Origin of the sequence: Pseudomonas sp. BP01, assembly GCF_022760795.1 — a bacterium.
GTDB lineage: Bacteria > Pseudomonadota > Gammaproteobacteria > Pseudomonadales > Pseudomonadaceae > Aquipseudomonas > Aquipseudomonas putida_Q.
On sequence record NZ_JAFBKA010000042.1, the window covers coordinates 1 to 52818 of the forward strand.

At 63.3% G+C, this 52818-nt stretch carries 48 protein-coding genes and 1 pseudogene; 29 read left to right on the forward strand and 20 right to left on the reverse strand.

Going from position 1 to position 52818, the window contains the following annotated elements:
* Positions 1 to 117: 117 nt before the first annotated feature.
* The 5 genes from JOY50_RS25990 to JOY50_RS26010 all read left to right on the forward strand — a co-directional run bounded on the left by JOY50_RS25990 (position 118) and on the right by JOY50_RS26010 (position 4050).
* Positions 118 to 822 (forward strand): TetR/AcrR family transcriptional regulator, encoded by a 705-nt coding sequence (locus tag JOY50_RS25990; protein WP_019473756.1) that lies wholly within the window; start codon positions 118 to 120, stop codon positions 820 to 822.
* 29 nt (positions 823 to 851) lie between these two features.
* Positions 852 to 1400 (forward strand): hypothetical protein, encoded by a 549-nt coding sequence (locus tag JOY50_RS25995; protein ID WP_132843736.1) that lies wholly within the window; start codon positions 852 to 854, stop codon positions 1398 to 1400.
* 154 nt (positions 1401 to 1554) lie between these two features.
* On the forward strand, positions 1555 to 2832 hold the full coding sequence (locus JOY50_RS26000) for a flavohemoglobin expression-modulating QEGLA motif protein (protein WP_132843733.1): 1278 nt from the start codon (positions 1555 to 1557) through the stop codon (positions 2830 to 2832).
* On the forward strand, positions 2804 to 3727 hold the full coding sequence (locus JOY50_RS26005) for an alpha/beta hydrolase (RefSeq protein WP_132843730.1): 924 nt from the start codon (positions 2804 to 2806) through the stop codon (positions 3725 to 3727). The genes JOY50_RS26000 and JOY50_RS26005 overlap by 29 nt, the downstream gene beginning before the upstream one ends.
* Entirely contained in the window at positions 3724 to 4050 is a 327-nt protein-coding gene (locus tag JOY50_RS26010; protein ID WP_019472391.1) for a hypothetical protein, read from the forward strand. The genes JOY50_RS26005 and JOY50_RS26010 overlap by 4 nt, the downstream gene beginning before the upstream one ends.
* Before the next feature lie 177 nt (positions 4051 to 4227).
* Here JOY50_RS26010 and JOY50_RS26015 read toward each other — a convergent pair whose 3' ends face one another.
* The 3 genes from JOY50_RS26015 to JOY50_RS26025 form a co-directional block, all read right to left on the reverse strand.
* A complete protein-coding gene (locus JOY50_RS26015; protein WP_063426541.1) occupies positions 4228 to 5019 on the reverse strand; it encodes an OmpA family protein in 792 nt (263 codons plus the stop codon).
* Positions 5020 to 5069: 50 nt separating this feature from the next.
* A complete protein-coding gene (locus JOY50_RS26020; protein ID WP_014592166.1) occupies positions 5070 to 5483 on the reverse strand; it encodes a DUF4398 domain-containing protein in 414 nt (137 codons plus the stop codon).
* A 276-nt stretch (positions 5484 to 5759) separates the two neighbouring features.
* Positions 5760 to 6104 carry a pilin assembly protein gene (locus JOY50_RS26025; RefSeq protein ID WP_132843728.1) on the reverse strand — a complete coding sequence of 115 codons (345 nt, stop codon included), beginning with the start codon at positions 6102 to 6104 and terminating at the stop codon, positions 5760 to 5762.
* A gap of 163 nt (positions 6105 to 6267) precedes the next feature.
* On the opposite strand from JOY50_RS26025, the gene ppc reads away from it, so the two are divergent.
* From ppc to JOY50_RS26060, 7 genes are all read left to right on the forward strand, one after another.
* Positions 6268 to 8895: a phosphoenolpyruvate carboxylase gene (gene ppc, locus JOY50_RS26030; RefSeq protein ID WP_132843725.1), complete on the forward strand. Its 2628-nt coding sequence runs from the start codon at positions 6268 to 6270 to the stop codon at positions 8893 to 8895.
* Positions 8896 to 9152: 257 nt separating this feature from the next.
* Positions 9153 to 9803, forward strand: coding sequence for an adenylate kinase (gene adk, locus JOY50_RS26035; protein WP_132843722.1), 651 nt, complete (start codon positions 9153 to 9155; stop codon positions 9801 to 9803).
* Positions 9804 to 10123: 320 nt separating this feature from the next.
* Complete coding sequence (tsaB, locus tag JOY50_RS26040; RefSeq protein WP_132843719.1) at positions 10124 to 10798, forward strand: tRNA (adenosine(37)-N6)-threonylcarbamoyltransferase complex dimerization subunit type 1 TsaB; 675 nt, start codon at positions 10124 to 10126, stop codon at positions 10796 to 10798.
* Between the two features lie 131 nt (positions 10799 to 10929).
* Positions 10930 to 11220, forward strand: a complete 291-nt coding sequence (locus tag JOY50_RS26045; protein WP_132843717.1) for a hypothetical protein — start codon at positions 10930 to 10932, stop codon at positions 11218 to 11220.
* A gap of 3 nt (positions 11221 to 11223) precedes the next feature.
* Positions 11224 to 12093, forward strand: a complete 870-nt coding sequence (locus JOY50_RS26050) for a DUF72 domain-containing protein (RefSeq protein WP_132843714.1) — start codon at positions 11224 to 11226, stop codon at positions 12091 to 12093.
* A gap of 28 nt (positions 12094 to 12121) precedes the next feature.
* Positions 12122 to 12952 (forward strand): oxaloacetate decarboxylase, encoded by an 831-nt coding sequence (locus JOY50_RS26055; protein ID WP_016485183.1) that lies wholly within the window; start codon positions 12122 to 12124, stop codon positions 12950 to 12952.
* Positions 12952 to 13641 carry an extensin family protein gene (locus JOY50_RS26060; RefSeq protein ID WP_132843712.1) on the forward strand — a complete coding sequence of 230 codons (690 nt, stop codon included), beginning with the start codon at positions 12952 to 12954 and terminating at the stop codon, positions 13639 to 13641. The genes JOY50_RS26055 and JOY50_RS26060 overlap by 1 nt, the downstream gene beginning before the upstream one ends.
* A 2-nt stretch (positions 13642 to 13643) precedes the next feature.
* Here the strand turns inward: JOY50_RS26060 and JOY50_RS26065 are convergent, their stop codons facing one another.
* Positions 13644 to 14264: an energy transducer TonB gene (locus JOY50_RS26065; protein ID WP_132843709.1), complete on the reverse strand. Its 621-nt coding sequence runs from the start codon at positions 14262 to 14264 to the stop codon at positions 13644 to 13646.
* Positions 14265 to 14367: 103 nt separating this feature from the next.
* Here JOY50_RS26065 and JOY50_RS26070 point away from each other — a divergent pair, with 103 nt between their 5' ends.
* Positions 14368 to 15144 (forward strand): class I SAM-dependent methyltransferase, encoded by a 777-nt coding sequence (locus tag JOY50_RS26070; protein WP_132843707.1) that lies wholly within the window; start codon positions 14368 to 14370, stop codon positions 15142 to 15144.
* 5 nt (positions 15145 to 15149) lie between these two features.
* On the opposite strand, the gene JOY50_RS26075 is transcribed toward JOY50_RS26070, so the two are convergent.
* Both JOY50_RS26075 and JOY50_RS26080 read right to left on the reverse strand, forming a co-directional pair.
* Complete coding sequence (locus JOY50_RS26075; RefSeq protein WP_132843705.1) at positions 15150 to 16088, reverse strand: RHS repeat-associated core domain-containing protein; 939 nt, start codon at positions 16086 to 16088, stop codon at positions 15150 to 15152.
* Positions 16089 to 16240: 152 nt separating this feature from the next.
* The gene (locus JOY50_RS26080) at positions 16241 to 16882 is read right to left on the reverse strand and encodes a TetR/AcrR family transcriptional regulator (protein ID WP_132843703.1); all 642 of its coding nucleotides are present in this window, start codon (positions 16880 to 16882) and stop codon (positions 16241 to 16243) included.
* 239 nt (positions 16883 to 17121) lie between these two features.
* On the opposite strand from JOY50_RS26080, the gene JOY50_RS26085 reads away from it, so the two are divergent.
* The 4 genes and pseudogenes from JOY50_RS26085 to JOY50_RS26100 all read left to right on the forward strand — a co-directional run bounded on the left by JOY50_RS26085 (position 17122) and on the right by JOY50_RS26100 (position 23786).
* Positions 17122 to 18525, forward strand: coding sequence for an LLM class flavin-dependent oxidoreductase (locus tag JOY50_RS26085; RefSeq protein WP_138737575.1), 1404 nt, complete (start codon positions 17122 to 17124; stop codon positions 18523 to 18525).
* A gap of 389 nt (positions 18526 to 18914) precedes the next feature.
* Positions 18915 to 19226 (forward strand): annotated as a pseudogene (locus JOY50_RS26090) (hypothetical protein); the annotation flags it as partial.
* A gap of 387 nt (positions 19227 to 19613) precedes the next feature.
* Positions 19614 to 20714 carry an efflux RND transporter periplasmic adaptor subunit gene (locus JOY50_RS26095; protein ID WP_043202647.1) on the forward strand — a complete coding sequence of 367 codons (1101 nt, stop codon included), beginning with the start codon at positions 19614 to 19616 and terminating at the stop codon, positions 20712 to 20714.
* 6 nt (positions 20715 to 20720) lie between these two features.
* Entirely contained in the window at positions 20721 to 23786 is a 3066-nt protein-coding gene (locus tag JOY50_RS26100; RefSeq protein ID WP_132843699.1) for an efflux RND transporter permease subunit, read from the forward strand.
* 134 nt (positions 23787 to 23920) lie between these two features.
* On the opposite strand, the gene JOY50_RS26105 is transcribed toward JOY50_RS26100, so the two are convergent.
* The 3 genes from JOY50_RS26105 to plsB form a co-directional block, all read right to left on the reverse strand.
* Positions 23921 to 24610 (reverse strand): DUF4197 domain-containing protein, encoded by a 690-nt coding sequence (locus JOY50_RS26105; protein WP_019471068.1) that lies wholly within the window; start codon positions 24608 to 24610, stop codon positions 23921 to 23923.
* A gap of 33 nt (positions 24611 to 24643) precedes the next feature.
* A complete protein-coding gene (locus tag JOY50_RS26110; RefSeq protein WP_019471069.1) occupies positions 24644 to 25042 on the reverse strand; it encodes a YbaY family lipoprotein in 399 nt (132 codons plus the stop codon).
* A gap of 77 nt (positions 25043 to 25119) precedes the next feature.
* Positions 25120 to 27606 carry a glycerol-3-phosphate 1-O-acyltransferase PlsB gene (gene plsB, locus JOY50_RS26115; protein ID WP_132843696.1) on the reverse strand — a complete coding sequence of 829 codons (2487 nt, stop codon included), beginning with the start codon at positions 27604 to 27606 and terminating at the stop codon, positions 25120 to 25122.
* A gap of 232 nt (positions 27607 to 27838) precedes the next feature.
* Between plsB and JOY50_RS26120 the strand changes: the two genes are divergently transcribed.
* A complete protein-coding gene (locus JOY50_RS26120) occupies positions 27839 to 28048 on the forward strand; it encodes a cold-shock protein (RefSeq protein ID WP_016501179.1) in 210 nt (69 codons plus the stop codon).
* Between the two features lie 122 nt (positions 28049 to 28170).
* On the opposite strand, the gene JOY50_RS26125 is transcribed toward JOY50_RS26120, so the two are convergent.
* The 4 genes from JOY50_RS26125 to JOY50_RS26140 all read right to left on the reverse strand — a co-directional run bounded on the left by JOY50_RS26125 (position 28171) and on the right by JOY50_RS26140 (position 33303).
* Entirely contained in the window at positions 28171 to 28548 is a 378-nt protein-coding gene (locus JOY50_RS26125) for a hypothetical protein (protein ID WP_019471071.1), read from the reverse strand.
* 17 nt (positions 28549 to 28565) lie between these two features.
* On the reverse strand, positions 28566 to 29378 hold the full coding sequence (locus tag JOY50_RS26130) for a putative RNA methyltransferase (RefSeq protein WP_132843694.1): 813 nt from the start codon (positions 29376 to 29378) through the stop codon (positions 28566 to 28568).
* Complete coding sequence (dapE, locus tag JOY50_RS26135; RefSeq protein ID WP_019471073.1) at positions 29378 to 30529, reverse strand: succinyl-diaminopimelate desuccinylase; 1152 nt, start codon at positions 30527 to 30529, stop codon at positions 29378 to 29380. The genes JOY50_RS26130 and dapE overlap by 1 nt, the downstream gene beginning before the upstream one ends.
* Before the next feature lie 182 nt (positions 30530 to 30711).
* Positions 30712 to 33303 (reverse strand): glycosyltransferase, encoded by a 2592-nt coding sequence (locus JOY50_RS26140; protein ID WP_132843691.1) that lies wholly within the window; start codon positions 33301 to 33303, stop codon positions 30712 to 30714.
* Positions 33304 to 33422: 119 nt separating this feature from the next.
* On the opposite strand from JOY50_RS26140, the gene tcdA reads away from it, so the two are divergent.
* The gene (tcdA, locus tag JOY50_RS26145) at positions 33423 to 34232 is read left to right on the forward strand and encodes a tRNA cyclic N6-threonylcarbamoyladenosine(37) synthase TcdA (RefSeq protein ID WP_162465285.1); all 810 of its coding nucleotides are present in this window, start codon (positions 33423 to 33425) and stop codon (positions 34230 to 34232) included.
* A 161-nt stretch (positions 34233 to 34393) separates the two neighbouring features.
* On the opposite strand, the gene JOY50_RS26150 is transcribed toward tcdA, so the two are convergent.
* The 4 genes from JOY50_RS26150 to JOY50_RS26165 all read right to left on the reverse strand — a co-directional run bounded on the left by JOY50_RS26150 (position 34394) and on the right by JOY50_RS26165 (position 37540).
* On the reverse strand, positions 34394 to 34804 hold the full coding sequence (locus tag JOY50_RS26150; protein WP_132843688.1) for a SufE family protein: 411 nt from the start codon (positions 34802 to 34804) through the stop codon (positions 34394 to 34396).
* On the reverse strand, positions 34801 to 36006 hold the full coding sequence (locus tag JOY50_RS26155) for a cysteine desulfurase (protein ID WP_243056061.1): 1206 nt from the start codon (positions 36004 to 36006) through the stop codon (positions 34801 to 34803). Before JOY50_RS26155 ends, JOY50_RS26150 begins: the two co-directional genes overlap by 4 nt.
* Before the next feature lie 120 nt (positions 36007 to 36126).
* Positions 36127 to 37161 carry a 2,3,4,5-tetrahydropyridine-2,6-dicarboxylate N-succinyltransferase gene (dapD, locus tag JOY50_RS26160; RefSeq protein WP_019472228.1) on the reverse strand — a complete coding sequence of 345 codons (1035 nt, stop codon included), beginning with the start codon at positions 37159 to 37161 and terminating at the stop codon, positions 36127 to 36129.
* Positions 37162 to 37192: 31 nt separating this feature from the next.
* Positions 37193 to 37540 carry an ArsC family reductase gene (locus tag JOY50_RS26165; protein WP_243056062.1) on the reverse strand — a complete coding sequence of 116 codons (348 nt, stop codon included), beginning with the start codon at positions 37538 to 37540 and terminating at the stop codon, positions 37193 to 37195.
* Positions 37541 to 38116: 576 nt separating this feature from the next.
* On the opposite strand from JOY50_RS26165, the gene JOY50_RS26170 reads away from it, so the two are divergent.
* On the forward strand, positions 38117 to 39763 hold the full coding sequence (locus tag JOY50_RS26170) for a Na+/H+ antiporter (RefSeq protein WP_019472227.1): 1647 nt from the start codon (positions 38117 to 38119) through the stop codon (positions 39761 to 39763).
* 141 nt (positions 39764 to 39904) lie between these two features.
* On the opposite strand, the gene dapC is transcribed toward JOY50_RS26170, so the two are convergent.
* The 3 genes from dapC to map are packed head-to-tail and all read right to left on the reverse strand — an operon-like array spanning position 39905 to position 44658.
* Positions 39905 to 41101: a succinyldiaminopimelate transaminase gene (gene dapC, locus JOY50_RS26175; protein WP_019472226.1), complete on the reverse strand. Its 1197-nt coding sequence runs from the start codon at positions 41099 to 41101 to the stop codon at positions 39905 to 39907.
* Positions 41102 to 41131: 30 nt separating this feature from the next.
* On the reverse strand, positions 41132 to 43834 hold the full coding sequence (locus tag JOY50_RS26180) for a [protein-PII] uridylyltransferase (protein ID WP_019472225.1): 2703 nt from the start codon (positions 43832 to 43834) through the stop codon (positions 41132 to 41134).
* Between the two features lie 41 nt (positions 43835 to 43875).
* A complete protein-coding gene (gene map / locus JOY50_RS26185; protein WP_132843679.1) occupies positions 43876 to 44658 on the reverse strand; it encodes a type I methionyl aminopeptidase in 783 nt (260 codons plus the stop codon).
* Positions 44659 to 45003: 345 nt separating this feature from the next.
* Here map and rpsB point away from each other — a divergent pair, with 345 nt between their 5' ends.
* From rpsB to JOY50_RS26230, 9 genes are all read left to right on the forward strand, one after another.
* Positions 45004 to 45741 (forward strand): 30S ribosomal protein S2, encoded by a 738-nt coding sequence (gene rpsB, locus JOY50_RS26190; RefSeq protein ID WP_016501167.1) that lies wholly within the window; start codon positions 45004 to 45006, stop codon positions 45739 to 45741.
* 185 nt (positions 45742 to 45926) lie between these two features.
* The gene (gene tsf, locus JOY50_RS26195) at positions 45927 to 46790 is read left to right on the forward strand and encodes a translation elongation factor Ts (RefSeq protein ID WP_016485208.1); all 864 of its coding nucleotides are present in this window, start codon (positions 45927 to 45929) and stop codon (positions 46788 to 46790) included.
* Positions 46791 to 46969: 179 nt separating this feature from the next.
* The gene (pyrH, locus tag JOY50_RS26200; protein WP_009686950.1) at positions 46970 to 47713 is read left to right on the forward strand and encodes a UMP kinase; all 744 of its coding nucleotides are present in this window, start codon (positions 46970 to 46972) and stop codon (positions 47711 to 47713) included.
* On the forward strand, positions 47710 to 48267 hold the full coding sequence (frr, locus tag JOY50_RS26205) for a ribosome recycling factor (protein WP_019472223.1): 558 nt from the start codon (positions 47710 to 47712) through the stop codon (positions 48265 to 48267). The genes pyrH and frr overlap by 4 nt, the downstream gene beginning before the upstream one ends.
* Before the next feature lie 16 nt (positions 48268 to 48283).
* Positions 48284 to 49039, forward strand: a complete 756-nt coding sequence (uppS, locus tag JOY50_RS26210; RefSeq protein ID WP_019472222.1) for a polyprenyl diphosphate synthase — start codon at positions 48284 to 48286, stop codon at positions 49037 to 49039.
* The gene (locus JOY50_RS26215) at positions 49039 to 49854 is read left to right on the forward strand and encodes a phosphatidate cytidylyltransferase (RefSeq protein WP_019472221.1); all 816 of its coding nucleotides are present in this window, start codon (positions 49039 to 49041) and stop codon (positions 49852 to 49854) included. Before uppS ends, JOY50_RS26215 begins: the two co-directional genes overlap by 1 nt.
* Positions 49851 to 51041, forward strand: coding sequence for a 1-deoxy-D-xylulose-5-phosphate reductoisomerase (gene ispC / locus JOY50_RS26220; RefSeq protein WP_243056063.1), 1191 nt, complete (start codon positions 49851 to 49853; stop codon positions 51039 to 51041). Before JOY50_RS26215 ends, ispC begins: the two co-directional genes overlap by 4 nt.
* A gap of 70 nt (positions 51042 to 51111) precedes the next feature.
* Positions 51112 to 52464 (forward strand): RIP metalloprotease RseP, encoded by a 1353-nt coding sequence (rseP, locus tag JOY50_RS26225; RefSeq protein WP_016501162.1) that lies wholly within the window; start codon positions 51112 to 51114, stop codon positions 52462 to 52464.
* A gap of 73 nt (positions 52465 to 52537) precedes the next feature.
* Positions 52538 to 52818, forward strand: a 281-nt coding sequence (locus JOY50_RS26230) for a POTRA domain-containing protein (protein WP_404943986.1), incomplete at its 3' end; no start/stop codon positions are given.

Below are 52818 nucleotides of genomic sequence, written 5' to 3' on the forward strand. Positions count from 1 at the left end.
AGCCAGCTCCCACAGGTCCTGACTATTGTGCGGGCCTGTGGGAGCTGGCTTGCCGGCGATGAGGCCAGTGCAGGCCGCAGATGACTTGAACCGTGAGGTATCCCCGTGACACCCGCCATGCCTGATCAAGGCGCCGCCGGCATCGCTACCGCCGTCGCCGAAAGCGTGCAATACCAAGGCCGCAAGACTGCCCGCCAAGGCAGCGAACAGCGCCGCCAGCTGATCCTCGACGCCGCCATGCGCATCGTTGTACGCGATGGTGTACGCGGTGTGCGCCACCGTGCGGTAGCCGCCGAGGCCGCTGTGCCGTTGTCGGCCACCACCTATTACTTCAAGGACATCGAGGACCTGCTCACCGACACCTTCGCCCAGTATGTCGAGCGCAGTGCCGCCTACATGGCCAAACTGTGGGCCAACACCGAAGTGGTGTTGCGCCAGTTGCTGGCCCAGGGCGACGGCAGCCCGCAGGCACGGGCGCGGCTGGCTGACGAAGTGGCGCGCATGACTGCTGACTATGTTCAGCGGCAACTGCTGAACCGCCGCGACTTCCTCATGGCCGAACAGGCCTTCCGCCAGGAGGCGCTGCTGTGCCCGCGCCTGGCTGAACTGGTGCGTGCCCACGAGCAGATCCTGCTGCACGGCACCCGGCAATTGCTGCAGGTGGTGGGGTCGCGGCAACCGGAACAGGACGCCCAGATGTTGACGGCGATTATCGTGCAGATGGAATATCAGGGCCTGCTCAAGGATGCGAACGCGCAAGCCGATGGGCAGATGCTCGCTATGCTTACCCGATACCTGCAGCTGGTGCTGGCATCGGCTTGAGCCGAGACCGATTTTTCAAGGAGAACCTGATGAAAGCCTGGCGTGTGGTGTTGTTGACTCTGTCATTCCTGCTGCTGGGCGGTTGTCTGGTGACCTTCCATGAGCCCTTGCCCAGCAACCAGGCGGCCCCCAAGGCCCTGCTCGGCAAGTGGAGCAGCAAGGACGCCTGGGGCGAGCCGTTGAAGCTGACCATCAGCCGCAGCGGCGGCGATGCCTACAAGGCGGTGGCCACGGCCAAGGGCAAGGCGCCTGAGGAATACGTGTTCACCGTTTCGCGCCACGGCAACCGCTGGTACCTGTCGGCTGGCGTGCCCAAGCGCCTGGGGGGCAACTTCCTGATCGGTGGTTTCGACATCGTCGATGGCAAGGAGCTGGTGGTCTACAACCTGGATGTCGAGCAGGTGCAGCAGGCGGTGGACAAGAAGGAACTGACCGGGCGCAGCACCGAAGTGCCGGAGGACAACGGCGACGGCGTGCTGATCGATAGCCCGTCGGCGCGGGTGCTGGCCTACCTGGACGACCCGGCCAATTCCGACCTGTTCGTCGAAGTGGCGCGGTTCCAGCGTACTGGCAAGTAGTTACCTGTTCCGGCCTCTTCGCGGCTAAAGCCGCTCCCACAGGCACTGCATCAGGCTTGAGACCTGTGCGGTCCCTGTGGGAGCGGCTTTAGCCGCGAAGAGGCCAGCACAGGCAACACAAGGCTTGGCTCATTGTTGCAATAAGGAGTCCCCGGTGGACGAATACCAGCAAACCATCCGTGCCCTGTCCGACCGCATCGTTGCGGCGCAGACCCCGATCCGGGTGCTGGACGCGGTGAAATGGGACGAAAACATTCGTCAGGGCTTCCTCAAGGCCAAGGGCAAGGAGCCGCCGGCCGTCGACCGTGCCTATTACCAGTCGCGCCCGCTGGCGTTCGACTCCGGCGCGGTCAAGGCCGAGTTCCAGGGCATCGAGCGCGACATCATCCGCCAGTTGGGCCAGTTCAACCCGGTCGGGCAGATCATGAAACGCATGTGCCGCGAATACCGCATGGTGGTGCGGATGCTCGAAGCGCGCGGTACCGAGGACTTCGGCCTGATCTCCCAGGAACTGTATGGCGCTGCCTCCGATGCCTTCCATGCCGGTGACCCGACCCTGGCCGACCTTGGCCTGATGCTGTCGGACTACCTGAACAACATCGATGGCCGTGGCGACCTGAAGGACGAGCCGAAGAACCTTACCGCCAAGGAGGCCGTGGAGATCCTCCAGCGCCGGCTGAACACGGTGTTCGGCGAGGCCGAGGGAACCATTCGCGTATTCGAGTCCGACGGCATCGTCGCCGATGCCGCTGCCGGTGCCGACTATATCAAGGTGCGCGCCGATGCCATGTTCAACGCCCGCGATGTCCGCGCCCTGGAGGTGCACGAAGGGCTGGTGCACGTCGGCACCACGCTCAATGGCCTGAACCAGCCGATCTGCACCTTCCTGGCCAAGGGCCCGCCCTCGTCCACGGTCACCCAGGAAGGCCTGGCCATCCTCATGGAGGTGATTGCCTTCGCCTCCTACCCCAGCCGCCTGCGCAAGCTCACCAACCGCACCCGCGCCATCCACATGGTCGAGGAGGGCGCCGACTTCCTCCAGGTGTTCGATTTTTTCCGTGGGCAAGGCTTCGAGGTTGCGCAGAGCTACAGCAACGCCAGCCGGGTATTCCGCGGCTCGGTGCCCAATGGCCTGCCATTCACCAAGGACTTGTCCTACCTCAAAGGCTTCATCATGGTTTACAACTACATTCAGTTGGCCGTGAAGAAGGGCAAGCTCGAACAGATCCCGCTGCTGTTCTGTGGCAAGACCACCCTCGAGGACATGCGCACCCTGCGCCAGCTGGTCGAGGAGGGCCTGGTCGAGCCGCCCAAGTACCTGCCCGAGCAGTTTCGCGACCTTAACGCGCTGTCGGCCTGGATGTGTTTCTCCAACTTCCTCAACCACCTGAGCCTGGACCGTATTGAAGCCGACTACGCGAACATTCTCTGAGCGCTGCCGCCTGCTGGCGCTTGGCTTGCTGCTGTTGGGCCTGAGTGGCTGCAGCAGCTTGCTGTTCTACCCGGAGCCTGGTCAGGCGTTCACCCCCGAGCGGGCCAAGCTCGCCTACCGCGATGTCACCCTTGTCACGTCGGACGGCTTGCGCCTGCACGGCTGGTGGTTGCCGGCCAAGGCCGGCGTCGAGGTCAAGGGTACGGTACTGCACTTGCACGGTAACGGTGGCAACCTGCCGGGGCACCTGGGTGGCAGCTACTGGCTGCCGGAGCAGGGCTACCAGGTGCTGATGATCGATTACCGCGGCTATGGCCTGTCGCAGGGGACGCCGAGCCTGCCAGAGGTGTACGAAGACATCGCCGCCGCCATGGCCTGGCTGGACCAGGCGCCCGAGGTAAAGGGCAAGCCCCTGGTGCTGCTGGGGCAGAGCCTTGGCGGGGCCATGGCCATTCACTACCTGGCGGCCCACCCCGAGCAGCGCCAGCGCTTCAGTGCGCTGGTGTTCGATGGCGTGCCAGCCAGTTACCGGTCAGTCGGGCGCTTTGCCCTCAGCACCTCTTGGATGACCTGGCCGTTGCAGGTGCCGCTGTCGTGGCTGGTGCCGGACGGCGACAGCGCAATCCGTTCGATCGAGCAGCTGAGCAGCCCGCCCAAGCTGTTTTTCCATAGCATTGACGACAACCTGGTGCCGATGGACAACGGCATTCGCTTGTACCAGCACGCGCCACCGCCGCGGGTGCTGCAACTGACCCGTGGAGGCCACGTGCAGACCTTCGCCGACCCCACATGGCGCCAGGTGATGCTGCGTTTCCTCGACGACCCCAGCCATTTCAACGGCCTGCGGCGGCTTGCCGAAGTGCCCAATTTCCCTGACGAGAAGAACAAGCAATGAGTGAAGAACGCAACGCCATCCCGCTGATCCTGACCGGCGTCGGCAGCATCATCGTGACGGTGGGGGCCTTGTGGTACTACGGTTACCTGCATTTCGCCAAACCCGAGGATGCCCTGTTGCTGCAGGACTTCACCATGCTCAAGACCATCCCTGGCGAGGACTACAAGGTTTCGCTGGACCCGGCGCCGCAAGTGGCCCAGTGCGTCGATGGCGTGCTGGTGTTGTTCGACACCGGGCAGAAAGGCCTGACCGGCGTGCTGGTGGACAACCGCAAGCGTGCGGTGCGCTGCATGGGCGAGGAGACGCCGCAGCAGGTGAAGTGAGCCAGCCTTTTCAGCGCCTGTTCCGGCCCTTTCGCGGCTAAAGCCGCTCCCACAGGGACCGCTTCAGTTTCGGGGTGGGTGCAATACCTGTGGGAGCGGCTTTAGCCGCGAAGAGGCCGGTACAGGCAAAAAAAAGCCCCGCGTCGAACGCGGGGCTTTCTTTTCAGCTAGCCAGCCTTACCGCTGAACCTGGCTCACCGAACGGGGCGCCACCGGCTGGTTGTCGTTGGAGATGGTCACCTCCACGCGACGGTTCTGCGCACGGCCCGAGTTGCTGCCGTTGTCCGCTACCGGGTATTCCTTGCCATAACCCTGGGAAACGATGCGCGCCGGATCGACGCCGGCACGTACCAGTGCCATGCGTACGCTGTTGGCGCGGCGCTCGGACAGGGTCTGGTTATAGTTGGCCGAGCCAACGCTGTCGGTGTAGCCCTCGACAATCACCTTACGCTCCGGGTTTTCCTGGAGGAACTGGGCCAGCTTGGTGACGTTCGGGTAGGCGTTGCTCTTGAGCTCAGCCTTGTTGAAGTCGAACAGCACATCGCCAAAGGTCACCAGCGTACCGCGGTCGGTCTGCTTGGCGTTGAGGCTGTCCTGCAGCTTGGCGATCTGCGCGTCGCGGGCATCCAGCTTGGCCTGGGCGCGCTGGGCCGAGGCGTTTTTCAACTCACCTTCGGCAGTACGCAGGGCAATGGTCTGCTTGGCCACTTCAACGCGCTGGTTGGTCAGATAGGCCAGTTGGTCGACCTTCTTCTCGTCTTCACGGTCCATGTAGGCCTTGTCGGCCTTGTTCAGCCAGTCCTGGGCGTCCTTGGTCTCCAGTGCTGCGACCTTGCTCGATTGCGGGTCGCTCTGCAGCGAGGAGAAGTTGGTGCGGGCCGACTCCAGGTTGGCGTTAGGGTCGTGCGAGCAGGCAGCAAGACCAACGCTGAGGGCCAGCAGGGCGGGAATCATGACGTGTTTGCGCATAGTGTTCATCCTTTGATCGAGTGCGAAGGCTAAGGTTGGCGGGGCAGGGCTCACTGAGCGCTGCGCAGGCCTTCCTCACGTACGTCCTGAACGCCCTGACGGGCATCCTGCACGGCCTTCTGGGCCTTGGCCGCCTGGGCCTTGCGTTCGGCGAGGCGTGCGTCCCACTCGGCCTGTTGGGCCAGGCGCTTGGCCTCGTCGTACTTCTTGTCGTGCATGGCGATTTCGGCTTGCTTGAACTTGTCCTGGGCCGCTTTCATTTCCACGGCAGCGAACTCGGTGCCACCCGCGCTGACGGCAGAGTTCACGGCGGATTGGGTAACGGCATACTGCTCGGTGGGCGGGTTGCCCGCACAGCCGGCCAGGACCAGGCTACTGCCCAGGGCCAGCGCGGCCAGCTTGAACCCGCGCACGTGAGTAGATGACAGTTTGCTAGTGCGGGTCTTCATGGTGGTCAGCTCCATTGGATCACTCCTGATAACGACGATGTCCGTAGCAGTCCATCGCTTAATCCCTGACAAAACCGAGCGCTTCAGCTGAACGGTGCACGAGGGCAGTGTGCAGGGTTTTAGCGTGATGGCTATTGGCTCCGACTCGACCGTTTTCAGAATGGTTCAGAAAAAAATGCGGTAAGAGGGGAATTATTTCTGACTGATTGGTCAGTGAGTGCTGGCTGGAACTTTCACGGGTTGGAGCGGTATTCCGGGCCTTGGCGAGGCCCGGAACGGTGGGGCGGGCAGTTATTTGTCGCTGTCGTCGCTGGTGGTGCTCAGGCTGTGCAGGTGTTGTCTGGAGAGGGAGAGAAAGCGCGGCGTAGAGCCGACATCTTCATACAGCGGGTCGCCTTCTTCATCGGTGGCGATGACCTGGCGACCCTGCACATAGGGGAAGCTGGCTTCCAGCTCTTCGAGGGCGGCCGCCACCAGTTCGCCGAGCAGTTCCTCGGCGGTGCGCTTGGGGTACATGTCGATCAGCGCGGCCAGGCGCGCCTCGGACTCCAGATCCAGATGCAATACATGGCCCGTGCGGCTGAGGGTACCGGCGGCATTCTGTTCCCAGTGCTGGGCGAGTTCACGGATTTTCATGATGACCTCTGTTGACGCCTGTTAAGGCTGCATTGCATGGGAGTGCTGTGCTTTCACTTTAGTTTGCTTTGGCCGAACACGGCTTGCCATTGCCGCTCGGCTGGGGGCACTCTTCGGTAGCTGTGTACAGGAGTGCGCCAGAGCCGCGCCAAAGAGAGGGCCAATGACCGATATCGATGTGCGTTTGCGTGAAGATGTCCATGTGTTGGGTGAGCTGCTCGGCGAAACCATTCGCCAGCAGCATGGCGATGCGTTCTTGCAGAAAATCGAGGACATCCGCCACAGTGCCAAGGCCGACCGCCGTGGCCCTGGCGAGCAACTGACGTCCACCCTGGCCGACCTTGCCGAAGAAGACTTGCTGCCCGTGGCCAGGGCCTTCAACCAGTTCCTCAACCTGGCCAACATGGCCGAGCAGTACCAGTTGATCCGCCGCCGCGACGTCGGCCAGCCCGAACCTTTCGAAGCGCGGGTATTGCCCGAGCTGCTGGCGCGCCTGAAGCAAGCCGGGCACAGCAACGATGCCCTGGCCCGGCAGCTGGCCAAGCTCGACATCCAACTGGTGCTCACCGCACACCCCACCGAGGTGGCTCGTCGCACCTTGATCCAGAAGTACGACGCCATTGCCGGCCAGCTGGCTGCCCAGGACCACCGCGACCTGACCCCGGACGAACGCCAGCAAGTACGTGTACGCCTGCGCCGGCTGATTGCCGAGGCCTGGCACACCGAAGAAATCCGCCGCACCCGGCCGACCCCGGTAGACGAAGCCAAGTGGGGCTTCGCGGTGATCGAGCATTCGCTGTGGCACGCGATCCCCAGCCACCTGCGCAAGGTCGACCAGGCCCTGCTGGAAGCCACCGGCCTGCGCCTGCCGCTGGAAGCCGCGCCGATCCGCTTTGCCTCGTGGATGGGCGGGGACCGTGATGGCAACCCCAACGTGACTGCCGCGGTCACCCGCGAAGTGCTGTTGCTGGCGCGCTGGATGGCCGCCGACCTGTTCCTGCGCGACATCGATGCACTGGCCGCCGAGTTGTCCATGCAGCAGGCCAGCGCCGCTTTGCGCGAACGGGTGGGCGACAGTGCCGAACCCTACCGCGCCGTGCTCAAGCAATTGCGCGACCGCTTGCGGGCAACGCGTGCCTGGGCGCATACCGCTTTGACCAGCAGCCAACCGGCCAGCGCCGAAGTGCTGGTGGATAACCGCGACCTGATTGCGCCGCTGGAGCTGTGCTACCAGTCGCTGCACGAATGCGGCATGGGCGTTATCGCCGAAGGCCCGTTGCTCGACTCCCTGCGCCGCGCCGTCACTTTCGGCCTTTTCCTGGGCCGCCTGGACGTACGCCAGGACGCTGCCCGCCACCGTGACGCGCTGACCGAAATCACCGACTACCTGGGCCTGGGCCGCTATGCCGACTGGGATGAAGACCGCCGCATCGAATTCCTTCAAGCCGAACTGAAAAACCGCCGGCCGCTGTTGCCCGCGCACTTCAGGCCGCAGGCAGATACCGCCGAGGTGCTGGCAACCTGCCGGGAGGTTGCCGCCGCGCCCGCTGCCTCGCTGGGCTCCTACGTGATTTCCATGGCTGGTGCCGCTTCGGATGTGCTGGCGGTGCAGTTGCTGCTCAAGGAAGCCGGGCTGACCCGCCCCATGCGTGTGGTACCGCTGTTCGAAACCTTGGCCGACCTGGACAATGCCGGCCCGGTAATGCAGCGCCTGCTCGGCCTGCCGGGTTACCGGGCCGGGCTGCGCGGCCCGCAGGAAGTGATGATCGGCTATTCCGACTCGGCCAAGGACGCCGGTACCACAGCGGCGGCCTGGGCGCAGTACCGGGCTCAGGAAAACCTGGTGCGCATCTGTGCCGAGCATCAGGTCGAACTGCTGCTGTTCCACGGCCGGGGCGGTACGGTAGGCCGCGGTGGTGGCCCGGCCCACGCGGCGATCCTGTCGCAACCACCGGGGTCGGTGGCGGGGCGTTTCCGCACCACCGAGCAGGGCGAAATGATTCGTTTCAAGTTCGGTTTGCCGGCTATTGCCGAGCAAAACCTCAACCTGTACCTGGCCGCTGTGCTCGAAGCCACGCTGTTGCCACCACCGCCCCCGCAGCCGGCCTGGCGCGAGGTGATGGACCAGCTGGCTGCCGATGGCGTCAAGGCGTACCGCAGCGTAGTGCGCGACAACCCCGATTTTGTCGAGTATTTCCGCCAGTCGACGCCAGAACAGGAACTGGGGCGCCTGCCGCTGGGCAGCCGCCCGGCCAAGCGCCGGGCAGGGGGGATCGAAAGCCTGCGGGCCATCCCATGGATCTTCGGCTGGACCCAGACCCGGCTGATGCTGCCGGCCTGGCTGGGCTGGGAAACCGCGCTGAGCAATGCTCTGGCCCGCGGCCAGGGTGAGTTGCTGGCGCAGATGCGCGAGCAATGGCCGTTCTTCCGCACCCGCATCGACATGCTGGAAATGGTGCTGGCCAAGGCCGATGCACAAATTGCCGAGGCCTACGACGAACGTCTGGTGCAACCGCACCTGCTTCCTTTAGGTGCGCACCTGCGCGACCTATTGTCGCAGTCTTGCCAGGTGGTGCTGGGCCTGACCGGGCAGCCGGTGCTACTGGCGCACAGCCCCGAGACGCTGGAATTCATCAGCCTGCGCAACACCTACCTGGACCCGCTGCACCGCCTGCAGGCCGAGTTGCTGGCCCGCTCGCGCAGCCGCGAAGCCGCTCTGGACAGCCCGTTGGAGCAGGCCTTGCTGGTGACCGTGGCGGGTATTGCCGCCGGGCTGCGCAATACCGGCTGAGGGGAGGCCCAGGCCAGTCAGTGTGAGTGGCGTGCAGGCCATGCACGGGTAAGGGAAGGGTGGTTGCGCCGGGCGCAACCACCTGCCCGGTCGGCCACAAGTGGCGCTTTCCTGCAACTTTGGGACGCTTGTATGGCTGCCGGGCGCTGTGTATCTTGAGCAGCCTTCTGACCGTTTTATGGTCATACCCGATTTTCCGGACTTGGCCCTGGTTGCCGAATCCATTGAATTTCATAAAAAAATTTGAGGAGCACAAGATGCGCGTAATTCTGCTGGGAGCTCCCGGGGCCGGTAAAGGTACTCAGGCAAAGTTCATCACCGAAAAGTTCGGTATTCCACAGATCTCCACCGGTGACATGCTGCGTGCCGCCGTCAAGGCCGGCACCCCGCTGGGCCTGGAGCTGAAGAAAGTCATGGATGCCGGCCAGCTGGTCTCCGACGAGCTGATCATCAGCCTGGTCAAGGAGCGCATCGCCCAGCCTGATTGCGCCAGTGGCTGCCTGTTCGACGGCTTCCCACGCACCATCCCGCAAGCCGAAGCCATGGTCACCGCTGGTGTCGACATCGACGCCGTGGTCGAAATCGCCGTAGACGACGAAGAAATCGTCGGCCGCATGGCGGGCCGCCGCGTGCACCTGGCCTCGGGCCGCACCTACCACATTCAGTACAACCCGCCGAAAGTGGAAGGCAAGGACGACGTGACGGGCGAAGACCTGATCCAGCGCGACGACGACAAGGAAGAAACCGTTCGCCATCGCCTGTCGGTCTACCACACCCAGACCAAGCCGCTGGTGGAGTTCTACCAGAAGCTGTCGGCCGCCAATGCCGGCAAGCCGAAGTACAGCCACATCGAAGGTGTCGGTTCGGTCGACGCCATCACTGCCAAGGTCCTGGCAGCCCTGAGCTGATCAGCGCCTGACGCCCCCGACAACGGCCCGCTAGCGGGCCGTTGTCGTTTCAGGGCTGCAGTCCACGGCCTGGCGCGGCCCCTGTAGGAGCGGCCTTGCGTCGCGATGGGCCGCCAAGCGGCCCCGGCAATTTCTGCGGCGAAGCTGAAATCGTGGGGCCGCTACGCGCCCCATCGCGACGCAAGGCCTCTCCTACAGGGATCGCGTCAAGGTCAAGTTGTACAGACCACCTGTAAAGGCCACACAGCGCCCCCTCGGGACACAACGCCGCCGCTGCTCTATACTGCCGCTCTTTTCATTCGCACCTGGATACCCGTTCGATGACCACCCTGCTGGCCCTGGATACCGCCACCGAAGCCTGTTCCGTCGCGCTGCTGCATGACGGCAAGGTAACCAGCCATTACGAGGTGATCCCGCGTCAGCACGCGCAGAAGCTGCTGCCGATGATCAAGCAGCTGCTGGCCGAATCCGGCGTTGCGCTGAATGCACTGGATGCCATCGCCTTTGGCCGTGGCCCGGGCGCCTTCACCGGCGTGCGCATTGCCATTGGTGTGGTCCAGGGCCTGGCCTTCGCGCTGGAGCGCCCGGTGCTGCCGGTGTCCAACCTGGCCGCGCTGGCCCAGGGTGCCTTGCGCGAGCAGGGCGTGCAGCAGGTGGCGGCTGCCATCGATGCGCGCATGGATGAAGTGTACTGGGGCTGCTACCAGGCCACGGCCGGCGAAATGCGCCTGGTCGGGCGCGAAGCGGTGTTGCCGCCCGAGCAGGTAGCGCTGCCGGCAGGCAGCAATGGCGAGTGGTTCGGTGCCGGTACCGGATGGGGCTATGCCGAGCGCCTGGCGGTAAAGGTGGCGGCCAGCAACCCTGGCGCCTTGCCCAATGCGCTGGACATTCTCAGCCTGGCTACCTTCGCCTGGGCTCGTGATGAGGCAATCGTTGCCGAGCAGGCGCAACCGGTATATCTGCGCGATAATGTAGCCACGCCCAAGAAGTACTGAGTGCTGTTCGTCGGTTATCGCCGATCACTCTAAAACCATTTGCGCGATCTGTGGTCCAGTTATCAGTCAAGCATTAGCGACGGAACCCTGATGCTGCTAAATTGCCATCATTGATCCTGAGTGCTCATGCCATGCGTATCGACGGTTTCTCATCGCAGTCCTACCCGGTCAAGCGCACCCCGCGCAAGGCACCGGCGCGTGACGAGGCCATCGATGATGCCGAGCTGATAGATGACAGCCAGGGCGCCCCCGTGGATGCCACCGCCCGCCGCCGCAGCGGTGGCCTGCCAGCCCGCCAGCAAGACATGGTCTTCCCCCGCGCCCGTGACCGGCGCACCGCCACTGCACTGGCCAGCTACCTGAGCACCGCCGGTTTCACCGACTGGGACATGGAAGTACTGGGGCTCGACCTGTACATTTAGTGGATGAGTCCATCACCACTGCCTTATTTTCTCGGTTGCCCGTCCTGGAGCGAAAACGCCTGGCGCGACTACCTCTATCCCGCCGACGCTAACAGCAATGAAATGCTTGGCCTCTACAGCCAGGTGTTCAACGCCGTTGAGGGCAACACCACTTTCTACGCACGCCCCGCCCCCGGCACTATTGCCCGTTGGGCACAGGTGATGCCCGAGCACTTCCGCTTCACCGCCAAGTTTCCCCGGGACATCAGCCACGAAGGTGACCTGCGTGATCAACTGGAGCCTGCCTTCGACTTCACGCGGCTGATGGCCCCGCTGGGCAAGCGCGTTTCGCCGTACTGGCTGCAGTTGCCGGCCCAGTTCGGCCCGGCACGCCTGGGCGAGCTTTGCCACTTCCTCGACGAAATCGGCCTGCCGGTGGCCGTGGAAGTGCGCAACCAGGCCTTCTTCGCCAAGGGTGAAGAAGAACGCCTGCTCAACCGCCTGCTGCACGAACGCGGCGTGGAGCGCATCTGCCTGGACCCGCGTGCGTTGTTCAGCTGCGCCTCGCGCGACCCTGCCGTGCTGCACGCGCAATCCAAGAAGCCCAAGGTGCCACCGCGCCCCGCGGCCTTCAGCCAGCACCCACAGGTGCGCTTCATCGGCCACCCGGAGCTGGAGGCCAATCACTCCTTCCTCAGCCCCTGGGTAGAGAAAGTCGCCGAGTGGATCGAAGAAGGCCGCAACCCCTACATATTCCTGCACACCTCGGACAATCGCCTGGCTGCGGCGTTGGCGCAGCGTTTCCATCAACGCCTGATGGCGCGCCTGCCAGGTCTTGCACCTTTGCCGGAATTGCCGCGTGCGCCCGAGGTCGAACAACTGGGCTTACTCTGACCTTTCCCTGACTGCCGGAGGTTGAACCATGGATGTGCAAACCCTGCGAGCCGAAGCCTTCAAGGCTTTACACGAGCGCGAAGGTGCGTTCGTCATCCCCAACCCGTGGGATGCAGGCTCCGCCAAGCTACTCGCCAGCCTGGGTTTCGAGGCGCTGGCCACCACCAGTGCCGGCCTGGCGTTCAGCCTGGGCCGGCCAGACGCCGAAGGCGCCTTGAGCCTGGACGATACCCTGGACAATGCCGGCGAGATCGTCGATGCCACTGCGTTGCCAGTGGCCGCGGACCTTGAGAACGGCTTCGGCGACATGCCTGAAGATTGTGCCCAGACCATCTTGCGTGCAGCCGAAATCGGCCTGGTAGGTGGCTCCATCGAAGATGCCAGTGGCCGCAGTGATGCGCCCATCTATGACCTGGGGCTGGCCGTGGAGCGCGTACGCGCCGCCGTGCAGGCTGCGCGTAGCCTGCCATTCCCTTTCACCCTGTGCGCCCGGGCAGAAAACCTGCTGCATGGCCGCATGGACCTCGACGACACCATCCTGCGCCTGCAAGCCTATGCCGAGGCCGGCGCCGATGTGCTGTATGCCCCCGGGCTGCGCACCGTCGAAGAAGTCCGTGCGGTGGTACAGGCGGTCGCCCCGCGGCCGGTGAATGTACTGATGGGCATGGCGGGTGTGCCGCTGAGCGTGAACCAGTTGCAGGACCTGGGCGTGCGCCGCATCAGCGTCGGCTCGTCGCTGGCCCGTGCTGCGCTGGGGGCCTTCCACCGTGCCGCGCTGGAAATTCGCAACGAGGGTACGTTCGGCTACGGTGAGCAGGCACTGCCGTTTGCCCAGCTCAACGACCTGTTCCGCCGCTGATGCGGGGAGTGTTGGCGCTGCTGGCTGGCCTTTTGGTGCTGGCCGGCCTGGCCTGGCACTTCGGCTGGCGGCTGCCTGCCGTGTGGAACCCCTGGGCGCCGCTGGATGTGCGCCAGCCGCCCAATCTGCTGACACCGTACAAGCTTGCACGCCTGCGCGATGACCCGGCCCTGTGCCGCCAGGCGCTGGAAACCAGTCAGCTGCGCTACCGGGCGCAAGCCGACAGCCCGGCTTCGGCCAACTGCCCGTTACAGAACGTATGGCGTATCGAGGGCGGCCAGGCGCGGCTAAGCAGCAGCTTCCTGGCCAGTTGCCCGCTGGCGGTGGCCTACGCGCTGTTCGAAAACCATGGCTTGCAGCCGGTGGCGCAGCGGGTGCTGGGCCAACCGGTGACTCAGGTCGATCACCTGGGCAGTTTTGCCTGCCGCAATGTCTACCACCGCAAGCAGGGTCGCCTGAGCCAGCACGCTACGGCAAATGCGCTGGACATCAGCGGCTTTCGCCTGCAGGACGGCCGGCGCATCGTGCTGGCGCGTGACTGGCAGGCGGGCGGGCAGAAGGCAGAATTCTTGCGGCAGGTGCAGCAGGCGGCTTGCGAGAGCTTCAGCACGGTACTGGGGCCGGATTACAACGCCGCGCACCACAATCACTTTCACCTGGACATGGGCCGCTGGCAGATCTGCCGTTAGCTTCAGGCGTGAACGCGCACGTTGTTCAGCACCACCGGGCGCGCCCAGTAGATGTCGAACTCCAGATCGTTTTGCTGTTTGGCCAGGGTGGCGTCGTCGAACGGTTCGGGTGCCGGGTCCAGCAGGTTGGTCTCGAACTCGGCAATTGGCAGGAACAACGACCGCGGGGCAGGGCCCGGGCCGGGCTCGGCAATCGGATGGCCCTGGCTCATCACCACCGGGCGCATCCAGCTGTTGCTGGTGTCGAGCTGGCGCTGCTGTTCGATCAGTTCCATGGTACTGAACGGCTCAGGCGCAGGCGGCAGCAGGTTGGCTTCAAGCTCTGCCTTGGGCAGGAACAGCGGCTCGGGCGGTGCTACCTCGGTGTCCTGCACCGGGCAGGCGCGCTGGGCGTCGATCAGGGCCAGCGCACGGGCGCCGCCGATGGGTTCGCCGCTGTCCTGGTCGTACTGCACGAACGACTGGCTGACGCTGTCTACGGGCTCTTCCTGCTGCTCGGCCATGGCCCGGGCAAAAAAATCCTGCCACAGGTGGCTGACGCCCCCGAGTGCCTGGGTATTGTGCTGACTGTAGTTGCCGACAGGCGACAAATAGGTCAAGCCGATGGGAAGAGTATCTGACATGGCAGTCGCGCGCGTTGTGCTCTGGCAGAATAGCGGGATATTGCCTGTATCGGCCGTGGCTGCTGATTCATTAAGGCTTGGTTTGATTTTTTAGGTGTGGACGATGGAAGAGCAAGGCACGGGTATCAGGGTCGAGGCGATGTCGGCTGAGTATGCGGAGCAGGCCAAGGTGTGGGCTGAACGCCTAAGCCTGCCGCTACAGGACGAGAGCGCCTGCTTCGCCGTGCAGGTAGGCGCTGACGGCTTGCAGATCCAGCAGCTTGGGCCCCAGGCACCTGGGCCGGTGCGGGTGGACTTCGTCGAAGGCCAGGCCGCGCACCGGCGCCAGTTTGGCGGTGGCAACGGGCAAATGATTGCCAAGGCCGTGGGCATTGCCCAAGGGGTGCGGCCACAAGTGCTGGATGCCACGGCAGGCCTTGGCAAAGATGCATTCGTGCTGGCCAGCCTGGGTTGCCAGATGACCCTGATCGAACGCCAGCCGCTGATTGCCGCGCTGCTGGAGGATGGCCTTGCGCGGGCGCGGTCGGATGACGAGGTGGGCCCTATTGTCGGGCGCATGCGCCTGCTGACCGGCAACGCCATCGAGCGCATGCGCGCCTGGGAAGGCGAAGCGCCGCAGGTAATCTACCTCGACCCAATGTTCCCGCACCGCGACAAGAGCGCCCTGGTGAAAAAGGAAATGCGCGTGTTCCGGCCTCTGGTTGGCGACGACCTGGATGCTCCGGCCTTGCTCGAGGCCGCCCTGGCGCTGGCCAGCCACCGGGTGGTGGTGAAGCGCCCGCGCAAGGCGCCGATCATCGACGGGCCCAAGCCCAGCCATAGCCTGGAGGGCAAGTCGAGCCGGTATGACATTTACCCGAAGAAGGCTTTAAAGCCGTGACCGGGCTAGTCTAAGCCCAAGTCAAAGTTCAAACCTGAATTCAGGGCCTCAGTAGCTGAATCCTCCCGTATTAACAGGAGTCTGGCCAGTAGACCGTCTAAGTCTGCTTCTATCTGTCTGGACTCTTGCGAGGCACGCGGACTCTGAGGCTGCGTGTTGGGGGCTTGGTTTGAGGAAGGAATAACAATTCCTTGTGAGCGCTGTATCTCTCTAAGATTCTCTTCCGGGTAGGTGAAACGGCCGGTTTGCGGATTTTCTGTTAGCTGCAGATATTCTGTGTACTCATTGTTGTACTTGTATCGGTTTTCTAAGACACCTTGTGCCCATGCGGACATTCCGGATACTTTGGTTTTCATTAGCTTGTCTGTCCGGTTGTTTCTTTTTATAAGCGACTTGCCCAACGCCCTGTATTCGTTGGCTGAAAATGATGGATCCGCATATTTCAATCGGGGAGCCAGTAAATCATATGAGTATTTGCGTGTTAACCGTTTTATGAAACTCCTGCCGCTCGGGTCGGCTCGGTTGATGGGATCATTACCGCAGTAGGCATAGGCATTGAGCCCGCCTTTGCCAAACGGTGATAAACGGTCCGCACTGTAAAAGCGCATCAATCCCGCGTTGTACAGGCGATGGCCATTACCCAGCAGGTAACCGATCGCTGAGGATAGACAAGTTTGCCCGGTAAAGCGCGACAGTATCTGGTGAGCGGCCGGTAAACTATCATCGCCATAAGGGCTGTAGGCAATGTCCGTTTGGCTTCCTGCATGGGCGGTAACTGTTGACGCTTGGGCATCGGTGGCCAAAAGCTGTGTTTGCGTGGATTGGCTGTTCGTTTCGCACAGGTTCTGGTTATTCGCGCTGACAACTGAATAATGAGTACTGCCTGAGTGCACTGTCGAGAGTTTGCTGCCCTTATAGAAGAGTTTAAGTGTTTGCGTGGACATGGTGGTGCGCTCATGTGGGGGGGGCGACATGAGAGTGTGTCAAGAGGATGCCTGGTCGGATACTGGCAAAAATGTCAGGTAGTACGCCGGTGGGGGCGCGGTCAATGGCATACGCGCGCCTACAAAGTGACCGCGTATGCCAGAAGATGCTTTCAGGGTTGGTACGCTCGCAAGAATACCCCCACCACTTCGCGCACATGCGCCTCGGCCTCGTCGCCCTCTAGCGGCCCCGCGCACCCCAGCAGCAAGCGGTAATCCGGTGCCCCCTTGACCAGGCAGAAGAAGTGCTCCGCCGCACGCAGCGGGTTGTCGATGCGCAACAGCCCACGCTCATCCGCGCCGCGCAGCAGCGCTTCCATCCCTGCCAGCACGCGCTTGGGCCCGGCTTCGTAGAAATATTCGCCAAAGCTTGGGTCCAGGCTGCCCTGGGCCATGATCAGGCGGCTGAGCTTGACCGCTTCGTCGCTGCTGATCAGTGCCTGGAAGCCACGGGCGATGGTCAGCAGCACCTCGTCCACCGGTGCCCCCTCGGGGTACTCGAACAGCAGGTCAGGCAGCTGGATCTGACAGGTGGCCATGACCGCCGAACAGAACAGGGTCTGCTTGTCGGTGAAGTGGCTGTACACGGTGAGTTTTGAAACACCTGCCGCCGCAGCGACCGCATCCATGCTGGTGTTGGCGTAACCAAGGCTGAGGAACAGGGCCTTGGCCGCTTCGAGAATCGCCTCGCGCTTGACCAGGTCCTTTGGCCGGCCTGGGCCGATGGGTGCGTCATTGGGCATTGTGGTCTGCATCTGGTTGAAGAATCCCCATCTTAACGGGTCAGGCGCGATCCGGCTAAAACCAGCTCACATTTGCCTGCTGTCTGCCAGCGGACAGTTGATCGACAGTGATGTCGTCGTTCAGGCATCAGTGCTGTTTATGTTTTAAGTAAATTGCTGATTTATAACGATTATTCTGTTGGCATGAATCGTGTTGATAAAGCTTCAAGGGCACCTGACAAAGGTGCCGAGCCTATCGAACAGGAATCCCCATGCCACGTGAAATTCGTTTGAATGCCTTCGAGATGAACTGTGTCGGCCACCAGTCACCCGGCCTGTGGCGGCACCCCAAGGACCGCGCCTGGCAGTACAAGGACCTGGACTACTGGACCGACCTGGCCAAGCTGCTGGAGCGCGGCAAGTTCGACGGCATCTTCATTGCCGACGTGATCGGTATCTACGATGTGCTGGGTGGCAATGGCGACGCGGCTATCCGCCAGGCGGCGCAGGTGCCGGTGAACGACCCACTGGCAGTGATCACACCCATGGCGCTGGTCACCGAACACCTCGGTTTCGGCCTGACCGCCTCGCTGACGTTCGAGCACCCGTACCCGTTCGCTCGCCGCCTGTCGACCCTGGACCACCTGACCAAGGGCCGCATCGGCTGGAATATTGTCACGTCCTACCTGGACAGCGGTGCGCGCAACCTGGGGCAGAAGGCGTTGAGCGACCATGATGCCCGCTACGACTACGCCGACGAGTACCTGGAGGTGCTGTACAAGTTGTTCGAGGGCAGCTGGGAAGACGGTGCTGTGGTGCGCGACCGCGAAACCGGCCTGTTCACCGACCCGCGCAAAGTCCACGAGATCCGCCACCACGGCAAGCACTTCCAGGTCCCAGGTATTCACCTGTGCGAACCTTCGCCGCAACGCACCCCCGTGCTGTACCAGGCAGGGGCGTCCAGCCGCGGCAAGCATTTTGCCGCCGGCCATGCCGAGTGCGTGTTCGTCGCCGCGCCGTCCAAGGTCATCCTGAAAAAGACCGTGGCCGACATTCGCCGCCGCGCCGCCGAGGCCGGGCGTGACCCGCGCAAGGTGCTGATCTTCAACATGCAGACGGTGATCGTCGACGAAACCGACGCCAAGGCCCAGGCCAAATGGCAGGAGCTGAAAAGCTACGCCAGCTACGAAGGCGCCCTGGCGCTGATTTCCGGCTGGACCGGCATCGACTTTAGCGAATACCAGCCTGACCAGGTGCTGGAGCATATCCACACCAATGCCATCCAGTCGGCCGTGGAAGCGTTTTCCACCGCCGACCCGAACAAGCGTTGGACCGTGCAAGAGCTGGCCGATTGGGTCGGCATCGGCGGCTTTGGCCCGCTGATCGTTGGCAGTGCGCAAACCGTGGCGGACGAACTGCAGGCCTGGGTTGAAGAAACCGATGTCGACGGCTTCAACCTGACCTATGCCCTGGCCCACGAAACCTTCCGCGACGTGGTCGAGCTGCTGGTTCCCGAGCTGCAGCAACGCGGCGCCTACAAGACCGAATACCGCGCCGGCACCCTGCGCGAGAAGCTGTTCGGCGACGGCCCGCGGCTGCCGGCCAGCCACCCGGCTGCGGGTTATCGCGACCTCAGCCGCAAAACCAAGCCGGCCAGCATCGCCGAACCGGTCTGAAATGCCAGGGCCGCTTTGCGGCCCTTCGCGGCGGTTCGGCGCACCGACTTGCCCGCTCCCACAGGTTAGAGCCAAGTCCTCCGAAGATATTTCTGATTTTTGCCAAAGGGGCTGTCCAGTTAGGCACTTCGGAAATATCCTACGACCCGCGTCCTCTGCCATCACCTGTTCAGTTGGAACCAGTGTCTCTAGGCTCTATCCGTCGCCGAACAACTTGGCGATCGGGTGTGGTAGCCCGGTTGCGCTTTTTCCATGGCAGCCTATGGCGGCTGTGCGTGGGAGGCTTTCGAGCCTGCCTGGATTGGAAAATGCCCGGGTCTACCACCTCGCGTACAGTCGCCACCCATTCACGTGGTAGCGATGGGTGGCGGCCTTGAGGAGCATTTTCCATGATGAAGAAAATAGTCCCCGACCCACCCCTTCCACGCACGTCCACCCGCCCCTTCGGCCGCTGCGATGCCGGCCATGATCCCCTCTTCACCGTCAACCCGAACATTTCCGCCGAAGACGCTTTGGTCCATGTAGCCCTGTACCTGCGCAGCGCCTACGAAACCGGATACAAAGCCCTGGACTACATGCGCGAAGAAGGCTGGGGCATGTTCTGGTCGAACCTACATGCGATTGAAATGGCAGAGGGTGTGATCGAGGCGATACTCGATGGCATCGAGTCGACACCCCCACCGACAAACCGAACACCACAGGTGTCCTCGACACCGACGCAAATCCCTGTGGGAGCGGCGGTGCGGCGGTCCGATTCACCCGCGAAAAGTACGACGCGGTGCATGGCACCGGCTTCGCCGGTGTTCGCGGGTGAACCCGCTCCCACAATATACGCGCTGCGCTTGCGATCACTGCTTCATGACCACCCGCGCAGCACTGGCCTCAGGACTGCTTGGCACCCCACTAATCTGCCATAGGAGCGAGCGCAGCTCGCGATGCGCCGCGCGGGCGGCGCTCGATCTCTCAGGCGCCAAAAGACTTCAGCCGTACCCCTGAAAAACCACCGCAAACCCTTCCCGACATCGACGGCCTGATTTAATATACTTTCCAGTACAAATATTCGAAGTGCCCTCGCGAAAGGATTCATCATGTTGCGCCATGCCTTGTCCATCGCCTTGCCTGCCGTTGCCGCGTTGTTACTGACGGCCTGCGGTCAGGAAGCCACCCCACCTGCCGCGCCGCGCCCGGCGCTGGTGGTGCAGCCGCAGCCGGCCGAAGCCGCTGCCGACAGTTACCCCGGTGAAGTACGTGCGCGCTTCGAGCCGGACCTGGCCTTCCGCATCGGTGGCAAGGTCACCAAGCGCCTGGTGGAGGAGGGGCAGCGAGTCAAGGCCGACCAGCCGCTGGCTGAGCTGGACCCGCAGGACGTGCGCCTGCAACTGGAAGCCAACCGCGCCCAGATGGCGGCTGCCGAGGCCAACCTGGCGCTGGTGCGCGCCGAGCGTGACCGCTACCAGAAGCTGCTGGACCGGCAGATGGTCAGCCATTCCCAGTTCGACAACGCCGAAAATCTGTACCGCGCCGGCCTTGCCCGACTGAAACAGGCCAAGGCCGAGTTCGACGTGGCTGGCAACCAGGCCGAATATGCCGTGCTGCGCGCGCCGCAGGCCGGGGTGGTTGCCAAGCGTCAGGTCGAAGTGGGCCAGGTGGTTGCCGCCGGGCAAACCGTGTTCACCCTGGCCGCCGATGGCGAGCGCGAAGTGGTGATCGGCCTGCCGGAGCAGCAGTTTGCCCGCTTTGCGGTGGGCCAACCGGTGAGCGTGGAGCTTTGGTCGCACCCGCAAGAGCGCTTCCAGGGGCGCATCCGCGAACTGTCGCCAGCCGCCGACCCACGCTCGCGCACCTTCGCTGCGCGCATCGCCTTTACCTCGACTGCCACGCCGGCGGAACTGGGCCAGAGTGCCCGGGTGTTCATCGCTCACGAGGGGCTGATCCCGTTGGCAGTGCCGCTGTCAGCGGTTACTGCGGAAAACGGCCAGGCCTATGTGTGGCGGGTCAACAAGGACAGCCGCCTCGAGCGGGCCGTGGTGCGCCTGGGGGCGTACGGCAGCGACAGCGTGCCAGTGCTCGAGGGCCTTGCCCCCGGCGACTGGGTGGTCGCCGCCGGTGGCCATGTACTGCGTGAGGGCCAGGAAATACGCCCTGTGGACCGCAGCAACCGTGTTGTGAAGCTGACGGCCAAGGAGTAAGTCCCGATGGGTTTCAACCTTTCTGCCTGGGCGCTGCGCAACCGCCAGATCGTCCTGTTCCTGATGATCCTGCTGGCGGCCATTGGCGCCATGTCCTACACCAAGCTCGGCCAGAGCGAGGACCCGCCATTCACCTTCAAGGCCATGGTCATTCGTACCCTGTGGCCGGGCGCCAGCGCCGAGGAAGTGTCGCGCCAGGTCACCGAACGTATCGAGAAAAAGCTGATGGAAACCGGCGAGTACGAGAAGATTGTCTCGTTCTCGCGCCCCGGCGAATCGCAAGTCACCTTCATGGCCCGCGACTCGCTGCATTCCAAGGACATCCCCGAGCTGTGGTACCAGATCCGCAAGAAGGTCGCGGACATTCGCCACACCCTGCCACCGGAGATCCAGGGCCCGTTCTTCAACGATGAGTTTGGCACCACCTTCGGCAATATCTATGCGCTGACCGGTAAGGGCTTCGACTACGCGGTGCTCAAGGACTACGCCGACCGCATCCAGATCCAGCTGCAGCGGGTCAAGGATGTGGGCAAGGTCGAGCTGGTGGGCCTGCAGGACGAAAAAATCTGGATCGAGCTGTCCAACCTCAAGCTGGCCACCCTCGGCGTACCCCTGGAGGCTGTGCAGCAGGCCCTGCAGGAGCAGAACGCGGTGAGCACCGCCGGCTTCTTCGAGACGCCCAGCGAGCGCCTGCAATTGCGAGTGAGCGGGCGCTTCGACAGCGTGGAGCAGATTCGCCAGTTCCCCATCCGCGTAGGTGACCGCACGTTCCGCATCGGCGATGTGGCCGAAGTGCACCGTGGCTTCAACGACCCACCCGCCCCGCGCATGCGCTTCATGGGCGAGGACGCCATTGGCCTGGCCGTGTCGATGAAGGACGGCGGCGACATCCTGGTGCTGGGCAAGGCCCTGGAAGGCGAGTTCGAGCGCGTGGCGCGCAACCTGCCGGCCGGCATGGAGCTGCGCAAAGTCTCGGACCAACCTGCTGCGGTCAAGGCCGGTGTGGGCGAATTTGTCCAGGTGCTGGTCGAGGCGCTGGTCATCGTGCTGCTGGTGAGCTTCTTCTCGCTGGGCCTGCGCACCGGCCTGGTGGTGGCGCTGGCCATCCCGCTGGTGCTGGCCATGACCTTTGCTGCCATGCATTACTTTGGCATCGGCCTGCACAAGATTTCCCTGGGCGCGCTGGTGCTGGCGCTGGGCTTGCTGGTGGACGACGCGATCATTGCCGTGGAAATGATGGCGATCAAGATGGAGCAGGGCTACGACCGGCTCAAGGCAGCCAGCTATGCCTGGAGCAGCACTGCCTTCCCGATGTTGACCGGTACCTTGATCACTGCGGCAGGCTTCTTGCCCATCGCCACTGCTGCTTCCAGCACTGGCGAATACACCCGCTCGATCTTCCAGGTGGTGACCATCGCCCTGTTGACCTCGTGGGTGGCGGCGGTGGTGTTCGTGCCCTACCTGGGCGAGCGCCTGCTGCCAGACCTGGCCAAGCTGCACGCTGCGCGCCATGGCAAGGACGGCCACGCGCCAGACCCTTACGCCACGCCGTTCTACCAGCGTGTGCGGCGGGTGGTTGAATGGTGCGTGCGGCGGCGCAAGACGGTGATCCTGCTGACCATCGCGGCCTTTGTCGGCAGCATCCTGCTGTTCCGCTTCGTGCCCCAGCAGTTCTTCCCGGCCTCAGGGCGCCCGGAGCTGATGGTTGACCTGAAGCTGGCTGAAGGCGCCTCGCTGGCCAATACCGCCGAGCGGGTCAAGCAATTGGAGGCACTGCTCAAGCAGCAGGACGGCATCGATAACTACGTGGCCTACGTGGGCACCGGCTCGCCGCGCTTCTACCTGCCGCTGGACCAGCAGCTGCCTGCAGCCAGCTTTGCCCAGTTTGTGGTACTGGCCAAGTCGATGGAGGACCGCGAGCGCCTGCGCAGCTGGCTGATCAGCACCGTGGACCAGCAGTTCCCCGACCTGCGTGCCCGCGTCACGCGCCTGGAAAACGGCCCGCCCGTGGGTTACCCGGTGCAGTTCCGGGTCACCGGCGAGCACATCGAGAAGGCCCGTGCGCTGGCCCGCGAAGTGGCCGAAAAGGTGCGCGAGAACCCCCATGTGGTCAACGTGCACCTGGACTGGGAAGAACCCAGCAAGGCCGTGTTCCTCGAAATCGACCAGGACCGCGCCCGCGCCTTGGGCGTGAGCACCGCGCACCTGTCTAGCTTCCTGCAAAGCTCATTGACCGGCACCACGGTCAGCCAGTACCGCGAGGACAACGAGCTGATCGAGATCCTGCTGCGCGGCACCCAGCAGGAGCGTGGCGAACTGGGTAACCTCGGCAGCCTGGCACTGCCGACCGACAACGGCCAGAGCGTGGCGCTGTCGCAGGTAGCGACCCTGGAGTACGGCTTCGAGGAAGGCATCATCTGGCACCGCAACCGCTTGCCGACGGTGACCGTGCGCGCCGATATCTACGACAAGGAGCAACCGGCCACGCTGGTGAAACAGATCGAGCCGACCCTGCAGGAAATACGCGCCAAGCTGCCGGATGGCTACCTGCTGGAAGTGGGCGGTACGGTTGAAGACTCCGAGCGTGGGCAGAAGTCGGTGAACGCAGGCATGCCGCTGTTCGTGGTGGTGGTGCTGAGCCTGCTGATGATCCAGCTGCGCAGCTTCTCGCGCACGGTAATGGTATTCCTCACCGCACCGCTGGGGCTGATTGGCGTGACCCTGTTCCTGCTGGTGTTCCGCCAGCCGTTCGGCTTTGTCGCCATGCTGGGCACCATTGCCCTGGCGGGGATGATCATGCGCAACTCGGTGATCCTGGTGGACCAGATCGAGCAGGACATTGCGGCAGGGATGGAGCGTTGGCAGGCGATCATCGAAGCCACGGTGCGGCGCTTCCGGCCGATCGTGCTGACCGCGCTGGCGGCGGTGCTGGCGATGATCCCGTTGTCGCGTAGCGTGTTCTACGGGCCGATGGCGGTGGCGATCATGGGTGGCTTGATCGTGGCCACGGCGTTGACCCTGTTGTTCCTGCCGGCATTGTATGCGGCGTGGTTCAGGGTGAAGAAAACCTGACTGACCTCATCGCCCTGCAGGAGCAGCCTTGTGCTGCGAAGAGGCCGGTGCAGCAAATGAAAATTCATCTTGCTGTCCCGGCCTCTTCGCAGCACAAGGCTGCTCCTACGAGGGTACTGCGGCCGCGTTGCGGATCAGAGGGCGCCGAAGACCTTCTTGGCCAGGCTGGTAGCGGCCTGCGCCGGGTTCTGGCGAATGGTCTGCTCCTGCTTGCCAATCATCTCGAACAGGCCGTCCAGCGCCTTCTCGGTCACGTAGTTCTCGATGCTGGCGCTCTTGGCGTCAACCACGCCCAATGCCACCGCCTGCCCGGCGAAGTTGTTGTACTGCTGGGCCAGGCCGACCTTGTCGGTGGCCTGCTTGACGATTGGCAGGAACTTCGCGCGGATCTGCTCGCGGCTGCTCTTGTTCAGGTACTGAGTGGCCGAGTCGTCACCGCCGCTGAGGATGCCTTTGGCATCCGTCACGCTCATGTTCTTCACGGCATCCACCAGAATCGCCTGGGCCTGCGGCACGGCGGCTTCAGCGGCCTTGTTCATGCTGGCTTCAAGGGCATCGACCTGTGCACCTTTGCCGAACATCTTCATGGCCTTGGCCGCTTTGCCCAGGTTGCCCGGCAATTCGATGCGCACGTCGGGGTTATTGCTGAAACCACCCGGGGTGCTCAACTGCTTGACGGCCAGCTGCGCGCCCTGGGTCAGGGTATCTTTCAGGCCGCCAGTGGCGTCTTTCTGGCTCAGGTCGCCCAGCGACAGGGCCAGTGCGCTGGCCGACAGCAGCAGGCCGGCGCACAGGGTGGAAAAACGCAGGGAAGTGCGGATCATGAAGCTTTCCTTGTAAACAGATGAAAACGGGTGTCAGCGAACCGGGTCGACCTTGATGCGTACAGATTTCGGGTCACTGCCGTCGAGCATGACACCATGGTGTTCGGTATTGATGAACAGCAGCTTGCCATCCAGCTCGATGCGCGCACTCACTGCATAGCGGTGGCCGGGTTTGACCTGGGCTGGGTCGTAGCTGAGGTGGAACGGCAGCGGCACGTTGCCTTTGACCGGGCCGGCCTGGCGGGCGAGGGTCACGGCAGGGGCGTCCATCAGCGAAACATCCTGCAGCTCCACGCTCAAGGTAGCCGCAGGCGGCAGGGCAATACGCTGCAGGTAGAAGACTTCACCGTCCAGGCTGGCCTGGGTGGATGGGGTTTGGCTGGAACAGGCTGCGAGCAGGGATGCGCAACACAGCATAAAGAGCTTTTTCATGGAATCTCCATAGGTCCTTGGAGCTGGCTTGTGGCCAACCCCAGGGACTTTAGCGGATTTTACCGGTAGATGAACCGTTAGAGGGTCGAAGTTTCCAGGCCATCGTCACGGTGCAGGGCCACCTGGCGGATCGACAGGCGCAGCTCGGCCGACAGCACACGCTTGGCCACGCCCTCGGCCAGCTCGGCGAGCTTGTCGTGGTAACCCAGCTTGCCTTGCCCGTCGGCATGCAGCACGCCTTGCTGGAGCAGGGTCTGGATGAAGTGGCGGAACAGCGTCTTGTCGAAGAACTCCGGGGCATTCAGGCCATGCAGGATCGACAGGCGCTGGGCCATCATCACGCACAGGTCTTCCAGCGCTTCGGCGCTGAGTGTGTTTTGCCCGCTGTTGAGCAGCAGCGAGGTGGCCATGTAGAAGCGCTGCAGGGTCTGGGTGATGGTGCGGGCGAGCAGGGTCAGCAGCACGAACTGCCGCGAGCTGGGCGCCGGGCGTACGTACACGTCGTTCTCCTGGCGCAGCAGGCCTTGCTCGACCAGCGCGGCCAGCCATTGGTCGATCACCTCGTCCAGTTGCTCTGGCGTCCAGCGCAGGAACAGTTCCGCCTGCAGGTACGGGTACAACGCGTGCACATACTGGCCCAGCAGTTCGCGGCTCATGCGCGAGCTGCTGAGGAAGAAGCTGGCCAGCAGCGCCGGCAGGGCGAAAATGTGCAGCACGTTGTTGCGGTAATAGGTCATCAGTACCGCATTGCCTTCATCCAGGTAGAGGATGCGGCCCAGGGCGTCCTTCTGCTCGGCCACCAGGCTCATGCTGCGCACATGTTCAATCAGTGCCTGGCCGTCGCCGTCGGGCAGGGTGGTGTGCGGCGAGTAGGGCACCTGGCGCAACAATGCCAGGTAAAGGTCGAGCACGCGGGTCAGGGCGCGTTCGTCCAGGGCCAGGCGGCTGGTGGACAGCAGCGCCAGGGCCACCAGGTTGACCGGGTTGATGGCGGCCGCCTCGTTGAGGTGACGGGCCACGGTTTCGCCCAGGCGGGTGGTGGCGGCGTTGAGCCAGGCTGGGCGGTACTGCGGGCCGTGATCCTGTTCACGCCAGCCGGGCTGTTGCTCATCGAGGAAACCGGCGAGGCGGATCGGTTCGCCGAAGTTGACGTAGACCTGGCCAAAGCGCTGCTTGAGCGCGCCAAACACTTTGAAGATGTCGAACACCGACTCCTTCTTTTTGCTGGCACCGCGCAGCTCGCCCAGGTAGGTGCGGCCTTCGAGCACGCGCTCATAGCCGATGTACACCGGCACGAACACCACCGGCGTGCGCGACGAGCGCAGGAAGCTGCGCAGGGTAATGGCCAGCATTCCGGTACGCGGTTGCAGCATGCGCCCGGTACGCGAGCGGCCACCTTCTACGAAATACTCGACCGGGAAACCTTTGGTGTACAGGGTGTGCAAATACTCGTTGAACACGGCGGTGTACAGCGGGTTGCCCTTGAACGTGCGGCGCATGAAGAAGGCGCCGCCACGGCGCAGCAGGTTACCCACCACCGGCATGTTGAGGTTGATGCCTGCGGCCACGTGCGGTGGGGTGAGGCCGTTGCGGAACAGCAGGTACGACAGCAGCAGGTAGTCGATGTGGCTGCGGTGGCACGGCACGTAGATCACCTCGTGGCCGGGGGCTATGCCCTGAACCTGTTCGATATGGTTGACCTTGATGCCGTCGTAGATCTTGTTCCAGAACCAGCTCAGGACCACTTCGAGAAAGCGGATGACCGTGTAGGTGTAGTCCGAGGCGATCTCGTTGCCATAACGCAGCGCCTGGGCTTCAGCTTTGGCCAGCGGCAGGTTCTCGCGTTGGGCCTCGTCGGCGATGGCCTGACGCACCTGCGGGGCATGGATCAGGCCTTTGACCAGGTTGCGCCGGTGCGAGATATCCGGGCCGATGACGGCGGTCTTGAGGTTGCGAAAATGCACGCGCATCAGGCGCTGGGCCATGCGCACGGTGCGCTCGTGCCCTTTGTTGTGCTGCACCAGTTCGCGCAGGTGGATCGGCGCGGAGAACTGCACCCGGGTCTTGCGCCCCAGAATCAGCACGGTCAGTAGCCGGCGCAGGCGCCCGGTCACCGCCCAGCTGTCGGCGAACAGCAGCTTCCATGGGCTGGATTCGCTGGCCGGGGTCTGCCCCCAGAACACGCTCACCGGAATGATCTGCGCATCTTCTTCGGCATGCTGGCTGACGGCAGCCACCAGGCGCTCAAGCGTGGGCGGGGCGCCGCTTTTGTCCTGGCGACCAAGCCAGTCCGGGTCGGGGGTCAGGTAAAAGAACCCGGCCGGCTCCTGCAGCGGGCCGACAGCCACCGGCAACACCGGGCGCGGCAGCCCCGCCTTGGTGCACTCGTGGTCGAGCACGGCCAAGTCGGTGAGCGAGGGTGAGGGCAGTGCATAGAACACCGGCCGGCTGCGGTCGAGGTTGAGGGTCATGGAAGACTGGTTGATGGTCTCGGAGCGCACCCACAGGTACAACAGGCGACGCAGGCCGCCGAAGATCAGGCGGTGCAGGGGGGAACGGGTCATGGGGTGTGTGCCCTGGGTGTGATTTTCAGGTGAGTATCCAGCTATTTAGTCTGCCGTATCGGCGTAAGTTCAGCAAAAATCGGCCAACGGCGGGACCGTCATCAATTTTTTTTGTTCTGTGTCATATACTCGGCCTGCCACTTGCAGGATATTTCAGCAAGCGGCGTTGGCAGGGGACCGTGAGCTCATGCCTGCAAGGCGATCTTCACAATAAAAATCCGGAGTAGTTCAGATGTCGTCTCGTGAGACTGGGAATGTAAAGTGGTTCAACGATGCCAAAGGCTTTGGCTTCATTCAGCGCGAAGGTGGTGCGGATGTATTCGTCCACTATCGGGCGATCCGCGGTGAGGGGCATCGTTCCCTGGTCGAGGGGCAGCGGGTTGAGTACTCCTGCGTGCAGGGCCAGAAAGGCCTGCAAGCCGAAGACGTAGTAGGGCTCTGAGCCTCTGGTTTCAAGCCGTAGGAGCGGGCTTGCCCGCAAAGCAGCCACCACGGTGGCTGCCACGGGCATGGCCCGTGTTCGCGGGCAAGCCCGCTCCTACAGAAACGAGCAAGGCTGTATTTTCAGGTTGTGCGCCAGGTGATTTCCTCTTCACCGTCGGCGCTGATGCGCACCCAGCGGTCGGCATCTTCTTCCCCGTCTTCCTCGACCCAGCCACCCGGCGCGCAGCGCACTTCCACACCCAGTGCGGCAAATGCAGCGCGGGCGCAGGCGACATCATCGGCCCATGGCGTCTGGTCGCTTTCCAGGTACAGGCTGTTCCATTTCCCTACAGCCTTGGGTAACCAGGTGACCGGAATGTTACCGGCCTTGCATTTGAACGTCTGACCTTTCTGCTGCCATTCGCTGCAGGGGCCAATCGCCTGGGCGAGCCACTCGGCAATCTGCTTGTGGTCGACGTCGGCGTCCTTCAGGTAGATCTCGATATCTGGTTGGCGCATAAGGGCTCCGGGTGTGCTCAGTCTTGGCGCACGAAATAGTCATAACGCATGGAAACCGTGACCTCGAACGGCTCGGGCTGGTCGATCACCCGGGCGCGTTTTTCGGCGCTGGCGCGCCAGCCGTGCGGGGTCATGGCCAGCAGGTCGGCGCGCGCCTTGGGCACGGCCAGGTTCAGGCGGAACTCGAGGGTTTCGCTGTGGGCGTGGGCCATGCCGTCGGGGACGAGGGCCAGGTGCTTGTCGTCAGCGTAAGGGCGTACTTCATCGTAGAGCACCTCGCGCAACTCCATCAGGTGGCCGCTGGTCGGGCCGACCCGCATCAGGCCGCCGCCGGGGCTGAGCAGGCGTTTGGCTTCGGCCCAGTCCAGTGGGCTGAACACGCTGGCAATGAACTGGCAACTGGCGTCGGCCAGCGGCACGCGGGCCATGCTGGCGACCATCCAGGTAACCTCCGGCGCGCGGCGGCAGGCCCGCTTGACCGCCTCGCGGGAGATGTCCAGGGCATAACCGTCGGCAGCCGGCAGAGCCTGGGCGAGCAGCGCGGTGTAGTAACCCTCGCCGCAGCCGATGTCCAGCCAGGCGCCTGGCTGGCGCTCGGCGGCAAGCTCGGCCAGGCGGAGGGCGACCGGGGCGTAGTGGCCAGCGTCGAGGAAGTCGCGGCGGGCCTCGACCATGGCCTGGTTGTCACCCGGGTCGCGGCTGTTCTTGTGCTGCACCGGCAGCAGGTTCAGGTAACCCTGGCGGGCGCGGTCGAAGCGGTGACCGGCCGGGCACACCACACTGTTGTCGAGCCGGCTCAGCGGCGCCTGGCAAAGAGGGCAGGCGAGCATCAGGCGAGCAACCGAACCAGGGTCTGGTAGTAGATTTCGGTCAGCAGGTCGAGGTCGCTGGCCAGGATCCGCTCGTCCACCTGGTGAATGGTGGCGTTGACCGGGCCAAGCTCGACCACCTGGGTACCCATGGTGGCGATGAAGCGGCCATCGGAGGTGCCGCCGCTGGTGGACGGCTGGGTATCGCGGCCGGTGACGCCCTTGATGCTGTGTGCCACGGCATCGAGCAGTTCGCCGGGCTCGGTGAGGAACGGCAGGCCCGACAGCGCCCAGTCGATCGACCAGTCCAGTTGATGCTTGTCGAGAATCGCCGACACCCGCGCCTGCAGGCCCTCGACGGTCGACTCGGTAGAAAAGCGGAAGTTGAACAGCGCGGTCAGGTCGCCCGGTACCACGTTGGTGGCGCCGGTGCCGGAATTGAGGTTGGAGATCTGGAAGCTGGTCGGCGGGAAGAACGCGTTGCCTTCATCCCAGTGCTCGGCTGCCAGTTCCGCCAAGGCCGGGGCGGCAAGGTGGATCGGGTTACGTGCCAGGTGCGGGTAGGCCACGTGGCCCTGCTTGCCGCGCACGGTGAGCTTGGCACCCAGCGAGCCACGGCGGCCGTTCTTGACCACGTCACCCAGCAGGGTGGTGCTGGAGGGTTCGCCGACGATGCACCAGTCCAGGCGTTCGTTGCGCGCTTTCAGGCGTTCGACCACTGCCTTGGTGCCGTGGTGGGCCGGGCCTTCCTCGTCGCTGGTGATCAGGAAGGCGACCTTGCCGCGGTGGTTCGGGTAGTCGTGCACGAAGCGCTCGCTGGCGATCACCATGGAGGCCAGGCTGCCTTTCATGTCGGCGGCGCCACGGCCGCAGAGCATGCCGTCAGCGTCGATCAGCGCTTCGAACGGTTCGTGCTGCCATTGCTGCACCGGGCCGGTGGGTACCACGTCGGTGTGGCCGGCAAAGCACAGCACCGGGCCGTCCTGGCTGCCGTGTGTGGCCCAGAAGTTGTCTACGTCTTCAATGCGCATCGGCTCGAGCTCGAAGCCCACGGCGCCCAGGCGCTTCATCATCTGCGCCTGGCAGTCGGCGTCGACAGGGGTGACCGAGGGGCGACGGATCAGGTCGCAGGCCAGTTGAAGGGTAGGCGAGAGCTCGGCAGGGGCCGTCATGGGGAACTCCGGGGCAAGGCAAGGCGGGAAAATCTGAGGGGCGTTATCTTATATCAAACCGAAGGGCCAATGGGGCCGCTTTGCGGCCCTATCGCGACGCAAGGCCGCTCCCACATGGGCATGCGGTTCCTTGTGGGAGCGGCCTTGCGTCGCGATAGGGGCGCAAAGCGCCCCCGGCAATCTCAAGCCTGCTGCGGTTCGGCAGCTTTTGCCTGCGGCTTGGGCAGCGAAGACAGCAACGCCATCACCAGCGCCGCCACGTATGGCAATGACTGCACCAGCAGCATCGCTACCCAGAAGCGCATGTCCGAACTCGGCAGCCCCTGCACCAGGTAGATACCCAGCGCCGCACCCCACAGCAGCAACATGATGAACAGCTCTTCCCGCGCCTCGGAAAGTGCCACCAGCAGCCCATGGCTGTCGGCATTCTTTGGGGTGCGGAAAAACGGCATGCTGCTGGTGAAGAAGCCGTACAGCACCGCCTTGGCAATGGTATGCGACAGCGCCAGGCCGGCCAGCGCTGCGGCGAAGGCGTCCTTGAGGTTCACCCCCACCGCGCGGCGGTAAAGAAAGATGATCTTGCCGACCTTGAAGAAGAACAGCGCCAGCGGCGGGATGGCGAAGATCATCAGCGGCGGGTCGACGCGGTGCGGCACGATGATCATTGCTGCTGACCACAGCAGCGCGCCAATGGTGAAGAAGATATTCATGCCGTCGGCGACCCACGGCAGCCAGCCGGCCAGGAAGTGGTAGCGCTGGCCACGCGTCAGCTCGCTGCCCTTGCCGCGCAACAGGGCGCTGGCGTGGTGCTTGATAATCTGAATGGCACCGTAGGCCCAGCGGAAGCGCTGCTTCTTGAAGTCGATGAAGGTGTCGGGCATCAGACCCTTGCCATAGCTGTTGTGGGCGTAGGCAGCCGACAGGCCCTTCTCGAACACGCGCAGGCCCAGCTCGGCGTCCTCGCAGATGCACCATTCGGCCCAGCCCAGCTCTTCCAGTACCGTGCGCCGGGTCATGGTCATGGTGCCGTGCTGGATGATGGCGTCACGGTCGTTGCGGGTGACCATGCCGATGTGGAAAAAACCCTTGTACTCGCTGTAGCACAGCTTCTTGAAGGCGCTTTCGTGCTGGTCGCGGTAGTCCTGCGGCGACTGCACCACGGCAATTTTCGGGTCGGCGAAATGCGGCACCATGTGCTTGAGCCAGTTGCGGTCGACGCAGTAGTCCGAGTCGATCACCGCGATCACTTCGGCGTCCTTGGCCGTGTGCGGGAGCAGGTAGTTCAGCGCGCCGCCCTTGAAGCCGGCCAGTGGCGCGACGTGGAAGAACTTGAAGCGCTCGCCGAGCTTTTCGCAGTGCGCCTTCAGCGGCTCCCACACGGCCGGGTCCTTGGTGTTGTTGTCGATCACCAGCACTTCGTAGTCGGGGTAGTCGAGCGCGGCCAGGGCGTCGAGGGTCTGCTTCACCATCTCGGGTGGCTCGTTGTAGCACGGCACATGCACCGACACCTTGGGCCGGTAGGCGCTGTCGGCCTGCACCGGCAGGAACTCGCGTCGGCGCTTGTGTATCCATACGGCCTCGGCCAGTTCATGGGCCTCGGTCAGCAGCACGATGAACACGCCCAGCGCGCCAAGGGCAAGCAGCACGCCCACGGTCAGGCTGAACCAGGTGCTGTATTGCTGGCTGTAGTCATAGGCAATCCACACCAGCACCGACCCGCACAGGAAGGTGATGAAGGTGAGGAATGTGCGGCCGCGCTGGCGCAGCGCCGAGCCGTCGATGAACAGCACCATCAGCGCAATCATCGCCAGCACCACCGAGGCTACCGCCAGGGCACGCCACTGCGGGATCGCGACCACGGGGCCGTCGAAGTTGAATTTTTGCTGACGCTCGGCGTTGTACACGCCCCAGTAGGCGCCTACCGAGCCTTCGTCGCTGGCCTTCCACGGCTGGTCATAGGCTTCGATGACAAAGTAGTTGTAGCCACGGCGGTTGAGGGTGTTGACCAAGGTACGCAGGTAAATGGCCTGGTCGGCCTGGCTGGCATCGGCACCACCGCGCATTCGGCCGTTGCTCGGCCAGCCGACCTCGGACAGCAGCAGCGGTTTGCGCGGGAACTGGTGCTTCAGCTCACGGGCGCGGTCGAGCACGAACTCGACCGAATCCTTCATCGGGACGAATTCCCAGTAGGGCAGGATGTGCGCGGCAATCAGGTCGACGTGCTTGGCTAGCTCGGGGTTTTCCTTCCAGATGTGCCATTGCTCGCTGGTGGTCACAGGTACCTTGACGGCTGCGCGTACCCGGTCCAGGTATTTGATCAGGTTTTCCGGGGTGACTTCCTCACGGAACAGCGCCTCGTTGCCGACCACTACCCGCACCACGCTGCGCGAGGTGTTGGCCAACTGGATGGCCGTGGCGATTTCGCGCTCGTTGCGCTCCAGGTCCGGGCTGATCCATATCCCCAGGGTCACGCGCAGGCCGAATTCCTCGGCCAGACGCGGGATATCGGCCTGGGTGCCTTCCACCGTATAGATACGGATGCTGTCGGTCAGTTTGCTCAACTGCTCCAGGTCCTGGCGCATCTCGTCGTCAGTGGGGTACTGGCCCTTCTGCGGGCTTTCGCCCAGGCGGAAAGGCGAATACGAAAAGCCAGAGATCTGCTCTGGCCAGGCGGGTGCGGAGACCGGGCGGTTGATCAGTGCCCAGAACCCGGTGAACAGCGCGGCGATGGCCAGCACCACAACCAGGTTCAGGCCGAATTTACGTGAAGACATTGTCGTCCATTTGTGTCGAAGTGATAGGACATTAAAGCAGGGTTGGTAGTGTCTTTCCTAACGATGCAGGCCATGGGCCCGCTGGCATATAATGCGCGCCGGTTTTTTGGGGTATGAACATGAGCACAGAAGATCCACGCTTCGCCGGCGTTGCCCGGCTGTATGGCGACCAGGGGCTGCAACGCCTGGGCCAGGCCCATGTGGGCGTGGTCGGTATTGGCGGGGTTGGCTCGTGGGTGGCCGAAGCGCTGGCCCGCAGCGGCGTGGGTGAAATTTCCCTGTTTGATCTGGACGACGTCTGCGTCAGCAACACCAACCGCCAGGCCCATGCCCTGGAAGGGCAGGTGGGGCGGCCCAAGGTGGAGGTCATGGCCGAGCGCCTGCGGGCGATCAACCCGGCGTGCACGGTGCATGCGGTGGCCGACTTCGTCACCCGTGAAACCATGGCCGAGCACATCCACGAGCAGCTGGACTGTGTAATCGACTGCATCGACAGCGTCATGGCCAAGGCTGCGTTGATTGCCTGGTGCCGGCGGCGCAAGATCGCCATCGTCACTACCGGTGGCGCTGGTGGGCAGATCGACCCGACACAGATCCAGATCGCCGACCTGAACAAGACCTTCAACGACCCGCTGGCCTCGCGGGTGCGCTCTACCCTGCGTCGCGACTACAACTTTTCGCGTAATGTCAGCCGCAACTATGGCGTGCCCTGCGTGTTCTCCAGCGAACAGCTGCGTTACCCCAAGGGTGATGGCAGCGTTTGCCTGCAGAAAAGCTTTGTGGGGGAGGGGGTAAGGCTGGACTGCTCGGGTGGCTTTGGTGCGGTGATGATGGTGACCGCGACCTTTGGCATGGTGGCGGCGAGCAAGGCGATCGAGAAACTGGTGGCGGGTGCGCGGCGGCCTTCGGAGCGGATCAAGCCTGAGTAATCATTCACAGGCCAACTCGGTCCTTGTGGGAGCGGCCTTGTGTCGCGATGGGCCGCAAAGCGGCCCCGGCAATCTTAGCGGCGGAGCTGAAAATCTGGGGCCGCTGCGCGCCCCATCGCGACACAAGGCCGCTCCTACAGGGAGCAGCGTATGCCTTGGATTTAGTGGTTGGACGCCAACTCCGCCATCCGCTGCAACACCGCATGCAGCCCGTTGCTGCGTGACGGTGACAGTTGGCGCTCAAGGCCCAGTTGGGTGAACCACTCACGAAGATCAATCCTGGCCAGCGCTTCACTGGTCAAACCCTGCACCCGCACCAGCAACAACGCCAGCAGCCCGCGCAACAAGCGTGCATCGCTACTGGCCTTGAACCGCCACTGCCCATCGACGAGTTCGGCCACCAGCCAGACCAGGCTTTCGCAGCCATGCACCCGGTTGGCTTCGGTCTTGTCAGTTTCGGCCAGCGGCTCCAGGCGGTCGCCCCACTGCATCAGCAGCCGTGCGCGCTGTTCCCAGCCTTTGCCCTGCTCAAACGCTTCCAGCGCCTGGCGCGCCTGTTCCGGCATGCTCATCGCAGCAACTCCAGGCCCTGATCCAGCGCCGTAAAGAAGCGCGTCAAGTCATCACTGTCGTTGTACAAGCCCAACGACACCCGGATCGCTCCCTCCAGGCCCAGCCCCTTGAGCAGCGGCATGGCGCAGTGGTGCCCGGCACGCACGGCAATCCCTTGTTCGGTGAGCAGGTGCGCGATATCGGCGTTGTGCACGCCCTCGATGACGAAACTGGCCAGGGCTGTCTGGGGCGTACCCAGCACCCGCACGCCCTCACGGTCGGCCAGGCCGCGCAGCAGGTGTTGGTGCAGGCTGGTTTCGTGGGCTTCGACAGCCAGGGCGTCGAGGCTTGCCAGGTAACCCAGGGTTGCGCCGAGGCCGATCACCCCGGCGATTGGCGGCGTACCCGCCTCGAACCCCAGCGGTGCCGGGCGGAAGCTGGCGCTCTGGTACTCGGCCAGTTGCACCATTTCGCCACCGAACTGCCAGTGTCGCAGCAGTTCCAGGGCCTGGCTGCTGCCATAGAGCACACCGACGCCGTCCGGGCCGTACAGCTTGTGGCCGGAGAACACATAGAAGTCGCAGCCCAGTTGCTGCACATCGTGGCGACCATGCACCACGCCCTGGGCACCATCGACCACGGTTAGCGCCCCTTGGGCGCGGGCATGGGCCAGCAGGGCCGGCAGTGGCTGCCAGGTGCCCAGCACGTTGGACAACTGGCTCAACGCCAGCACCCGGGTGCGAGGGCCTATCAGTTGCAGTGCCTGGTTCAGGTCGATGTGGCCATGGGCATCCAGCGGCAGTACCACCAGGCGCAGGTTGCGCCGGCGCGCCAGCTGTTGCCAGGGCAGCAGGTTGGCATGGTGTTCCAGGGCGCTGATGGCAATTTCGTCACCGGCTTCGAAGCGGTGCTCAAGGCCATAGGCCAGCAGGTTCAGCGCCGAGGTGGCACCGTGGGTAAAGACGATTTGCCGTGAGTCCGCGGCATTCAGCCAGGCGGCGACCTTGTCGCGGCTGGTTTCGAAGGCCTGGGTCGCCAGTGCACCGGGCAGATGCTGGGCACGGTGCACGTTGGCCGCACCATGGGCGTAGTAATGGCTCAAGGCATCGATCAGGGCTTGCGGCTTCTGGGTGGTGGCGGCGCTGTCCAGGTAGGTCTGGTGCTGCCGTTGCAGGGCGGCGATGGCGGGGAAGTCGGCACGCCAGGGGGAGGGCTGGAACATGTTCACGGGGCCTGGAATGAAAATCGGGTCTGGCGTGGTGCCAGACCCGATCTTAACATTTCAAACGCCGAGAATGCGCTGTTCGCGCGCAAGCTCGCGCCTGCAGGGGCTGGAGAATGCTCAGTTGTGAGCGTGCAGCGCCTCGTTCAGCTCGATGGCCGACTTGTGGGTCTTGCACTCTACCGCGCCGTTCAGCGAGTTGCGGCGGAACAGCAGGTCGGTCTGGCCGGCCAGGTCGCGGGCCTTGACCACTTTGACCAGCTCGTTGTTTTCGTCCAGCAGGTTCACCTTGGTGCCAGCGGTGATGTACAGGCCGGCTTCAACGGTATTGCGGTCACCCAGCGGGATGCCGATACCGGCGTTAGCGCCGATCAGGCAGCCTTCACCCACCTTGATGACGATGTTGCCGCCACCGGACAGGGTGCCCATGGTCGAGCAACCGCCGCCCAGGTCGGAACCTTTGCCGACGAATACGCCAGCGGACACGCGGCCTTCGATCATGCCCGGGCCTTCGGTGCCAGCGTTAAAGTTGACGAAGCCTTCGTGCATGATGGTGGTGCCTTCGCCGATGTAGGCGCCCAGGCGTACACGGGCGGTATCGGCGATGCGCACGCCGGCCGGGACCACGTAGTCGGTCATTTTCGGGAACTTGTCCACCGAGAACACTTCCAGCAGCTCGCCTTTCAGGCGCGCTTCCAGTTGCAGCTCGGCCAGTTCGGCCAGGTCGACCGCGCCCTGGTTGGTCCAGGCCACGTTCGGCAGCAGCGGGAAGATACCGGCCAGGCTCACGCCATGTGGCTTGACCAGGCGGTGCGACAGCAGGTGCAGCTTGAGGTAGGCCTCAGGGGTGGAAGCCAGGGCAGCGTCTTCGGCCAACAAGGTGGCGACCAGCGGCTTGTGGCTCTCGGCCAGGCGGGTCAGCAGGGCGGCCTGGGCAGCATCAACGCCTTTCAGGGCTTCGGCCAATTTCAAGGCCTGGCCGTTGCTGAAGGCGATGGCTTGGTTGCCGCCTTCGTAACCGAGAACAGGGGCTACCGCAGCGACCAGTTCGGCGCTCGGGTTGAGCAGTGGTTGTGCGTAGAACACTTCCAGCCAGGCGCCCTGGCGGTTCTGGGAGCCGACACCGAAGGCCAGGCTGAACAGGGTATTGGACATGTGATTACCTCGTGCGAAATAGGGTGGGGGCTCAGGCCAGGGCAGCGGCATACAGGTCGGGCTTGAAGCCGACCAGGGTACGCGCGCCAAGGTCCAGCACCGGGCGTTTGATCATCGACGGCTGGGCCAGCATCAGCTCGACGGCCTTGGCCTGGTCGAGGTCTGCCTTGCTGGCGTCGTCCAGCTTGCGGAAGGTGGTGCCGGCACGGTTGAGGATGACTTCCCAGCCGTGTTCGTCGCACCAGCGGTTCAGGCTGTCACGGTCGATGCTTTGGGTTTTGTAATCGTGGAATTCGTAGGCGATGGCTTTGTCTTCGAGCCAGGTACGCGCCTTTTTCATGGTGTCACAGGCTTTGATGCCGTAGAGCGTGTAGGTCATTGTGTACATTGGGGTTGCAGGTTGCCCCAATCTCTCCGTTTTTCGATGTCAGTCGCGGGATTATGCGGGAACGAAACAGTGAGCGCCACGGGTGTGCTTGCCTTGGGCCTTGCAGCGTATCGGAGATCGAGCGCCGCCCGCGCGGCGCATCGCCGGCAAGCCAGCTCCCACATCTGTTTCGGGCCAGTCTCTCCTGTGCCCTGGCGCGCACACCTTGGGGACAGGTGAAAAGCAGCAGCGAAACCTGCGGTATCGAATGGGGCAGACAAGGCGGACAGCGATGGCGGCACTGGAGAAATTGGCCCGAAACAGATGTGGGAGCTGGCTTGCCGGCGATGCGCCGCGCGGGCGGCGCTCGATCTGCGACACACCGCAGGCCTCAAGCCCTGCACCCCTGTGTAATACAAGGTCCACCCGGCACCACCACCCTCCTGAAGTATCATCATGTTACATATTCCCCCGTCACCTGCGACTATCGTGCAGCGGCCCCGAACCGTCGGTCGCCGCTAACATATTGTTCCAATGGCGATGTTTCGCCTTGCTATCGTTTCTGGTTCACAAAGGAAGCTTTCCCGGATGCAGTCCGCCTACACCGTCCTCATCCTGCTGACGCTGGTCAGCCTGTCGAAGCTGGTCGGCCGCATGATTCCGCTGCCCCTGCCGCTGGTACAGATCGCTGCCGGTGCCTTGCTGGCCTTGCCGACCCTGGGCCTGCATGTGGCCCTGGACCCCGAGTTGTTCCTGTTCCTGTTCTTGCCGCCGCTGCTGTTTGCCGATGGCTGGCGCATCCCCAAGCGTGAGTTGTGGCGCATTCGCGGGCCAGTGGTGGCGCTGGCCGTTGGTCTGGTGCTGTTCACCGTGGTCGGCGCCGGCTACTTCATTCACTGGCTGCTGCCGAGCATCCCCCTGCCGGTAGCCTTCGCCCTGGCGGCGGTACTCTCGCCGACCGATGCGGTGGCGGTTTCGGCCATCGCCCAGGACCGCCTGCCCACCCCGCTGATGCACATGCTGCAGGGGGAGGCCCTGATGAACGATGCATCGGGCCTGGTCACCTTCAAGTTCGCCCTGGCGGCGGCGATCACCGGGGTGTTCTCGCTGGCCGATGCAAGCTTCAGCTTTGTGCTTGTCGCGCTTGGCGGCCTGGCGGTGGGGGTGGGCCTGAGCTGGCTGGTCGGCCGCCTGCGCGCCTGGATGATCGCCCGTGGCTGGGACGACCCGGCCACCCACGTGGTGTTCATGCTGCTGTTGCCGTTCGCCGCCTACGTGCTGGCCGAGCGCCTGGGCGTTTCGGGCATTCTTTCGGCGGTGGCGGCGGGCATGATGCAAAGCTGGCTCGACCTGCTGCCCCGCCAGACCAGCACCCGCCTGCTCAACCGTAGCGTCTGGTCGTTGCTGGAGTTCGCCTTCAATGGCCTGATCTTCCTGCTATTGGGCCTGCAGTTGCCGGACATCATCAAGGCGGTGGTCAGCCACGAAGCCACCGTGTGGCCGACCCTGGCCTACCGCTGCCTGGACGTGGTGGCGATCTTTGCTGCGCTGATCCTGCTGCGGTTCATCTGGGTGCAGAGCATCTGGCGGGCGATTGGCGTGGTGCGCCGCTGGCGCGGCAAACCGGCGCTGGTGCTGATGCCTACGGCGCGTTCCTGCTGGCTGCTGACCCTGGGCGGTGTGCGCGGTGCGGTGACCCTGGCGGGTGTGATGTCGGTGCCGTTGCTGATGGGCGCGGGCAAGGTCTTCCCTGAGCGTGACTTGCTGATTTTCATTGCTGCCGGGGTGATCCTGCTGTCGTTGATCAGCGCCTGCATCGCACTGCCGATATTGCTGCGCGGGGTGACCAAGAGCCCGGACGAGCGCTTGCATCAGGAAGTGCAGGAAGCCTGGCGGCGCACGGCCGAGGCGGCGATCCACGCCCTTGAAGCAGAGGAAGTGATCGACGCCAATGCCCCGCAGGATGCTGCGCAGGCGACCTTGGCGACCGAGCTGAAGGCGCGGTTGATGGCCGAGTACCGGGATGAGCTGGACAGCTACAACGACAGTGCCGAGGCCAAGGCACTGGCCGAACAGATGGACTTGCTGGAGCGTCGCTTGCGCTTGCGTGCGCTGAGGGCGCAGCGGCTGGAGTTGTATAACCTGCATCGCCAGCACCTGGTGGGCGATGAGGTGGTGCGGCAGGTACTGGGGGAACTCGATATGAGTGAGGCAAACCTGGGGCAGGTCAGGTAGACCCGCAGGGGGCCGCTTTGCGGCCCTGTGGGAGCGAGTTCACTCGCGAATCAGACGACGCGGTGTATGGCACCGGCTGCGCCGGTGTTCGCGGGTGAACCCGCTCCCACAGGTTCTGCACAGAATTAAAGCATTGCTGAATCAGCGGTTCTGCAGGAAGGCGCGAATCCGCTCTGCCGCCTCGATGCATTCGGCCAGCGGTGCCACCAGCGCCATGCGCACGCGCCCGGCACCGGGGTTTACACCATCCACCTCACGCGACAGGTACGACCCCGGTACCACGGTCACATGCTGGGCTTCGAACAGGTCGCGGGTGAACTCGGCATCACAGCCCGGCACCTTGGCCCACAGGTAGAAGCTGCCATCTGGGCGCTGCACGTCCAGCACCGGCTGCAGGATGTCCAGCACGGCATCGTACTTGGCGCGGTACTGGTCGCGGTTCTCGCGTACGTGCGCCTCGTCCTGCCAGGCGGCAATGCTGGCCAGTTGGGTTTGCACCGGCATGGCACAGCCATGGTAGGTGCGGTACAGCAGGAACGGCTTGATGATCTTGGCATCGCCAGCCACAAAGCCCGAGCGCAGGCCCGGCAGGTTGGAGCGCTTGGACAGGCTGTGGAACACCACGCAGCGCGCAAAATCGCTACGGCCAAGCTCGGCGCAGGCGGTCAGCAGGCCCGGTGGTGGCGCATCCTCGTCGAAGTACAGCTCGCTGTAGCATTCGTCGGCGGCGATCACAAAGTCGTGTTCGTCAGCCAGGGCAATCAGCTTTTTCAGGGTGGCCATCGGCACCAAAGCCCCGGTGGGGTTGCCCGGCGAGCACAGGAACAGGATCTGGCAGCGCTTCCACACTTCGGCCGGCACGGCGTCGAAATCGGGGTTGAAACCGTTGCTTTCCAGGCACGGCAGGTAGTGCGGGGTAGCCCCGGCCAGCAGCGCTGCGCCTTCGTAGATCTGGTAGAACGGGTTGGGGCTGACTACCAGGCCGTCGTCGGCACGGTTGACCACTGCCTGGGTGAAGGCAAACAGCGCTTCACGGGTGCCATTGACCGGCAGGATGTGGCGGTCGGCGTCCAGCCAGCCGGCCGGCACGCCAAAACGCCGCTCGCACCACTGGCCGATGGCCTGGCGCAGGGCCGGGAGGCCGATGGTGCTGGGGTAGACTGCCAGCTTGTCGAGGTTGTCGGCCATGGCCTGGGCGACGAACGCCGGTGATTCGTGCTTCGGCTCACCGATCGACAGGGCAATGGCGCGTTTGTCCGCCGCAGGCTTCACGCTGGCCAGCAGGGCGCGGAGCTTTTCGAACGGGTAGGGCTGAAGCTGGGTCAAGGCATGGTTCATCGGCGCAAGGTCTCGTCAATCGTCTAATCGTTAAAAGGTCACGCGGGTGGGGCTGGTATCGCTACCTTGGCCGGCTTGTAGCTGCTGCACGATGGCTTCCTGCAGGCGGCTGCACAGCTGCGGGTCGGACAGCGGCTGATTGTCGGCATCGGTGATGAAGAACACGTCTTCCACCCGTTCGCCGAGGGTGGCGATCTTGGCATTCTGCAGCGACAGGTCGAACTCCAGGAAAATGCGCCCCAGCCGGGCCAGCAGGCCTGGGCGATCCGGTGCGGTGATTTCGAGGATGGTCACCGGCCGCTGGGCATCATTGAGGATGGTCACCTGCGGCGGGAAATCGAAGTGCTTGAGCTGGCGCGGCACCCGGCGCTGAATGATGGCCGGGTAGTCTTCGGGGTTGCGCAGCGCTTCGGTCAGGCCGTCGCGAATTTGCTTGACCCGCTGCGGGTTGTCGCCGATCGAGCCGCCGTCGTTGTCCAGCACGATGTAGGTGTCGAGGGTGAACTGGCTGCTCGACGTGATGATCCGCGCGTCATGGATGTTCAGGTTGAGCTGCGACATGGCCGCCACCGTAACGGCGAAGAAATCGTGCTGGTCGGGGGCGTAGATGAAGATCTGCGTGCCGCCTTCGAACTCGCGCTGGGTAGTTTCCTTGATCAGCACCAGCGGCCCGCCATCGGCCGGTTGCTGCAGGATCGCATCGGTATGCCAGGCCACGTCGGCGGCAGTGTGCTTGAGGAAGTAGTCATCGCCCAGTTGCGACCACAGCTGCTCGACGTCGTCCGGGTCGGTACCCTCGCGCACCAGGATATCCAGTGCCGAAGACTGGGTCTGGCGGATCTGCTCTTCGCGGTCCAGCGGGTTTTCCAACCCGCGGCGCAAGGCGCGCTTGGTCTCGCTGTAGAGCTGGCGCAGCAGGCTGGCCCGCCACGAGTTCCACAGGCTGGGGTTGGTGGCATTGATGTCGGCCACGGTCAGCACATACAGGTAGTCCAGGCGCGTCTCGTCGCCCACGTGCAGGGCAAAGTCGTTGATCACCTGCGGGTCGGACAAGTCCTTGCGCTGGGCGGTGGTCGACATCACCAGATGGTTTTGCACCAGCCAGACGATCAGCCGGCTGTCCCAGGCCGGCAACTGGTGGCGCTCGCAGAACTTCTGCGCATCCACCGCGCCCAGCTCGGAATGGTCGCCCTGGCGACCTTTGCCAATGTCGTGGTAAAGGCCGGCCAGGTAGATCAGCTCGGGCTTGGGCAGGCGCCCCATCAGCTTGCTGGCCAGCGGGAATTTTTCGGACACCGGCGTGTACTGCAGCTTGCGCAGATGCTTGATGAGGTTGAGGGTGTGCGCATCGACCGTATAGATGTGGAACAGGTCGTGCTGCATCTGCCCGACGATCAGGCCGAACTCCGGCAGGTAGCGGCCAAGGATGCCGTAGCGGTTCATCCGGCGCAGGTTGCGATGGATGCCGATTTCGCACTTGAACAGCTCGATGAACAGGCTGGTGTTGCGGATATCGGTGCGGAAGGTGTCGTCGATCAGGTGCCGGTGCTCACGCAGCAGGCGCACCGTATCGGCGCGCACGCCTTTGATTTCAGGGTGCTGCGCCATCAGCACGAAGATTTCCAGCATGGCGAACGGTGTGCGCTTGAACACGTTCGGCTTGGCTGCTTCGATATAGCCGTCATGCAGGCGGAAGCGTGCATTCAGCGGCTGAGTGGTGCCGCTGTCTTCGTCGGCGAGGATGACCTCTTCGAAGTGCTGGATGATCAGGTCGCACAGCTGGCTGATGCTCATCACCACCCGGTAGTACTGCTGCATGAACTGCTCGATAGCCCGCTTGGGGTTGTCGTCGCTGTAGCCCAGCAGCGCGGCGAGGCTGCGCTGGTGGTCGAACAGCAGGCGGTCCTCGGCGCGACCGGCCAGCATGTGCAGGCCGTAGCGCACCTTCCACAGAAAATCCTGAGACGAGGCCAGCAGCTCGTTTTCGCTTTCCAGCAAGAAACCTTCGCCGGCCAGTGCGTGCAGGTTCAGGGTGCCGTACTGGCGGCGGGCCACCCAGAGCACCGTCTGGATGTCGCGCAGGCCACCGGGCGAGCCCTTGACGTTAGGCTCGAGGTTGTACTCGGTGTCGTTGTACTTGTGGTGGCGGGCCTTGAGTTCGGCGCGCTTGGCCAGGAAGAAGTCTTTGCTCGGCCACATGTGCGCGGTGCTGGTCACCTCCAGCATGCGCTGGCGCAGGGCCTCGGGCCCGGCAATGGTGCGGCTTTCCATCAGGTTGGTAATCACCGTCAGGTCGGCGCGGGCTTGTTCGGCACACTCGTCGACGGTGCGCACGCTCTGGCCCACTTCCAGGCCGATGTCCCACAGCAGGGTGAGAAAACGCTCGATGGCGTCGCGGTACTGCTCGTGCTCGGCGGCGCCCAGCAAAATCAGCAGGTCGATGTCTGAATGCGGGTGCAGTTCACCACGCCCGTAGCCACCCACCGCGACCAGGGCGATGCCCTGCTGGTCGCCCCAGTCGAACTGGTTCCACGCCTGTTGCAGGATATTGTCGACGAGCCAGGCGCGGGCTTCGATCAACGGGCGGATATCGCCGCCACTGCGAAAACGCTTGTCGAGCACCTCGCCGGCCTGGCGGATGGCTTTCTTGAAGGCGGCGATGGGGCTCGCCTTTAGGGCCAGTTCCGCCTGGAACTGGCCGCGATCGAACAGCTCGGGGTCCACCTGGGGCATCGCGTCACGTTCCTGTCGTCGGGTGGCCTGGCCCAGTGCGGTCAGGCCGAAGTGCGCGGGATGGTGTCGTCCTTGCGCAGGGTGAAGATCTCGTAGCCGGTCGCGGTCACCACCAGGGTGTGTTCCCACTGGGCCGAGAGCTTGCGGTCCTTGGTGATGGCGGTCCAGCCGTCGCCCAGCACCTTGGTGTCGGCCTTGCCCTGGTTGATCATCGGCTCGATGGTGAAGGTCATGCCTTCTTTAAGCTCCATGCCGGTGCCGGCGCGGCCGTAGTGCAGGATCTGCGGCTCTTCGTGGAACACCTTGCCGATGCCGTGGCCGCAGAACTCGCGTACCACCGAGAAGCCGTTCTTTTCCGCATGCTTCTGGATCACTTCGCCGATATCGCCCAGGCGGCAGCCCGGCTTGACCAACTCGATGGCCTTGTACATGCACTCCTGGGTAACCCTGGACAGGCGCTCGGCCCACACCGGCACGTTGCCGACGTGGAACATGCGGCTGGTATCGCCGTGGTAGCCGTCCTTGATCACGGTGACGTCGATGTTCAGCGTGTCACCGTCCTTGAGCGGCTTGTCGTTGGGGATGCCGTGGCAGACCACATGGTTGATCGAGGTGCAGATCGACTTCGGGTAGCCCTTGTAGTTGAGCGGCGCCGGGATGGCCTGCTGGACGTTGACGATATAGTCGTGGCACAGGCGGTCGAGCGCTTCGGTGGTAACACCGGGCTTGACGTGCTCCTCGATCATTTCCAGCACCTCGGCGGCCAGGCGGCCGGCGATGCGCATCTTCTCGATGTCTTCTGCGGTCTTGATGTTGACGGTCATTACAGGCTCTCTACGGCGCCGCACGCGGCGCGAACAAACGGGAAAGGCCGGATTCTAGCAGAGCAGGGCGGCATTCTGTCGGGATAAAGGCGGCCATGCTGCTGTCTACAGGAGGCATTCTGGCCTGTTTGGCGGGGCGCTGCAAAAACCGCTGACAGACGCAACCTCATTCGGGTTTCGTTCGCTCGCGGTCTGTGGTATAACATGCGCCGCTTTCGGGGACGACCCCGTGAGCTTAAACCCACACACGTGTCGACACGATGACCTGGGTGCCCCGGATTTTCGAATTTGCGGGTTGGTCATTGGGATGCGTGGAGGCCCAACCCGACTTATCAAGGAACTATCATGTCCCAAGTCAACATGCGCGATATGCTGAAGGCCGGTGTGCACTTCGGCCACCAGACCCGTTACTGGAACCCGAAAATGGGCAAGTACATTTTCGGCGCGCGTAACAAGATCCACATCATCAACCTGGAAAAAACCCTGCCAATGTTCAACGAAGCTCTGGCTTTCGTAGAGCGTCTGGCCCAGGGCAAGAACAAGATCATGTTCGTCGGCACCAAGCGTTCCGCCGGCAAGATCGTCGCCGAGCAAGCTGCTCGTGCCGGTTCGCCATACGTTGACCACCGCTGGTTGGGCGGCATGCTGACCAACTACAAAACCATCCGTGCTTCGATCAAGCGTCTGCGCGACCTGGAAACCCAGGCCGAAGATGGCACCTTTGCCAAGCTGACCAAGAAAGAAGCCCTGATGCGTTCGCGCGATCTGGAAAAGCTGGACCGCAGCCTGGGTGGTATCAAGGACATGGGCGGTCTGCCTGATGCCCTGTTCGTGATCGACGTTGATCATGAGCGCATTGCTATCACCGAAGCTAACAAGCTGGGCATCCCGGTTATCGGCGTTGTCGATACCAACAGCAGCCCGGAAGGTGTTGACTACATCATCCCAGGCAACGACGACGCCATCCGCGCCATCGAGCTGTACATGACTTCGATGGCCGACGCCATCATCCGCGGCCGCAACAACGTTGCTGGCGGCACCGAAGTCTATGTTGAAGAAGCGGCTGCACCTGCTGCTGAGTAATAGGCGCTAGCGTCTACTTGGCACGCAAAAAGGGGGCTTTGCCCCCTTTTTGCCACCTTGAAATCCTGCTGTCAGCATGGGCCCCGCATTATGGGTTGGCTGAGACAACAACAGCGGATTCGCAGAATTTAACGCCCGTGTCGAGCGGGTGGAATGGTTGAAAAACTTTCCAAGAGGATTTTGAAATGGCAGCAATTACTGCAGCGCTGGTAAAAGAACTGCGCGAGCGTACTGGCGAAGGCATGATGGATTGCAAGAAAGCCCTGGAAAAGGCTGGCGGCGACATCGAAAAAGCCATTGACGACATGCGTGCCTCGGGCGCCATCAAGGCCGCCAAAAAGGCTGGCAACGTCGCTGCTGAAGGCGCTATCGCCGTCAAGACCGACGGTAAATCCGCCGTTCTGCTGGAAGTGAACTCGCAGACCGACTTCCTGGCCCTGCAAGACGACTTCAAGAACTTCGTTGCCGAAAGCCTTGAAGAAGCCTTCGCCCAGAAGCTGACCGACGCTGCCCCGCTGATCGCCTCGCGTGAAGCTGCTCGTGAAGCCCTGGTTGCCAAGTGTGGCGAAAACGTCAACATCCGTCGCCTGGTGCGCGTTGAGGGTGACGTTGTTGGTGCCTACCTGCACGGCAACAAGATCGGCGCTGTCGTCGTTCTGAAAGGCGGTGACGTCGAGCTGGCGAAGAACATCGCCATGCACGTTGCAGCGTCGAACCCTGAGTTCCTGGATTCGTCGGAAATCTCCGCCGAGGCCATCGAGCGCGAGAAGAATGTCTTCCTGCAGCTGAACGCCGACAAGATCGCCGGCAAGCCGGAAAACATCGTTGAGAACATGATCAACGGCCGTATCACCAAGTTCAAGGCCGAAGCTTCGCTGAAAGAGCAAGCTTTCGTCATGAACCCAGAAGTCAAGGTTGGCGAGCTGGCCAAGAAAGCCGGCGCTGAAATCGTTTCGTTCACCTACTTCAAAGTAGGTGAAGGCATCGAGAAGCCAGTCGACGACTTCGCTGCTGAAGTTGCCGCTCAGGTAGCTGCTGCCAAGCAGTAAGACAGCCCCGTCTGTCGCCCCAAAGAGGCTGCCCGCTCACGCGCGCAGCCTCTTTGTCAAAGCGGGAGCGGTTTACGAAACCGTCGCTCGCTGACGCAGTCGCTGCGTCACGTTAGAGTTACATGCAGGCTCAAGCAGCCCGCCAGAATTTTTTACAAACGCCGCAGGAGAGATTCGCAATGGCTCAGCAGGGCAGTGGTCATCAGGCTCGCTATAAACGCATTCTACTCAAACTTAGCGGCGAGGCCCTGATGGGCTCGGAAGAGTTCGGGATCGATCCCAAAGTCCTGGATCGCATGGCGCTGGAAGTCGGCCAACTGGTCGGCATCGGTGTTCAGGTAGGTCTGGTGATCGGCGGTGGCAACCTGTTCCGTGGTGCGGCGCTCAGTGCAGCCGGCATGGACCGCGTCACCGGCGACCATATGGGCATGCTGGCGACCGTAATGAACGCCCTGGCCATGCGCGACGCGCTGGAGCGGGCGAACATTACCGCCATCGTCATGTCGGCTATTTCCATGGTTGGCGTGACCGATCACTATGATCGCCGCAAAGCCATGCGCCACCTGAACGCCAAAGAAGTCGTAATTTTTGCTGCCGGTACCGGCAACCCGTTCTTCACCACCGACTCCGCTGCCTGCCTGCGCGCCATCGAAATCGATGCCGACGTGGTATTGAAGGCAACCAAGGTCGATGGTGTATACACTGCAGATCCATTCAAGGACCCGCATGCCGAGAAGTTCGATCATCTGACCTACGATGAAGTACTGGATCGCAAGCTGGGTGTGATGGATCTGACGGCAATCTGTCTTTGCCGCGACCATAAGATGCCGCTGCGCGTCTTCAATATGAACAAGCCCGGCGCCCTGCTGAACATCGTGCACGGCGGCGCGGAAGGAACCCTGATCGAGGAAGTTCAAAAATGATCAACGAAATTAAGAAAGACGCCCAGGCACGCATGCAAAAGTCGCTGGATTCGCTGATCCACGCATTTGGCCAAATCCGCACCGGCAAGGCGCACCCGAGCGTTCTGGGCAGCGTGATGGTGCCTTATTATGGCTCCGACACCCCGCTGACCAGCGTAGCCAACGTGACCGTCAAGGACAACCAGACCCTGCAAGTGGTGCCTTTCGAGCGCAACATGCTGGGCGCCATCGACAAGGCCATCGGCAGCGCCGGCTTGAATCTCAATCCCACCAACCTGGGCGAGTTGCTGCTGGTCAATATGCCTCCGCTGACTGAAGAAACCCGCAAGGGCTTCACCAAGCAGGCTCGCGCCGCAGCCGAAGATGCGCGCGTAGCCGTGCGCAACATTCGTCGTGACGCCTTGGGTGACCTGAAGAAGCTGTCCAAGGACAAGGAAATCAGTGAAGACGAAGAGCGTCGTGCCAGTGCTGACATCGACAAGCTGATCAAGGATGTCGAGGCGCAAATCGCCAAGGCCACTGAAGCAAAAGAAAAGGACCTGATGGCCATCTAAGGGTCAGGACGCCTTCATGGAAAAGACCAAGCAGACTGTGCCCTCCGTGGTGCCGCGTCACGTGGCAATCATCATGGATGGGAATAATCGCTGGGCGAAGAAGCGCTTTATGCCCGGGGTTGCCGGGCATAAAGCGGGTGTCGATGCGGTGCGCGCCGTGATCGAAGTGTGCGCCGACGCGAAGGTCGAGGTGCTCACGCTTTTTGCGTTCTCCAGTGAGAACTGGCAGCGACCGGCTGACGAAGTCAGTGCCCTTATGGACCTGTTCTTCAAGGCGCTGCGTCGCGAGGCCAAGCGCCTCAACGAGAACAACATCAGCTTGCGCATCATCGGTGACCGCTCGCGCTTCCATCCCGAGCTGCAGGCTGCCATGCGCGAGGCCGAGGCACTGACCGCCGGCAACAACCGCTTCATCCTGCAGATCGCGGCCAACTACGGTGGCCAGTGGGACATCGCCCAGGCCGCACAGCGGCTGGCGCGTGAAGTGCAAGCCGGGCACCTGCGTCCGGAAGACATCACCCCGGGCCTGCTGCAGACCTGCCTGGCAACCGGCGAGCTACCGTTGCCGGACCTGTGCATTCGCACCGGTGGCGAGCACCGCATCAGCAATTTCCTGTTGTGGCAGCTGGCCTACGCCGAGCTGTACTTCTCCGACCTGTACTGGCCGGACTTCAAACACGAGGCCATGCGCAATGCCCTGGCCGATTTCGCTTCGCGCCAGCGCCGCTTCGGTAAGACCAGCGAGCAGGTCGAGGCTGGAGCTCGTGCTTAATGCTTAAACAACGCATCATTACTGCGCTGATCCTGCTGCCGATCGCGCTGGGTGGCTTCTTCCTGCTCAACGGCGGGGATTTCGCCCTGTTCATCGGCTTCGTGGTGACCCTTGGCGCCTGGGAGTGGGCGCGCCTGGCCGGGTTGATGGCCCAGCCGCTGCGTATCGCCTATGCCGCGGTGGTCGCTGGCGCGCTGATGTTGCTGTACATCCTTCCGGAGCTGGCGCCCTGGGTGCTGGGTGCAGCGGTGATCTGGTGGGGGCTGGCCACCTGGCTGGTGCTTACCTACCCGCGTAGCAGCGAGTTGTGGGCCAGTGCCGCCTGCCGGTTGCTGATCGGTCTGCTGGTATTGCTGCCTGCCTGGCAGGGGCTGGTGCTGCTCAAGCACTGGCCGCTGGGCAATTGGCTGATCCTGTCGGTCATGGTGCTGGTATGGGCCGCCGATATTGGCGCTTACTTCTCTGGCAGGGCCTTCGGCAAGCGCAAGCTGGCCCCGCAGGTCAGCCCGGGCAAGAGCTGGGAAGGCGTGTATGGCGGCCTGGCGGTGAGCCTGGCCATTACCTTAGCGGTCGGCATCAGTCGCGACTGGGGTTTCGGTCAGATCCTGCTGGGCCTACTGGGCGCCGCGCTGCTGGTCATGTCCTCGGTGGTCGGCGACCTGACAGAGAGCATGTTCAAGCGCCGTTCCGGTATCAAGGACAGCAGCAATCTACTGCCCGGCCATGGTGGTGTACTCGACCGCATTGACAGCCTTACGGCGGCGATCCCGATTTTCGCCGTGTTGTTGTGGGCTGCCGAATGGGGTGTGATGTGAGCCGCCCGCAGCGTATTACCGTACTTGGGGCCACCGGCTCCATCGGCCTGAGCACGCTGGATGTAATCGCGCGCCATCCCGATCGCTACCAGGTGTTCGCCCTCAGCGGGTATTCGCGCATCGACGAGTTGCTGGCCCTGTGCGTGCGCCATCGCCCGGCGTTCGCTGTAGTGCCGAGTGCCGAGGCGGCCGTGCGGCTGCGCGGAACCCTGGCGGCTGCCGGCTGCGCCACCGAGGTGCTGGAAGGCGAGGCCGGGCTTTGCCAGGTGGCTTCGGCAGCGGAAGTGGATGCAGTGATGGCGGCGATTGTCGGTGCCGCCGGCCTGCGCCCAACCTTGGCTGCCGTGGAGGCGGGCAAAAAAGTGTTGCTGGCCAACAAGGAAGCCCTGGTGATGTCCGGTGCGCTGTTCATCGAGGCAGTGCGGCGCAGCGGCGCCGTATTGTTGCCGATCGATAGCGAGCACAATGCGATCTTCCAGTGCATGCCCGGCGACTACGCTCGCGGCCTGAGCGCGGTTGGCGTGCGTCGGATTCTGCTGACGGCTTCCGGTGGCCCGTTCCGCGAAACGCCGGTCGAGGCGCTGCTGGACGTGACGCCGGAGCAAGCCTGTGCTCATCCCAACTGGTCCATGGGGCGCAAGATTTCCGTGGATTCGGCCAGCATGATGAACAAGGGGCTCGAGCTGATCGAGGCCTGCTGGTTGTTCGATGCCGCGCCGGCCAAGGTCGAGGTGGTGGTACACCCACAAAGTGTCATTCACTCCCTGGTCGATTATGTGGACGGCTCGGTGCTGGCGCAGTTGGGTAATCCGGACATGCGCACGCCGATCGCCAATGCCCTGGCGTGGCCTGAGCGCATCGACTCCGGGGTGGCCCCGCTGGACCTGTTCGCCATCGCCCGTCTGGATTTCCAGGCACCCGACGAACAGCGCTTCCCTTGCCTGCGTTTGGCGCGGCAGGCTGCCGAGGCCGGCAACAGCGCACCCGCCGTACTCAATGCGGCCAACGAGGTGGCGGTGGAGGCATTTCTCGAGCGGCGTATCCGCTTCCCGGAGATCGCGGGTATGATCGAGCAGGTGCTCGATCAGGAGCCCGTCGTGCCGCTGCCGTCGCTGGACGCGGTGTTCGCCGCCGACCAGCGTGCCCGGGAGCTTTCCCGTGAGTGGCTGAGGCGTCACGGTCGCTGATGCAAGCCCGCCCAGGTTCCTGAGGGGGCTGGCATGATGCCGGCCCGCTGAACATCATTCGGAGATGGACATGACAGCGCTCTACATGATTATCGGCACCCTCGTGGCTTTGGGTGTGCTGGTCACTTTTCATGAATTCGGCCACTTCTGGGTGGCACGCCGCTGCGGCGTCAAGGTGCTGCGCTTCTCGGTGGGCTTCGGCACACCGCTGCTGCGCTGGCATGACCGCCATGGCACCGAATTTGTGGTCGCAGCAATTCCGCTGGGCGGCTACGTGAAGATGCTCGACGAGCGCGAGGGCGATGTACCGCCTGCGCTGGCTGATCAGTCATTCAACCGCAAGTCCGTGGGCCAGCGTATCGCGATTGTCGCAGCGGGCCCGATTGCCAACTTCCTGTTGGCCATCCTGTTCTTCTGGGTGCTGGCGATGCTGGGTACCCAGCAGGTCCGCCCGGTAATCGGTACGGTCGATGCTGGCAGCCTGGCAGCATCGGCCGGGCTGACCGCAGGTCAGGAAATCGTTTCTATCGACGGCAAGCCGACCAACGGTTGGTCGGCGGTCAACCTGCAGCTGGTTCGTCGCCTGGGCGAAAGCGGCACGTTGCAGGTTGGCGTGCGCGACGAAGGCGCCACGGCCGAGCGCCAACTGCAGGTCAAGCTGGACAGCTGGCTCAAGGGCGCTGACGAGCCAGACCCTATCCAGTCCTTGGGGCTGCACCCTTGGCGCCCGGCGATGGTCCCGGTGCTGGCCGAGATTGATCCGAAGGGGCCGGCTGCCGCTGCGGGCCTCAAGACAGGCGACAAGCTGCTGAGCGTCGATGGCGTGCCGGTGACGGAATGGCAGCAGGTCGTCGACAGCGTGCGTGCCCGCCCCGATGCCAAAGTGGTGGTGCGTGTGGAGCGCGACGGCGCTGCCCTGGAGGTGCCGGTGACCCTGGCACGCAAGGGTGAGGGCAAGGCTGCCGGTGGCTATCTTGGCGCCGGGGTAAAAGGTGGCGAATGGCCTGCCAGCATGCTCCGCGAAATCAGCTACGGCCCGCTCGAGGCGGTGGGTGAGGGCTTGTCCCGTACCTGGAACATGAGCGTGCTGACCCTTGAATCGCTGAAGAAAATGCTGTTCGGGGAGCTCTCGGTAAAAAACTTGAGTGGACCGATAACCATTGCTAAAGTGGCGGGCGCTTCAGCCCAGTCCGGCGTGGGGGATTTCCTGAATTTCCTGGCCTACCTGAGCATAAGCCTGGGGGTTCTTAACTTGCTGCCCATCCCGGTACTGGATGGGGGGCATTTGCTGTTTTACCTGGTCGAGTTGGCGCGCGGTCGTCCGCTGTCAGATCGGGTGCAAGGTTGGGGGGTCCAGATCGGTATCAGTTTGGTCATAGGGGTGATGTTGCTCGCCCTGATCAACGATCTGGGTCGACTATAAAGCTTCGCTCAATTGCGAACCTGCCGCCTTTTCGCGGCGGGTTGTTTATTGCCAGTTGGAATAAAAGGACTTCATGAAACGTCTGCTGCTAACTGCGGTCATGTCCGCACTGATGATCGCTGAAGTTCACGCCGAGTCCTTCACCATCTCCGATATTCGCGTCAACGGCCTGCAGCGGGTTTCCGCTGGCAGTGTCTTCGGTGCCTTGCCGCTGAACGTCGGTGACCAGGCCGATGACCGCCGCCTGGTGGACTCGACCCGTTCCCTGTTCAAGACCGGGTTCTTCCAGGACATCCAGCTGAACCGCGATGGCAATGTGCTGATCATCAACGTGGTCGAGCGCCCGTCGGTGTC

Bases quoted from the DNA above. Each gene is read 5' to 3' on its own strand.
- JOY50_RS25990 (WP_019473756.1), top strand. From the start codon at position 118: ATGCCTGATCAAGGCGCCGCCGGCATCGCTACCGCCGTCGCCGAAAGC.
- JOY50_RS25995 (WP_132843736.1), top strand. From the start codon at position 852: ATGAAAGCCTGGCGTGTGGTGTTGTTGACTCTGTCATTCCTGCTGCTG.
- JOY50_RS26010 (WP_019472391.1), top strand. From the start codon at position 3,724: ATGAGTGAAGAACGCAACGCCATCCCGCTGATCCTGACCGGCGTCGGC.
- JOY50_RS26015 (WP_063426541.1), bottom strand. From the start codon at position 5,019: ATGCGCAAACACGTCATGATTCCCGCCCTGCTGGCCCTCAGCGTTGGT.
- JOY50_RS26020 (WP_014592166.1), bottom strand. From the start codon at position 5,483: ATGGAGCTGACCACCATGAAGACCCGCACTAGCAAACTGTCATCTACT.
- JOY50_RS26025 (WP_132843728.1), bottom strand. From the start codon at position 6,104: ATGAAAATCCGTGAACTCGCCCAGCACTGGGAACAGAATGCCGCCGGT.
- ppc (WP_132843725.1), top strand. From the start codon at position 6,268: ATGACCGATATCGATGTGCGTTTGCGTGAAGATGTCCATGTGTTGGGT.
- adk (WP_132843722.1), top strand. From the start codon at position 9,153: ATGCGCGTAATTCTGCTGGGAGCTCCCGGGGCCGGTAAAGGTACTCAG.
- tsaB (WP_132843719.1), top strand. From the start codon at position 10,124: ATGACCACCCTGCTGGCCCTGGATACCGCCACCGAAGCCTGTTCCGTC.
- JOY50_RS26045 (WP_132843717.1), top strand. From the start codon at position 10,930: ATGCGTATCGACGGTTTCTCATCGCAGTCCTACCCGGTCAAGCGCACC.
- JOY50_RS26050 (WP_132843714.1), top strand. From the start codon at position 11,224: ATGAGTCCATCACCACTGCCTTATTTTCTCGGTTGCCCGTCCTGGAGC.
- JOY50_RS26055 (WP_016485183.1), top strand. From the start codon at position 12,122: ATGGATGTGCAAACCCTGCGAGCCGAAGCCTTCAAGGCTTTACACGAG.
- JOY50_RS26060 (WP_132843712.1), top strand. From the start codon at position 12,952: ATGCGGGGAGTGTTGGCGCTGCTGGCTGGCCTTTTGGTGCTGGCCGGC.
- JOY50_RS26065 (WP_132843709.1), bottom strand. From the start codon at position 14,264: ATGTCAGATACTCTTCCCATCGGCTTGACCTATTTGTCGCCTGTCGGC.
- JOY50_RS26070 (WP_132843707.1), top strand. From the start codon at position 14,368: ATGGAAGAGCAAGGCACGGGTATCAGGGTCGAGGCGATGTCGGCTGAG.
- JOY50_RS26075 (WP_132843705.1), bottom strand. From the start codon at position 16,088: ATGTCCACGCAAACACTTAAACTCTTCTATAAGGGCAGCAAACTCTCG.
- JOY50_RS26080 (WP_132843703.1), bottom strand. From the start codon at position 16,882: ATGCAGACCACAATGCCCAATGACGCACCCATCGGCCCAGGCCGGCCA.
- JOY50_RS26085 (WP_138737575.1), top strand. From the start codon at position 17,122: ATGCCACGTGAAATTCGTTTGAATGCCTTCGAGATGAACTGTGTCGGC.
- JOY50_RS26095 (WP_043202647.1), top strand. From the start codon at position 19,614: ATGTTGCGCCATGCCTTGTCCATCGCCTTGCCTGCCGTTGCCGCGTTG.
- JOY50_RS26100 (WP_132843699.1), top strand. From the start codon at position 20,721: ATGGGTTTCAACCTTTCTGCCTGGGCGCTGCGCAACCGCCAGATCGTC.
- JOY50_RS26105 (WP_019471068.1), bottom strand. From the start codon at position 24,610: ATGATCCGCACTTCCCTGCGTTTTTCCACCCTGTGCGCCGGCCTGCTG.
- JOY50_RS26110 (WP_019471069.1), bottom strand. From the start codon at position 25,042: ATGAAAAAGCTCTTTATGCTGTGTTGCGCATCCCTGCTCGCAGCCTGT.
- plsB (WP_132843696.1), bottom strand. From the start codon at position 27,606: ATGACCCGTTCCCCCCTGCACCGCCTGATCTTCGGCGGCCTGCGTCGC.
- JOY50_RS26120 (WP_016501179.1), top strand. From the start codon at position 27,839: ATGTCGTCTCGTGAGACTGGGAATGTAAAGTGGTTCAACGATGCCAAA.
- JOY50_RS26125 (WP_019471071.1), bottom strand. From the start codon at position 28,548: ATGCGCCAACCAGATATCGAGATCTACCTGAAGGACGCCGACGTCGAC.
- JOY50_RS26130 (WP_132843694.1), bottom strand. From the start codon at position 29,378: ATGCTCGCCTGCCCTCTTTGCCAGGCGCCGCTGAGCCGGCTCGACAAC.
- dapE (WP_019471073.1), bottom strand. From the start codon at position 30,529: ATGACGGCCCCTGCCGAGCTCTCGCCTACCCTTCAACTGGCCTGCGAC.
- JOY50_RS26140 (WP_132843691.1), bottom strand. From the start codon at position 33,303: ATGTCTTCACGTAAATTCGGCCTGAACCTGGTTGTGGTGCTGGCCATC.
- tcdA (WP_162465285.1), top strand. From the start codon at position 33,423: ATGAGCACAGAAGATCCACGCTTCGCCGGCGTTGCCCGGCTGTATGGC.
- JOY50_RS26150 (WP_132843688.1), bottom strand. From the start codon at position 34,804: ATGAGCATGCCGGAACAGGCGCGCCAGGCGCTGGAAGCGTTTGAGCAG.
- JOY50_RS26155 (WP_243056061.1), bottom strand. From the start codon at position 36,006: ATGTTCCAGCCCTCCCCCTGGCGTGCCGACTTCCCCGCCATCGCCGCC.
- dapD (WP_019472228.1), bottom strand. From the start codon at position 37,161: ATGTCCAATACCCTGTTCAGCCTGGCCTTCGGTGTCGGCTCCCAGAAC.
- JOY50_RS26165 (WP_243056062.1), bottom strand. From the start codon at position 37,540: ATGACCTACACGCTCTACGGCATCAAAGCCTGTGACACCATGAAAAAG.
- JOY50_RS26170 (WP_019472227.1), top strand. From the start codon at position 38,117: ATGCAGTCCGCCTACACCGTCCTCATCCTGCTGACGCTGGTCAGCCTG.
- dapC (WP_019472226.1), bottom strand. From the start codon at position 41,101: ATGAACCATGCCTTGACCCAGCTTCAGCCCTACCCGTTCGAAAAGCTC.
- JOY50_RS26180 (WP_019472225.1), bottom strand. From the start codon at position 43,834: ATGCCCCAGGTGGACCCCGAGCTGTTCGATCGCGGCCAGTTCCAGGCG.
- map (WP_132843679.1), bottom strand. From the start codon at position 44,658: ATGACCGTCAACATCAAGACCGCAGAAGACATCGAGAAGATGCGCATC.
- rpsB (WP_016501167.1), top strand. From the start codon at position 45,004: ATGTCCCAAGTCAACATGCGCGATATGCTGAAGGCCGGTGTGCACTTC.
- tsf (WP_016485208.1), top strand. From the start codon at position 45,927: ATGGCAGCAATTACTGCAGCGCTGGTAAAAGAACTGCGCGAGCGTACT.
- pyrH (WP_009686950.1), top strand. From the start codon at position 46,970: ATGGCTCAGCAGGGCAGTGGTCATCAGGCTCGCTATAAACGCATTCTA.
- frr (WP_019472223.1), top strand. From the start codon at position 47,710: ATGATCAACGAAATTAAGAAAGACGCCCAGGCACGCATGCAAAAGTCG.
- uppS (WP_019472222.1), top strand. From the start codon at position 48,284: ATGGAAAAGACCAAGCAGACTGTGCCCTCCGTGGTGCCGCGTCACGTG.
- JOY50_RS26215 (WP_019472221.1), top strand. From the start codon at position 49,039: ATGCTTAAACAACGCATCATTACTGCGCTGATCCTGCTGCCGATCGCG.
- rseP (WP_016501162.1), top strand. From the start codon at position 51,112: ATGACAGCGCTCTACATGATTATCGGCACCCTCGTGGCTTTGGGTGTG.